This is a genomic window from Pseudomonas sp. GL-B-19, from assembly GCF_019956415.1.
In the GTDB taxonomy this organism is placed as follows: Bacteria; Pseudomonadota; Gammaproteobacteria; order Pseudomonadales; family Pseudomonadaceae; genus Aquipseudomonas.
The window spans coordinates 1-55,337 of sequence record NZ_JAHBDK010000038.1; the positions used below are offsets into that span (position 1 = coordinate 1).

Here is a 55,337-nt window from a genome sequence, read left to right on the forward strand (position 1 = left end):
CTCTTCAGTTCAAACATCTTTGGGTTTTTAAGAAACCCTAAACTTGGCTCAGCAATCGTTGGTTACATCTTTGATTTCTCGCGGAGTAACTTGTGATGCTGATAATCTTGTTGACTATCAGTCTGACCCCACAAGCACCCACACGAATTGCTTGATTCAGTTGTTAAAGAGCGGTTGGTTAAGATCTTTCGTCTCAACCGAGGCGCGCATTCTACAGCACACTCCTCAAATTGCAACCTTAAAAGTTTATGATTTCATTAACAAAATCAACTACTTAAGCCAAGAGCAAAATCAAACTGCTCGTTAGCGGGAGGCGAATAGTACAGCATTAAAATACGTGGTCAACCCCCGTCTAAAAATTCTTTTCCTTACCAAGACGCCTAATCTTGGATCACTAGAATGCATCCGATCCGCTGTATCGACCGAAGGCTGCAGACTTCACCAGCTTCTGACCCAATTACTTCAGACTCCCCGCCAAAAACTGCTGCAAACGCTCGCTACGGGGCTGTTGCAGCACCGTGCCCGGAGCCCCCTGTTCCTCCACCTGGCCTTGGTGCAGAAACATAACGTGGTTCGATACCTGCCTGGCAAAAGCCATTTCATGGGTAACGACCACCATAGTCCTGCCCTCTTCGGCAAGCTGCTGCATGACTTTGAGCACCTCGCCCACCAGTTCGGGATCCAGGGCGGAGGTCGGTTCATCGAACAACATCACCTGGGGCTCCATCGCCAGAGCGCGGGCGATTGCTACGCGCTGCTGCTGGCCGCCGGACAGGTGGACCGGATACTGGTCCTCGACCTTTGCTGGCAGACCGACCTTCGCGAGGTAATGACGCGCCCGCTCCAATGCTTGCGGCCGAGCGATACCCAGCACACTCATCGGGCACTCGATGAGGTTTTCCAGCACCGTCATGTGGCTCCACAGATTGAAATGCTGAAACACCATCGACAACTGGCTGCGCACGAGTTGCAACTGCCGGGGATCGAGCGCACACAAATCGCCCCTTGAGTTCTTGCGGGTCAGCAGCTCCTGCGAATTGACGATGATCCGCCCCGCCGAAGGCTGTTCCAGATGATTGATACAACGCAAAAAAGTACTTTTCCCGGACCCGGAGGAGCCGATGATGCTGATCACATCACCCACCCTGGCCTTGAGCGAAACACCCTTCAGAACTTCATGGTTGCCGTAGTTTTTATGGACATCTTCAACGATCAATTTATACATGCGAGCAAGTCCGATGGGGTCAGTGCGTACGGGGATTGAGGTAGGCCAGCCAACGCAGTTCGCCGCGCCGAAACAGCCAGATCAGGAAAAACGCGCTGGCGGCATACAGCACTCCGGCAATGCCGAACGCGGTGAACGAGGCGTAGGTCGCCGAGTTGACGTCCCGGGCAATCTTCAGCAAATCGGGCACCGTGGCGGTAAACGCCACCGATGTGGAATGCAGCATCAGAATCACTTCATTGCTGAAGAATGGCAGGGCCCGGCGCAACGCTGACGGCAGGACGATTCGGCGATAGAGGGTGAATCGACTCATCCCATAGGCGCGGGCGGCCTCGATTTCGCCGTAGGGCGTCGCCCTGATCGAGCCAGCAAAAATCTCGGTCATGTAGGCACAGGTATTGAGCCCGAACGCCAACACCGTGCAGTTGAAGCCGTCGCGGAAAAACGCGTTGAGAAAGTCCTGGGACCGAACCACGTGCAGGCTGTACACCCCGGTGTAGAAGAACAGCAGCTGGATGTACAACGGGGTGCCGCGAAAAACATAGGTGTAACACCAGACCGGCAAGCGCAGCAGCGGATTACGGCTGACTCGGGCAATCGACAACGGCACCGCGAGCAAGAAACCACTCACCACCGCCAGAATCAGCAGCCACAAGGTCACCGCCAACCCGGAAAAGTGTGGCCCGTCACTCCACAGGTAAGCCTGCCAGTAGTCTTCGAAAATACCGGTCATAGAGAAGCCTTCCTGACACCCACCGAGTAACGGTGCTCAAGCCACCTCAACACCCCGTTGGACACCGTGGTAATGGCCAGGTAGATCAGGCCACCCACCAGCGTGAAATAAAAGAACTGCATCGAGCCCTTGCCCGCGTCCTGGGTGGCCTTGACCACATCGGTCAGGCCGATGATCGAGACCAATGCCGTGGACTTGATCAAGACCTGCCAGTTGTTGCCAATGCCCGGCAACGCATGACGCAGCATTTGCGGGAACAGCACCTTGCGAAAGGTCTGCCCGCGAGTCATACCGTAAGCCCGCGCCGCTTCAAGCTGACCAGCCGGAACGGCCTGGAAGGCACCACGAAATGTCTCGGTGAAGTAAGCCCCGTAAATGAAGGCCAGGGTCACAACACCGGCCAGAAACGGGTCAATGTCAATCTGACTGACACCCAGCCAATCGGTCATCCGGTTGAGCAGCATCTGCAGACTGAAGAACAGCAGCAACATGATCACCAGGTCAGGCATGCTGCGGATCACCGTCGTGTAACCGGTGGCCAGCGACCGCAACAAACGGTTGGAGGACAACTTGGAACTCGCGCCGAGCAGTCCTGCCAGAACGGCGATCAACAACGACCACAGTGCCAGTTTGATTGTGGCCAGGGTGCCCAGCAGGATTTGCGGGCCAAAGCCTTCCAGAAGCATTTCACTCTCCTTGTTCTTATTAGGTTGAGGTGAAGGGGATGCTGAAGCAGAGCAGCCTGGTCGACCGCCCTGTACAAGGTCGCGAGGGGGGCGTTACTTAGCGCCGTAGACGTCGAAATCGAAATATTTATTGTTGATCCGTGCATACGTGCCGTTGGCCAGAATGGTCGCCAGCGCCTTGTTCAAATCCTCGCGCAACTCGACATCGCTCTTGCGCAAGCCGATGCCGTCACCGACGCCGAAAAATCCTGGATCATCCAGAGTCGCGCCGGCAAACTCATAATCCTTGCCTGCCGCCGTGCCGAGGAAGCCGTGACTGGCCTGAATGGCGCCCTGCAGCGAGGCATCGAGTCGCCCCACCACCAGATCGGCGTACACCTGGTCCTGATTCTGATAGGACAGAACGTCCACACCTTTCGAACCCCAGACGGCTTTGGCATACGCTTCCTGGGTCGAGCCCTGCTCTACGCCAATGCGTTTGCCCTCGAGCGATTCGAGGGTTGGCACCAGGCCCGATCCACGCTTGACCACCAGCCGTGCCGGCGCATTGGAGACCTTGTTGGTAAACGCAATCTGCTCCAGACGCTTGGGCGTCACGGTCATCGACGACGCCACCGCATCGAACTTGCGCGCCAGCAGCGCCGGGATCATCCCGTCCCAGCTGCTTTCAACCCAAATGCAACGGGCTTTGAGCTCGGCACAAAGCGCTTCGGCGATGTCGACTCCAAAGCCGGTCAGGGTGCCGTCCTGGTTTTTGTATTCCAGGGGCGGGTACGTGGGGTCGACTCCCAGCTTCAAGACTTTGCCAGACCAGTCGGCCGCGCCGGCCAGGCTGGATGCCGTCAGGCAAAGCAGTGAAACAGCCGCAATCATCTTGTTCATTTTTATTCTTCCTCTCCAGACCGCAGACGTTTTTTGTACAGACTGACGCTCGACAATACGGCGTCTCAACTCAGATAACCCTCGACCAACTTGACCCAGTAGCTCGCCCCGATCGGCAGGCAAGCGTCATTGAAGTCGTACCCGGGGTTGTGCAGCAGACAGCCACTCTCGCCGTCACCATTGCCGATCACCAAGTAACTGCCGGGGCATTTTTCCAGGATGAAGGCGAAGTCTTCACTCGCAGTAAAGGGCCGCAGGTTGTCGATCAATTGCCCTTCGCCCAGCCAGTCCCGTGCGACCTCTCGGGCAAACGCGGTGGACTCGGGATGGTTGATCAACACAGGATGACAACGCTGATAATCGATTTCGGCTCGAGCACCGAAACTGGCGGCCTGACCGTTGACCAACTCGGTGATTCTGACTTCGAGCAACTGGCGAATCTCGGGGGTCAATGCGCGCACGCTCAGGCTCATCTGTGCGCTGGACGGGATGACATTCGAGGCACTTCCAGCATGAATGGAGCCCACCGTGATTATCGCCACGTCCTGCGGGTTGACGTTGCGCGAGACGATGCTTTGCAGTGCGATCACGATCGACGAGCAGACCAGCACCGGATCCACCGCTTTGTGTGGCACCGCGCCATGGCCGCCGTTACCGATGATGTTGATCGTCACCGTGTCGGCAGACGCCATGAACGGTCCGCTGTAAAACCCCAGGTGCCCGGTGGGGTAGCCCGGCACGTTATGCATGGCGAAGATCGCGTCACAGGGGAACCGTTCGAGCAGGCCTTCTTCCAGCATTTTCCTGGCGCCGCCCAGTCCTTCTTCGGCCGGTTGGAAAATCAGTTGCAACGTACCGTTGAACGCCCGGGTCTGCGCCAGGTGCCTGGCGGCCGTCAACAGGGTGGCCGTATGACCGTCATGGCCGCAGGCATGCATGACTCCGTCGATCCGGCTGGCGTAGGGTAAACCGGTGGTCTCCTGAATCGGCAGTGCATCCATGTCGGCGCGCAGGCCGATGGACCGGCCCTCGCCATTTTTCAGGGTACCGACGACGCCAGTCTTGCCGATGCCAGTGCTGACCTGGTAACCCCAGCGGGTCAAACACTCTGCAACCCGCTCACTGGTGGCGAACTCTTCAAAACCCAGTTCGGGATGCGCGTGAAAGCTGTGACGCAACGCGATCATTTCATCTTGCATCGCTGCAATACCAGGCAGGACATGGCCGGCATTCATTGTTGTTCCCCTTCGACAAAAGCTGAGCGGTTGATGGGGTGGATCTTAGGGAACAAGCTCTGGGCTGGGGAGATGCAGTTTGGTTATGATGACAACCATTAGTTGTCACCAGGGTGAGCAGATGAAACTGCATCAATTACAAGCGCTGATTGCCAGCGCCGAAACCGGCAGCATTCGCGCGGCAGCTCGTTCACTGGAGATTTCCCAGGCCGCCGTGACCAAAGCGCTGCGCGAGCTGGAAACCAGCCAACAGCTACCGCTGTTCACCCGAACCGCCAGCGGCCTGAACTTCACCGAATACGGAAAGGTGCTGCTAACCCACGCCCGGCTGGTGATCAAGCAACTGGAGCACGCACAGACCGAGCTCGATCACATGCGTGGCAAGGCTCAGGGCCGACTCTGTGTCGGGATCACGCCGTGGATCGCCCTGACTTTCTTGCCCGAGGTAGTCCTGGCGTTTCGCGAGCGCATGCCGCAAATCCGCCTGGAGCTGTTCGAAAGCCTGATGGCCGTGGCCCAGCCGCTGTTGCGCGATGGCAGCATGGACTTTGCAATCGGCCAGCTTCACCCGGCGCAATCAACCCAAGAGTTCGCCTGCGAAACACTACTCGATTACCAGACGTCGGTGCTGGTCCGTCAGGGCCATCCCCGACAAGATGCTCGATCGATCCATGAGCTGCTGGAGGAAAACTGGACGCTGAACTATGCACCGGATGGGCACGATGGACTCATGCAGGAGTTGTTCTGGCAACATAACGCGCAGATCAATGAAAACCGCATCGTTCGTGCCCACTCACTGGCGATTTTGCAGATGATGGTCGAACGGGCCGACATGTGCACTTGGGGGCCGTCCATCGTCAGTATTGCCCCTCCCTTCCTCGGTCGGGTGGTTTCCTTGGGGCTGGCTGAACAGTTCGAACCGCGACAGTTGAGCATCGTGACACGCCGCAATGGTGCACTCAGCAATCCGGCATTGTGCTTCACCGACTGCCTGTTGCAGGTCATTCGGCGCCACGCGCGCTCGGCCAAAAAAGAAGATCGTCAGTTATTCGAAACGTTGCGTCTGATGTTGTGAAACATCATCGAGTCGCGTCCCCACGCATGTGCCCAATAGGTTCTCGAATACCCGTAGCAGTTGCGTTTCTGAGGAAAAAAATCAGCCTCAAGCGGAAAAACAAACCAGGAAAAAAAGAAATTCAACCACTAACTCCTTGATTCGCTTTATCCTCGACCCAAATCCCAATGCAAAGCCATGCCTGCATATGGCCGTCGACTGCTCCCCCATGCGCAAACTTCTGTACCTGACCTTTTCCATGGCGATCATTGCCGCCCTGACAACCTACGCCATGTGGGCCGCGGATCGTCCCGTGGGCCATTACCTGTCGGACCTGCGCATCAACCTGGCCATCGATCAAGGCACACCCGCTGATCGCGGCAATCTACTGGGCATCCAGCCCGAGCTGTTCCCGACCGACTATCAAAGCCCCGAGCGCTTGCATCGCAAACTCGCGGCCTATTTGCAGAAGGCCCAGGACCAGGGCCTGCTGAATGACAAGACCATCGTCGTGTTGCCGGAACATATCGGCACTTGGCTGATGGTCAGCGGCGAGAAAGACGAGCTGTACCAGGCCACGACGATCAGGGAAGCCATGAACTGGCTGGCAGCGAGCAATCCTTTGCAATTCGTTCGCGCGCTGATCAGCGCCGAGGGCGGCAGCCGCCTCGACGATGCCCATTTGCGGATGAAAGCCAAGGGCATGGCCAAGAATTACCAGGCACTGTTCGGCGGGCTGGCGAAGGAATTTCACGTGACGCTGGTGGCGGGCACCATCGTATTGCCGGAGCCCAGTGTCATCGACGGCAGGCTGAAAATCGGGCGCGGCGCGCTGTACAACAGCAGTGTGATCTTTGGTCGCGATGGCCTGCCGATTGGCCAGCCTCAACGCCAGATGCACCCGGTGTTCGAGGAGCAAGACGCCTTCAAAGCCAATGACCAACAGGCACTCAACGTCATCGATACGCCAGCCGGACGCTTGGGCGTGTTGATCGGCAGCGACAGTTGGTACCCGGAGAATTACCGCAAGCTCGACGATCAGGGTGTGCAACTGGTGGCGGTTCCGGCGTTCGTCGTCGGCCGCGATACCTGGGATAAACCGTGGCGAGGTTACCGGGGATTGCCGACACCCAAATCCGTCAGCCTCAAACCCGGCGAATTGAGTGAAGGCCAGGCCTGGCATCGCCTGACCTTGACTGCGCAACCGCCGAGCAGCCAGGCCATCGCCGGGATGAGCGTGTTCCTGCGCGGCCAGTTCTGGGATCAAGGCAGCGCCGGGCAAAGTTTTCTCAGCAATAACGGTCAACAGTTCGCCGACGGCAACGCCCGTGGCGCGCGGTTGCTGAACCTCTGGCTGTAACCCATGAAACCGGTGCCGATGCGCCTCGGGGATTTGTCCGTGGGTTTCGTCCATAGCCTGGCCGATGCGGTGCACAGCCACGGCGTAGACCCTCAACCGTTGCTCGACCAATACGGCCTGGATGCGGCCCGGTTAGCAGAGCCCGGTGCCCGGCTGTCGATCCCGCGCTACATGCGCTTAGGCCATGGGGCGATTCAACTGACGGATGACCCGGCACTGGGTTTGCGCATGGGCCAGCTCAGTCGTCTGAGCCAAGCCGGCCTCGCCGGTGTCACGGCCGCCCAGGCGCCGACGGTTCGAGAAGCTGCGCGTTGCCTGATTCGCTTCGAAGCCTTGTACGGCTCCAACTATCGCGGGCAGTCGAGTTTTCATGAGGACGCTCAGGGCGCGTGGCTGCGCTTCTACTCCATCAGCCCGTACAACGCCTATAACCGCTTTGTGGTGGACTCGATCATCGCCGGATGGTTGCAGCAATTGTCCAGCCTAAGCGCTGCCCCGCTGCGCGCTGAGCGCATCGAGATTGAATTCGAGGTGCCGGATTACCGCGAAGCGTATGCCCTGCTGGGCGATTGCCCGATCCAGTTTGGCGCCGAGCACAACCAACTGCGTCTGAGCCTGACCAGCCTCGCCCAACGCAACCCGGTGCACTGCCCGAGTACCTGGAGGCATTTGCTGCAACTCTGCGAACGGGAACTGGAGCAACTGACACGCACTCGTAGTCTGCGTGAACGCATCACTCAGTTACTGGGGCCATTACTCAATGGTGGCCGGGAACCCGACCTTGAGGAAGTGGCGGCACGCCTGAAGCTGCCCACCTGGACCTTGCGTCGCAAACTCGTCGAAGAAGGCACGCAATTTCGCGCGATTCTCAACGACACACGTCGCGACCTGGCCATGACGTACATCCGCGATACCGAACTGGCGTTCGGAGAAATCGCCTACCTGCTGGGTTTCGCCTCAGCTGAAGCCTTCCAACGGGCCTTCAAACGCTGGAATGGCCAGACACCCGGCGAGTTTCGCCGCAGTCATCGCCAATCCGCTTGACGCTTACAGCTCGGTAGCGTCTTCGGCGGGTTCCAGCGGGTCCAGTTCAAATGCCTGATACTCGAGCAGCTCTTCTTGATAATCGTCCATTTTTGAATCCCCCAGCGCTCGTTTAAAAATGCCTGAATAAATGACCAACGCCCCGAGCATAAAGTGCCCCTGTGAAAGAAAAATGACACAGGCGCACCGCTCAACGGCTACTTAGTAAAACGTAGCAGGCGGTCAGGAATTTATCACCGGGTTTTTTCGATAGAGGCTGTAGGACTACGGCCTGGCTGATGCAGATCAACGTAAAGCGCCTACGGGATCGGTGTCGTTTGACCCGACCCCGACGGGAATCGATTACTGACCAGAAACCGGCATGGCTGGAATTGGCTCGCTTGGCGGCGGCAAGTCCGACTGCGGTGGCGGTGTGATCGCTTCTAAGGTTGGTGCCGGTTCGCTGATTTGCACAGGGGTGATCGGCGCGGTTTCCGCCGGTGGTGCAAGCGGTTCCGAGGCTACTGGGGCGGAGGCAGGCTCGGCAGCCTGGGCTGGGGCTGGCGTTGGTTCTACCGCAGCTGCCGGGGTAGGTGCAGGTGCCGCTTTGGCTTCAGGCACGCCCAGATCAGTTTTCGGCTTCTCGACAATGTGCGCCGCTTTCTTCGCTTCCGGTGGCAGGAACAATTCGACCAGAGTGAAAAAACGTTCGTAGAACTTGGCCGAGGAAACGGTTTCGCTGGCGACCTTGACCATCGAGTCGTCGGACGAACCGATCGGCATAGATACCGAGCCCAACACACCAACACCCAGACTGGCCGAGTTATTGGTTTTCTTTAGCGCATAACGGTCCTGCAAGGCGTTGGCAAACATGGTCGCGTGGTGCCCGTCGCTGCCGTCATCGGCACAGACCACACTGAAACTGATCTCCATGTGCGTCTCGCCGGTCTGCTGGAAACTCTTGTGCCCGCTGATCAGCTTGGGGTCGCTGCTGGTAATGATGTAACCCTGGCTGAGCAAGGCACGGCGTGCCGCTTCGCAAGTCTTCGCATCGGTCACGGGGTAGTTGCGCGAAAAGGTGCCGGAGTCGGCGAAGTTCTCATGCTCATAGATCGCGGCTTTCTTGGACGAGCAGCCGGCAGCGGCGAGCACCAGTGCCAGCCCGACGAGACGCATGGGAATTGATTTAAACATTGAACATCCTGAGGAAAACGGTCCGGGGCATATTGTGCAACAGATCGACGCTCAGCGGCGCATCGATTAGTGTCTTAAGACAGTTACAAGTGTAAAGACTGCCATTGACGCGAAAAGGTCGCTCCACGCCCGCTTTCGGCGACGGATAACCGTTTCGTGTTCCTTTCAGACACAAAAAACCCCGGCCTTTCGGCCAGGGTCTTTTTGTTGCGACACGCTCAATCAGGCATCAGTAACGCTTGATATCGGCTTCGCTTTCCAGCTGCTTGCGGTAAGCCGCGAAGTCTTGTTGGCCAATGCGCGAGGCGAGGAAGCGACGGTATTGAGCCTTCTCTTCTTCGGTCGGCGCGGCCGCTTCGTTCACGTTGTTCAAACGCACGATCACCAGGCTACCATCGGCCAGGGTCACGTTGCTGAAGGTCGGTTTGTCCTTGGCAGCTGGCTTGGGCATCCGGAACAGCGCTTGCAGTACGGTTGGGTCGACCCCTTCCTGGGCGCGGGTAGCCGCTTCGGTCACTTTCCAGCTCTGGCCATCAATTGCCGTGTCCAGCGGAGTCTTACCGTCACGCAGGCTGGCAATCAACTGTTCAGCCTTGGTCTTGGCGGCAGAGCTGGCGTGCTCCTTGGCCAATTGCGTGCGGATGGCGACGTTTACGCTTTCCAGCGGCAGTTGTGCTGGTTTCAGGTGTTCCTTGGCGCGCAACACAATCACGGTTTCCGGATCGAGTTCGATGGCGGTGCTGTTGGCACCTTCATCCAGCACTTCAGGACTGAACGCAGCAGTAATCACCGCACGGTTTGCCGCAATCCCCTCACCGCCTTCACGACCGAATGGCTTGGAGGTGTGAACGGTAAGTTTCAGGTCTTGCGCCGGCTGGGCCAGATCGGATGCTTCGAACGAGGCATCTTCCAGTTGCTTGGTCGCTTCGACGAAACGCTGCTCGACCTGCTGGGTTTTCAGCTCACGGGTCAGCTTGTCTTTGAGGCTGGCAAACGTCGGCACTTCAGGTGCTTCCACACCCAACAGCTTGATCAGGTGGAAACCGAAGTCGGTACGAACCGGCTCGGAGACTTGATCCTTGGCCAGCGAATACAGGGCTGTTTCGAAGGCCGGGTCGTAGACACCAGGACCTGCGTAGCCGAGGTCACCGCCGTTGTTGGCCGAACCCGGGTCCTGGGAGAACTCTTTGGCCAGCGCATCGAATTTCTCGCCTTTGGCCAGACGTGCCTGCACTTCTTCGATCTTGGCCTTGGCTTGCGCCTCGGTCATTTTGTCGTTTACTTCGATCAGAATGTGCGCAGCCCGACGCTGTTCGGACAGGTTCGCGATTTCTTTCTGATACGCCGCTTGCAGGTCTTCGTCCTTGACGGCGACCTGATCGAAGAAGGAAGCCTTCTTCAATTCCAGGTAATCGATGATCACCTGATCCGGCGTCATGAATTCCTTGGCGTGTTCGTCGTAGTAGGCTTTGACTTCTTCGTCAGTCAGCTTTACAGACGCCGGGTCAACCTTGACATTCAGGGAAGCGAAATCGCGGGTCTGCTTTTCCAGACGGGCGAAGGCCAGCACCTGAGCGTCGGTGACGAAACCGCTACCGGCCAGGCCAGCGCGCAGCTGACCAATCAGCATTTCCTGAGCCAGCATCTGGCGGAACTGCATACGGCTGTAACCGAGTTGGCGGATCACCTGATCAAAACGCTCAGGGCTGAACTTGCCGTCGACCTGGAATTCAGGCGTCTGCAGGATCACCTGGTCCAGAGCGGCTTCAGAGAAAGCGAATTTCGAGTTTTGTGCGCCTTGCAGCAACAATTTGCGATCGATCAAGCCTTTAAGGGCCGATTCGCGCAGCATTTTTTCATCGAGCAAGGAAGCATCGAAATCTTTGCCCAGCTGTTGCATGAGTTGACGGCGTTGCATATCAACCGCTTGGCTCAGCTCGTTCTGGGTGATTTCTTCACCATTGACCTTGGCCGCATCATTGCTGTGCGTAGTGGCCTTGAAAATGGCGTCGAAACCGGTCAAAGCCATCAGTGCAACGATGACCCCGATAATGGTCTTGGCAATCCAGCCTTGTGAATTGTCCCTGATATTCTGCAGCATGCGTCCCCCAGAAACGGTTGAACTTCAAAATTAGGCAACCGTGGAGCGTGGGTAGAATCCGGATAGAAGAAAGGCGCATCCGGGGATGCGCCTTCTCGTAACTGGCGGAGCGGATCGAAGGGTCGAACATGCGACCCTCGGTGTCTCGGACCGGCAACTTGCCGACTGGACTACCGCTCCGCTGCCAGGTCAGGCATGACCCTGACCCGGATAGGCAAAAACCTGAATCGAACTTAGTTGACAGCTTCTTTCAGTGCTTTACCGGCTTTGAAACCTGGTTTTTTGGCTGCTGCGATTTCCAGCGTCTTACCGGTCTGTGGGTTACGACCAATGCGAGCTGGACGATCAGTCACGGAGAAGGTACCGAAACCAACCAGAACAACAGAGTCGCCAGCCTTGAGAGCGCCAGTGACGGATTCGATTACAGCGTCCAGCGCACGGCCAGCAGCAGCTTTCGGGATATCAGCGGATGCAGCGATAGCATCAATCAGTTCCGACTTGTTCACTCTAAGTCCCCTTACTATCTATTTGAGTATGATTCTAAGTTTTTTTGGTGAAAGCAAAAAACGAGTGCTGAATGGCCTACAGACACTATAAGAGCCGCTTTATAACAAGGGCTCTAAAAAGCTGTCAAGGAAGCCCCCCAGGCAAATACGTACTAATGCGTGCTAATTCTTTCCTTAGAGTCAGACTCGCGTTTTTCATCCTTAGCAACGATCTCTGGAACCACGTCAGGCAAGGGTTCCGGCGCGTATTGCAGCGCAATTTGCAGGACTTCGTCAATCCATTTAACCGGTTTAATCTGCAGATCTTGCTTGATGTTGTCCGGAATTTCCTTCAGATCGCGTACGTTCTCTTCAGGAATGATCACGGTCTTGATCCCGCCACGGTGAGCCGCGAGCAGTTTTTCTTTCAAGCCGCCAATCGCCAGCACCTGACCACGCAAGGTGATTTCACCCGTCATGGCAACGTCCGCACGCACCGGAATCCCGGTCAATGCCGATACCAGGGCCGTGCACATGCCTACACCGGCGCTAGGGCCGTCTTTCGGGGTCGCCCCTTCCGGCATATGGATATGCGTGTCGCGCTTCTCGTGGAAGTCCAGAGGGATCCCCAGACTCTTCGCACGGCTGCGGACAACGGTCAGTGCTGCGGTTATCGATTCGACCATCACATCACCCAGGGAACCGGTCTTGATCAACTGGCCTTTACCCGGTACGACAGCGGCTTCGATAGTCAGCAATTCGCCGCCCACTTGCGTCCACGCCAGCCCGGTCACCTGACCGATCTGATCCTGCGATTCGGCCAGGCCGTAGCGGAATTTACGTACGCCCAGAAAGTGCTCAAGCATCTCGGCAGTGACTTTCACCGAGAAGCGTTTTTCCATTGCATGCTCTTTGACCGCCTTGCGGCACACCTTGGCAATCTGGCGTTCCAGCCCACGCACACCAGCTTCACGGGTGTAGTAGCGGATGATGTCGCGGATCGCTTCGGCGTCGAATTCCAGCTCGCCTTTCTTCAAGCCATTGGCAGTAATCTGCTTCGGCGAAAGGTATTTGACGGCGATGTTGATTTTCTCGTCTTCGGTGTACCCCGGCAGGCGAATCACTTCCATCCGGTCCAGCAATGCCGGCGGGATGTTCATGGAGTTCGAGGTGCACAGGAACATCACATCGGACAGGTCGTAATCGACTTCAAGGTAGTGATCGTTGAAGTTGTGGTTTTGCTCAGGGTCGAGCACTTCCAGCAACGCCGATGCCGGATCGCCACGCATGTCGCTGCCCATTTTGTCGATTTCATCGAGCAGGAACAGTGGGTTGCGGACGCCCACCTTTGTCATCTTTTGAATCAATCTTCCTGGCATCGAACCGATGTAAGTACGGCGATGACCACGAATTTCAGCTTCGTCACGTACGCCACCGAGGGCCATACGCACGAATTTGCGGTTGGTGGCGTGAGCAATCGACTCTGCCAGCGAGGTTTTACCCACGCCCGGAGGACCGACCAGGCACAACACCGGGCCACGAATTTTCTTCACACGTTTTTGCACGGCGAGGTATTCGAGGATCCGCTCTTTGACTTCTTCCAGGCCATAGTGGTCTGCATCGAGAATATCTTCGGCGCGCGCAAGGTCCAGACGCACCTTGCTCTGGGCCTTCCAAGGCACCTGAACCAGCCAGTCGATGTACGAACGCACCACGGTCGCTTCCGCGGACATTGGCGACATTTGCTTAAGCTTGTTCAATTCACCCTGGGCTTTGGCCAAGGCATCTTTCGGCAGGCCGGCGGCATCGATGCGCTTTTTCAGCTCTTCGATTTCGTTGTGACCTTCGTCGCTGTCGCCGAGCTCCTTCTGAATGGCCTTCATCTGCTCATTCAGGTAGTACTCGCGCTGACTGCGCTCCATTTGTTTTTTGACGCGACCGCGAATGCGTTTTTCAACTTGCAGCAGATCGATCTCGGCATCCAGCAGCGCCAGAACGTGCTCGACCCGGGCCGACAAATCGATGATTTCGAGGATTTCCTGCTTCTGCTCGATTTTCAGGGCCATATGCGCGGCCATGGTGTCGACCAGGCGGCCTGGCTCGTCGATGCTGTTGAGCGACGACAGGACTTCAGCCGGGACTTTCTTGCCCAACTGCACATATTGTTCGAACTGAGCCAGCAGGCTACGCACAAACACTTCCGACTCGCGCTCAGGCGCGTCGACTTCGTCAATCAACGAGACTTCGGCACGGCAGTGGCCGTCCACTTCGCTGAAGCGCTCCACGGCGCCCCGCTGCTCGCCTTCGACCAAAACCTTGACCGTGCCGTCAGGCAACTTGAGCAGCTGCAGAACGGTCGCAATAGTACCTACGCGATAAAGTGCATCTTCACCGGGATCGTCGTCAGCAGGGTTTCTCTGAGCCAGCAGAAGGATCTGCTTGTCGCCCGTCATCGCAGCCTCGAGGGCTTCGATGGATTTCTCGCGCCCCACGAACAGCGGGATAACCATGTGCGGATAAACCACAACATCACGCAATGGCAGGAGAGGCAATTCGATGGTTGTCTTCATGATTTCGCCTCTACGGCGGCCATAAGGCCGTAAACAGATGGAAGTAAGCTTGAAACCAAGATGGGGGCTGCCTTCAAAAAAAACAAGCGCAAAGACAGGGATAAAAGGCAGTAAAAGCAAAGGGGCCCGAAGGCCCCTTCTTTGTTCCAGCTGCGTGACGCTTAGGCGTCTGGCGCGGCCTTGGCAGCAGGCTCACTGTTTTCGTAGATATACAGTGGCTTGGACTTGCCTTCTATAACGCTTTCGTCGATCACTACTTTACTCACCTCGGACTGCGAGGGGATTTCATACATAGTGTCGAGCAACACGCCTTCGAGAATCGAACGCAGTCCACGGGCACCGGTCTTGCGTTCCAGGGCACGTTTGGCGACCGATTTCAGTGCGTCGGCCCGGAATTCCAGGTCCACGCCTTCCATCTCGAACAACTTGGCATACTGCTTGGTCAGGGCATTTTTCGGCTCGGTGAGAATCTGCATCAATGCAGCCTCATCAAGCTCGTCCAGCGTGGCAAGTACCGGCAGACGACCAACGAATTCAGGGATCAGACCGAACTTGACCAGATCGTCAGGCTCGACTTCACGCAGGGACTCACCGACTTTCTTGCCTTCTTCCTTGCTGCGCACTTCCGCATTGAAACCAATGCCGCCCTTGGTGGAACGGTTTTGAATAACCTTTTCCAGACCGGAGAACGCACCACCGCAGATGAACAGGATGTTACGGGTGTCAACCTGAAGGAATTCCTGCTGCGGATGCTTGCGACCACCTTGAGGTGGTACGGAAGCGACCGTGCCTTCGATCAACTTGAGCAGGGCCTGCTGCACGCCTTCACCGGAAACGTCCCGGGTGATCGACGGGTTGTCAGACTTGCGCGAGATCTTGTCGATCTCATCGATATAGACAATGCCCATCTGGGCTTTTTCTACGTCGTAATCGCACTTCTGCAGCAGCTTCTGAATGATGTTCTCGACATCTTCACCCACATAACCCGCCTCAGTGAGGGTGGTTGCGTCGGCAATGGTGAACGGAACGTTCAGCAAACGAGCCAGTGTTTCGGCAAGCAGGGTTTTACCCGAGCCTGTCGGGCCGATCAGCAAAATGTTGCTCTTGCCGAGTTCGACGTCGTCATTCTTTTTGTCACGCTGGTTCAGGCGCTTGTAGTGGTTGTACACCGCTACTGCCAGAACCTTTTTCGCACGCTCCTGACCAATCACGTACTGATCAAGGATGCCGCTGATTTCTTTAGGCGAAGGCAATTTATGCGCGCTGCTTTCGGCCTGGGCTTCCTGCACCTCCTCACGGATGATGTCATTGCACAGGTCGACGCACTCGTCGCAGATAAAGACCGAGGGGCCGGCAATCAATTTGCGCACTTCATGCTGGCTTTTGCCACAGAAGGAGCAATAGAGCAGCTTGCCGTTGTCCTCGCCGTTGCGGGTGTCAGTCATTCGTTCGATCCAAATCCGATAGGCTTGCAACACAAGATGAAGGCTATTGCGGGCTTTTTCAAGCCCGCCGGTGATCAGACCAGCCGACCAACCCTATTTTGAGCTGCTTATTTTTAAGCCGGGCGCTGGCTGATCACTTCATCGATCAACCCGTACTCACGCGCAGCTTCTGCGCTCATGAAGTTGTCGCGATTGGTATCGCGCTCGATTTCTTCAAGAGTGTGCCCGCTGTGCTGGGCCATCAGCGTGTTGAGACGCTCACGAATGAAGAGGATTTCCTTGGCATGGATTTCGATATCCGAGGCCTGGCCCTGGAAACCGCCCAGAGGCTGGTGAATCATCACACGCGAATTCGGCAGGCAGTAACGCTTGCCGGCGGCACCGGCCGTCAGAAGAAACGCGCCCATGCTGCACGCTTGACCGATACAGGTGGTCGACACGTTTGGCTTGATGAACTGCATGGTGTCGTAGATCGACATACCCGCCGTCACCGAACCGCCCGGGGAGTTGATATAGAGATGGATGTCCTTGTCCGGGTTTTCCGCTTCAAGGAACAGCAGTTGCGCACAGATCAGGTTGGCCATGTAGTCCTCTACCGGACCAACCAGAAAGATCACTCGTTCCTTGAGAAGGCGCGAGTAGATGTCATAGGCGCGCTCGCCACGAGCAGATTGCTCGACAACCATCGGGACCAGGCCGCCTGCGGCCTGGATATCAGAGTTCTGCTGAATATACGAATTACGGAACATGCTCTGCAGTCACTCCCAAATAGTTATGTCTTGAATACGCATAAGCCAGCACGAAGGCTGGCTTATGGTGATTACTTCTTAGCGCAAAAACGATCAGTCGGCTTGTGGAGCTTCTACCGGCTTGACTGCTTCTTCGTAAGAGACCGATTTGTCGGTCACACTAGCTTTCTGCAGAACAGTATCCACAACTTGCTCTTCCAGCACAACCGAACGGACTTCGTTCAGCTGCTGGTCGTTCTTGTAGTACCAGGACACGACCTGCTCAGGCTCTTGGTAGGCCGAAGCCATTTCCTGAATCATTTCGCGAACGCGGGTTTCGTCAGGCTTGAGGTCGAATTGCTTGACCACTTCAGCCACGATCAGACCCAGTACAACGCGGCGCTTGGCTTGTTCTTCGAACAGCTCAGCCGGCAGTTGGTCAGGCTTGATGTTGCCGCCGAACTGCTGAACAGCCTGCACGCGCAGACGGTCAACTTCGTTGGACAGCAGAGCCTTAGGCACTTCGATCGGGTTGGTGGCCAGCAGACCGTCCATTACCTGATTCTTGACCTTGGATTTGATCGCCTGACGCAGTTCGCGCTCCATGTTCTTGCGAACTTCAGTGCGGAAGCCTTCCAGACCCGTTTCCTTGATGCCGAATTGAGCGAAGAATTCTTCGGTCAACTCTGGCAGTTTTGGCTCGGAAACAGTGTTCACGGTAACGGTGAACTCGGCAGTTTTGCCGGCCAGGTCGAGGTTCTGATAGTCAGCCGGGAAGGTCAGGTTCAGAACACGTTCTTCGCCGGCTTTAGCGCCAACCAGACCGTCTTCGAAGCCAGGGATCATGCGGCCGGAACCCAGTACGAGCTGAGTGCCTTTGGCGGAACCACCGGCGAACACTTCACCGTCAACCTTGCCGACGAAATCGATGTTCAGCTGGTCTTCGTTCTGGGCAGCGCGATCGGCCACTTCGAAACGGGTGTTCTGCTTGCGCAGAACTTCCAGCATTTTGTCCAGATCGGCATCAGCCACGTCAGCGCTCAGGCGCTCTACGGTGATACCTTCGAAACCGGCAACGGTGAACTCAGGGAACACTTCGAATACGGCTACGTATTCCAGGTCCTTGCCCGCTTCCAGGGATTTAGGCTCGATCGAAGGCGAACCAGCCGGGTTCAGCTTTTGCTCAACCACAGCTTCGTAGAAAGAAGACTGGATCACATCGCCCACTGCTTCTTGACGCGCATCAGCACCGAAACGGCGCTTGATTTCGCTCATTGGCACTTTGCCTGGACGGAAGCCAGCAATCTTGGCCTTTTGGGCGGTCTGCTGCAGACGCTTGTTGACCTGGCTCTCGATGCGCTCAGCCGGCACGGTGACGCTCATGCGGCGCTCAAGAGCAGTAGTATTTTCAACAGAAACTTGCATGGATATTCCTCGTTGCACAGACGTTAGCCGGCCGTTTCCGACCCCAGAATCAAGGGCATGCATTCTAGTGGGTCAAACTCAAGAAGTCACCCTACTGAAAACGGGTAAAAAAGCAGCAGGCAATTTATAGGTGCGAATGCACGAATGCACCTCGCCCCGATGGCAAATACAGCCAATCACGCCAGGGCCCTGCGCCAACCCTTCTATATAGAAGCGGTTGCCAATCATCTCCCTGACAGCCGATCTTGCGAGCAAGGCCGGCAGGCAGCGCGGCATCATCGAGAAACATAAATACGACGAAACGCCCTGCCCCTGCGACCCAAAACCTGCAGCCGCCAATCACTCGAACCGCTGAAACAAAAAAGGCGCCAGACTGTTAAATCTGGCGCCTCTCGAAATATGGGGTGGACGAAGGGGATCGAACCCTCGACAACGGGAGTCACAATCCCGTGCTCTACCAACTGAGCTACGCCCACCATATTGCATGCCAAAGAAGCCAAACAACTTCTTTGTTCAGCCCCAGCCATGCCAATCGGCATGAGTGAAGCTTTATTTGGTGCGGATGAAGAGACTCGAACTCTTACGCCTCGCGGCGCTGGAACCTAAATCCAGTGTGTCTACCAATTCCACCACATCCGCGGTTGAAGCTGTTAAAGCAAAGGCGCCAGACTGTTAATCTGGCGCCTTTCGAAATATGGGGTGGACGAAGGGGATCGAACCCTCGACAACGGGAGTCACAATCCCGTGCTCTACCAACTGAGCTACGCCCACCATATTGCGCTACTTGTGCCAAAGCTGCCTAATGGCGCACCCGGCAGGACTCGAACCTGCGACCATCCGCTTAGAAGGCGGATGCTCTATCCAGCTGAGCTACGGGCGCCTTGTTAATTTGTACTCTTGGAGGACTACAAACTAAGTGCTTTCCAGTCTTGCAGAACCGTAATCCCGCTTGACCTTCCTAACCAGTGCTAGGCTGTGCCCGACAAGTGCGACGAATAGTATAGAGCCCCCCGAGAGTCGTCAAATGCTTTTTAAAAAAAATTCATTTAATTAAAGGAGTTAGGGGAATTTGCAGACCAAGCGCCTTTGCCCTCACCTCATGACATGCGAGAATGCGTTCTCTTTTTTTCCCCTCTCGATGGTTAATCACGCGCAATGACTGCACAACTAATCGACGGCAAATCGATCGCCGCCAGCCTGCGCCAGCAGATCGCCAAACGAGTCGCCGAGCGTCGCGAGCAAGGCTTGCGCACACCCGGCCTCGCGGTAATCCTGGTCGGCAGCGATCCCGCCTCTCAGGTTTATGTCTCGCACAAGCGTAAAGACTGCGAAGAGGTCGGCTTTAAATCCCAAGCCTACGACCTGCCTTCCGAAACCACTCAAGAAGCGCTGACCGATCTGATCGATCGCCTGAACGACGACCCGACAATAGACGGCGTTCTGCTTCAGCTTCCATTACCTGAACACCTGGACGCCTCCAAATTGCTGGAGCGCATTCGTCCGGACAAAGACGTCGACGGCTTCCATCCTTATAACGTCGGTCGTCTGGCCCAGCGTATTCCACTGCTGCGTCCATGCACCCCTAAAGGCATCATGACCTTGCTGGAAAGCACCGGTGTCGATCTTTACGGGATGAATGCCGTGGTTGTTGGCGCGTCCAACATCGTTGGCCGCCCGATGGCGATGGAATTGCTGCTGGCCGGCTGCACCGTGACCGTCACCCACCGCTTCACCAAGGACCTGGCCGGCCACGTTGGTCGTGCCGATCTGGTGGTGGTTGCCGCTGGCAAGCCCGGTCTGGTCAAGGGTGAGTGGATCAAGGAAGGCGCAATCGTGATCGACGTCGGTATCAACCGCCAGGAAGACGGCAAACTGGTCGGCGACGTGATTTACGAAACCGCCCTGCCCCGCGCCGGCTGGATCACACCAGTACCGGGTGGCGTTGGCCCGATGACTCGTGCCTGCCTGCTGGAAAACACGCTGTACGCAGCAGAAACCCTGCACAGCTAAGCGCCAAAGCAGGCGCAAACAGCGAGTTAAACAACCCCGCCCTTGGCGGGGTTCTTTTTGCCCGAAGAAAAAGTTCGACCAGCCGCCGGAAAATGACGTTTTTTTCATATTCCAGAAGACTTTCATTACTTCCCGGAACAACCATCGACAGTTATTCAGCCATACTCCAGAATGTCGCGCTTTTTACGAAATAGCCCGTTACAAAACGGCGTATCAACACATAATGAGTCTGCCAGCGTGAAAATCCGTCTATCCATCCTGAGCCTATTTTTTGCAGTTACAGGGTCTTTCATCACGCCAATCGCCAGCGCTGGCGATACCACCGCTGCGCCTCGAGATACGACACATCTCAAACTCGCTTCGGGCAGCTCATTAGTCATGGATTTGCAAACCAACAAAATCATCTACGCCAGCAACCCTGACGTGGTGGTACCGATCGCGTCCGTCAGCAAACTGATGACAGGTCTGGTCGTGGTTGAAGCCCGGCAGAACATGGACGAATACATCAACATCAACATCAGTGACACCCCGGAAATGAAGGGCGTGTTCTCCAGGGTCAAACTCAAGAGCGAAATGCCGCGCCGGGAAATGCTCCTGATTGCGCTGATGTCTTCGGAAAACCGCGCAGCAGCTAGCCTGGCCCACCATTATCCGGGCGGTTATGCGGCGTTCATCGCCGCGATGAACGCCAAGGCCAGGGCGCTGGGCATGACCAACACCCACTTTGTTGAGCCAACCGGCCTCTCCCCACGAAACGTGTCCACTGCCCGTGACCTGAGCAAACTGCTGGTCGCTGCGCACAAGCAACCGCTATTGACCGAACTCAGTACGACCAAAGAAAAGATCGTGTCGTTCCGCAACCCCAACTACAACCTGGCGTTCCGCAATACCGACCATTTGGTCCGCAAACAGGACTGGGACATCGAGCTGACGAAAACCGGCTTTACCAACGAGGCGGGTCATTGCCTGGTGCTGGTTACCAGCATGGGTAACCGCCAGGTCGCCCTGGTCATCCTGGATGCCTATGGCAAGTACACCCACTTTGCCGACGCTACCCGTATTCGCAACTGGGTAGAATCCGGCAAGGCCGCAGATGTGCCTTCCGTAGCCTTGCAATACAAGTCCGACAAGAATCTCAAAAGCCGTCAGACCGGGGTGATCGAAGCCTCGAAATAGACAAGTGCGCCCTGAAAACAAAGCCCCGAACATTCGGGGCTTTTTATTTGGGCGGATGTCAGTCGTTGGGCAGCGGCATCTGATCGTCATCCGGAATGCCATCCCCGGCGCTCGGGTCGCGATAGCCCTTGGGAGGCTCCGTCGGCACCACCACTGGCCTGGCCAAAGGATCGCGCAACGGACTGTCCGGATCCATCACCGGGTCCAGGTCCTGTTCAGGGGTTGTCGGAACGCTGTCCGGACGTTTGTCATCAAAACTCGAATCAGTAGACATAGGCACCTCACCTCATCAGGCTCAGGGTTTCAGATCAGCGAGAGGGTCGTAAGGCTTCGCTGGCGCCTTTGGGTTGTCGCCCGGTTTCACGTCCCTGGGCGCCTTGGCGGGACCGATGGGATCGACCTGAGGGTCGGCGAGGTCCGGCGAATCGGGATCGAACCCCAACTCATCGCCCGAAGAGTGCTCGGACGAGTGCGGGCCTTCAGGGGTAGTGGAATGTGCCATGGGCGCCTCCTTGGGTGTGGCCCGGACAAATCCGGGCGCTTTCCTTTAGAGAGCGAGTGCGCACGGCAGTGCCATGCAGAATGACGAACGGACGTTTACTGCGTGGTCAGGGCCTTCTTGGCCCGCGCAGCCGCTTGCTCCTGACCGGCCTGCCCCAGATCATTTGCCGCCTTGAGCCAACGCTGCTGATCAACGTTGGCCGGAATCTGATTCGGCTTCTGGATCAGCACGGCCCAGCCGCCAGCATCCTTGAACGAGGATTCAAACGAACTGAAGCTCATCAAATCCCGACGATCCATCCCCGCGCGCAGCAATACCGTCTGCTTCTTACGGTTGTAACCGGCGAGAATGGCGTAGCGCGGCTCAGACCAGAGCGCCGTGCCTTCCGTAAAGCGCACCATCACCGGATAACCGGCAGCGACCTGAGTCAGCAGTGCTGGCAAAGTACTGTCGAGGGGGTAAACCACCATCCCGTATTCACGGGCGAGGTTCTGCATGTTCTGCTGCAACTTGTCCTCGGCGCCCGGCAAATGCAGCGGTTTTTCGAGCAAACCCGGGGTAATCACGATGCCCTGCTGCGCCAACATGCTGGCCAACACTTGCGGTCCGCTTTGATAGGCTTGCCCGCGGTAGAACGTACCGCTGAGTTCCACCCGCTCCGGCAGACGCTGGATTTCAGGCGCAACGCTCCCGGCGCAACCCGCCAACCCGGCAACGCAGCCAACAATCAGCGCCGCCGCTCGAATTCGAGAAAATACCTGCTCCATCTTCACGCTCTTATTCAGACGCCGGGCAACTGGCTCCCGGCTTGGCCGTCGATCATAGGACGCCGCGCGACAACGGTATAGCTTTAACCGGCAGTTGCGTGCTTTCGATAGAGCGAACTGGTTAGTGACAGTCGACCTTTGGTCAATTGTCTGACACACAGCTGCGACTAGACTGATATTTGCAAAACGTGTGTGCCCGATGCAGGGCAAAGAGGAGGCACGATGAGCCTGGCAATGACGATTGTGATGTTGATTACTGGCTGGCTGGCCGTCGCCGCTGCCATGTTATGGGGAGTCCTGCGCATTACCCGGCGGCACCATCACCACCCGGCTCAATCGACGACTGTAGCCGACAACGAAAAACCAGCAGAACACCACGCCACCGCGCACTGAATAGCCATTTCAGTCTTCAAAAAAAAGGCCGCCTGAACACGTTCGTATTCAGGCGGCCTTTTCATTTATCGCCGATCAAGCTTCAGAGGCAATGCGCTTCTGCCTGGCCCGGCGCGACATCATGTTCAAGCACTCGATCGCTGCCGAGAACACCATGGCCGCATAGACGTAGCCTTTCGGTACGTGGGCGCCGAAGCCTTCGGCGATCAGCGTCATGCCGATCATGATCAAGAAGCCCAGCGCCAGCATCACAATCGTCGGGTTGTCATTGATGAACTTGGCCAATGGATCAGCCGCCAGCAACATCACCAGAACCGACACCACCACCGCGATGATCATGATCGGCAAGTGCTCGGTCATGCCGACAGCGGTGATGATGCTGTCGATGGAGAACACCATGTCCAGCAACAGGATCTGACCAATCGCAGCGGCAAAGCCCAGGGTCACGGTCGACGTCGCAGACTTCGGATCTTCAGGCGCCGGGTCCATGCTGTGATGGATTTCGGTGGTCGCCTTCCACAACAGGAACAGGCCGCCGGCAATCAGAATGATGTCCTTCCAGGAGAACGCGTGGCCGAGGATTTCGATCACAGGCGCCGTCAACTGGACGATGAACGCGATGGTGCTCAGCAGTGCCAGACGCAGGATCAACGCCATGCCAATACCAATGCGACGGGCTTTCTGTCGATGTTGCTCAGGCAGTTTATTGGTCAGGATCGAGATGAAAATCAGATTATCGATACCGAGCACGATTTCCATCACCACCAGGGTAGCCAGGGCGACCCAGGCGGCAGGGCTTGCAGCAAGTTCTAAAAGGTATTCCATGGGTCAGTCCTGACTCGTATTAGACGTTAGATTTCTTGGGACGAAGATTCGGTTTTTTCTTTGTTTTCGCCCGATGGTTCTTTCTTGCTGATCATGCCGCCGGTGGCGTCGCTGAGTGCTTGTTCGGCGGCTTTGTGGGTGTCGTCAATCGCCTGTTTAGCGCTTTCAGCAGCCTTGCCCATCAGTTGCTGAGCACTTTTTTCGGCCTGGTCGCAACCGGCCAATACCAGTAAAGATGCGAACAGCACTGCTGTGGTTTTGAAGTTCATGATGCTTCCCTCGTTAGAACAAACGGCACCAAAACCATGGCCCGTTGATAGCGACGCATTCTAGGGATGCAAACACTTCAGGAAAATTCGTATTTTTAGCGGTTATACTTCGGTTTTTACGAACTGTAGACCGTCATGCTCAACTATCGGCAACTGCATTACTTTTGGGTGGTGGCCAAGACCGGCAGCATCGTGCGCGCCTGCGAGCAGCTCAACCTGACACCCCAGACCATCAGCGGGCAAATCTCGCTGCTTGAGCAAACCTACGGCATCGAGTTGTTTCAACGCGTGGGCCGGCAACTTGAACTCACCGAGGCGGGCCGTCAGGCCCTGCCCTACGCCGAACAAATGTTTCAGCTGGGTGGTGAACTGGAATTGATGCTGCGAGCGCAGCCCAACGAGCAGCAGATTCAGTTTCGCGTCGGTGTCGCGGACGTCGTGCCCAAGTCCATCGTTTATCGGCTGATCGCGCCGACCATGGAATTGAGCGAGCCGCTACGCATCACCTGCCGCGAAGACAAACTCGAACGCTTGCTCGCTGACCTGGCAATCCAGCGACTGGACATGGTGATTTCCGACAGCCCGATGCCCTCGCACCTCGATATCAAGGGCTACAGCCAGAAACTCGGGGAATGCGGAATCAGCTTCTTCGCTACGGCCGAATTGGCCGCGCGGTACGGCCAGGACTTCCCCCGCAGCCTGAACGGCGCACCGCTGTTGATTCCGGGGCCGGAAACTGTGGTGCGCAACCGCTTGCAGCGCTGGTTCGCCGAGCAGCAAATCCAGCCGCGCATCGTCGGCGAGTTCGACGACAGCGCGTTGATGCAGGCTTTCGGTCAGTCCGGCAGCGGGATTTTCATCGGCCCGAGCGTGATTGCCGACGAAGTGAAACGCCAATGTAGCGTGGAAGTGATTGGCCAGACCGACACTGTGACCGAGTCGTTCTACGCCATTTCAGTGGAGCGCAAGGTCAAGCACCCCGGCATTGTCGCCATTACCGAAGGTGCCCGACGCCAGTTGTTCACCGAACTGTAAGCTTCAAGCGCAGATTTCACGCGGCTTGAAGGTCATTAGCGCAATCGCCAGAAGAATCGAGGCGAGAATAAAACCGGCCGCCGCAAAACCAAGGCCTTGCAACCCGACGTTGTCGATCACTCGGCCGCCGACCATGGCACCCAGACCGATGCCGAGGTTGGCCCCGGCAATGTTCAGCGACGCAGCGAACGCCGGCGCCTCGGGCGCCGCCTTCATCAGGCGCACATGGCTGACCAGGAACAACGCGGCCTGCGTCACGCCCCAAATACCCATCGCCGCCGCCAGACCGAAGGGCGAATGAATGTTCGGCACCAGCGCCACCAGGCCGGCAATCATGAACGCGCAGAACATCACCGAAGCGATCAGCGGATGACGATCCACCGCCCGGCCGCCCAGCGAGTTACCGATCAGCCCGACCGCGCCAAAGCCCATCAGGCACCAGCCGACCACCGTGCCGTCAAAACCGGCCAGGCGCTCAAGAATGTCCGCCAGGTAGGTGTAAGCGGTGAACATGCCGCTGAAGACCACAATCGACAACACCACATGGCCGACCATCAGCGGGCTGCGCAGGATTTTGAATTGCGAACGGAAACTCACCTGATGCTGGTGCAGGTTGGTTTTCGGCAGGTAGATAAACAACAGCAAGGCTTTGGCAAAGGCGATCACCGCCAGAATGCCAAAGGCGCTGCGCCAGCCGAACGCATCGGAAATCAGCGTGCCCACCGGAATGCCGAACACCGTGGCACAAACAATGCCGAAGCCGATCTTGGCGATGGCGCGCCCCGCGTAGTCGGGGCCGACAATATCCACCGCCGTTTCACTGGCCAGGGCCCAGAACACCGGCAACCCGAGTGCGGGAATCAACCGGGCGAAAGCCATCACCCAGATATTGGGCGCAAACGCCGCAAGAGTGTTGGCCAGACCGAACATGATCAGCACCGAGATGAACAGCTTGCGGCGTTCAAAGCGTGCGAAGTACGCGGTTAGGAACGGCCCGAAGGCCGCAACGGTAAAGGCGAACAAGGTCACCAGCAAACCCGCTTGCGGGATGCTGACTTCAAGATCTCGGGCGATGGCCGGCAACAGGCCGACAATAACGAACTCCGTGGTCAGCACCGTGAAACCGGCGGCAGACAACAGAAGAATGGGCAACAGCATGTACAACTCCAGAAAACGACGACGCCAGCGAATAGCCCGAAGGCCCACTGGCAGACTTGAAAATGAGGATGGCGAATCTTAACAGAGTGTTTCCAAACAGGGTTGCACGAACCTGCTTATCTCGTTGATTGCGCGGGTGGCAGATCGTCACAGGCCTGAAGGATCGGTCCTGCGCTGTGATAAAGTCCGCGCCCTGAAAAACGCACACCCTCGATCAGTTAAGGCACAAAACCTGTGGGAGCGAGCCTGCTCGCGATGGCGGACTGCCAGGCAACGCAAGTGTTGACCATGCCACCGTCATCGCGAGCAGGCTCGCTCCCACAAGGGTTGTGGCGTTCAATGCTTTAACTGATCGGCATTACACCCCTTTTCGGTTTTCCTGCCTGCGGCCTGCCCTGTTTGTTGCTGCATACCTGCGAAACCCTGCACCTATAAAAAATCAGAGATGCCGTTTTATGACCGCTTCATCCCCTTCGCTGTTGCAACGCCTGAAACGCTTGAATCTGGTCACGCAAATCATCATCGGCCTGATCGCCGGGATTGCCCTGGCGCTGTTCGCGCCGGACGTGGCCAAGTCCTGCGCTTTCATCGGCAAAGTGTTCGTCTCTGCACTGAAAGCCGTCGCGCCGATCCTGGTGTTCGTGCTGGTCATGGCGTCCATTGCCAACCATAAGCACGGCCAGGAAACTCACATTCGGCCGATTCTGTTTTTGTATTTGCTGGGTACGTTTGCCGCGGCGGTGGTCGCGGTGGTGGCCAGCATGATGTTCCCGTCGAGCCTGGTGCTCGCCACCCACGATGTCGCGGTCACCGCGCCGGGTGGTATCGGCGAAGTGCTGCAAAGCCTGCTGCTGAGCGTGGTCGATAACCCGGTCAGCGCGCTGATGAATGCCAACTTCATCGGTATCCTGGCCTGGGCCATTGGCATGGGCATCGCGATTCGCCATGCCGGCGATACCACCCGTGAAGTGCTGGGCGATCTGTCCAACGGCGTGACGCTGATCGTACGGCTGGTGATTCGGTTCGCACCGCTGGGGATCTTCGGCCTGGTGGCCTCGACCCTCGCCACCTCCGGCTTCGGCGCCTTGATCGGCTATGCACATTTGTTGGCGGTACTGCTCGGCTGCATGCTGTTCGTGGCGCTGGTGATGAACCCGGTCATCGTGTTCTGGAAGCTGCGTCGCAACCCGTATCCGCTGGTGCTGACCTGCTTGCGCGAGAGTGGCATTACTGCGTTTTTCACTCGCAGCTCAGCGGCGAACATTCCGGTCAACCTGGAGTTGAGCAAGCGTCTGGGCTTGCATGAAGACACCTATTCGGTGTCGATCCCGCTGGGCGCGACCATCAACATGGCCGGCGCGGCGATCACCATCACCGTGTTGACCCTTGCAGCAGTGCACACCCTGGGCATCGCCGTGGACATTCCGACCGCGATACTGCTGAGCGTCGTCGCGGCGATCTGTGCCTGTGGCGCCTCGGGCGTGGCGGGTGGTTCGTTGCTGCTGATCCCACTGGCGTGCAGCCTGTTCGGCATCCCGAGCGAAATCGCCATGCAGGTGGTGGCAGTCGGGTTCATCATTGGCGTGTTGCAGGATTCGGCGGAAACCGCGCTGAACTCGTCTACTGACGTACTGTTCACCGCCGCGGCTTGCCTGGGTGAAGAAAAGAAAGCCGAACGTCTGGCCTAACTAACACCGCCGCCCCCTGTAGGAGTGAGACCGGCTTGCCGGCGATAGCGGTGTGTCGGCCAACATTGACGCGACTGATAGACCGCTATCGCCGGCAAGCCGGTCTCACTCCTACAGGGGCGGCGGTGTTGGTGAAGAATGTTCGCACATGAAAAAGCCCCCGCAACCCAAGGCTGCGGGGGCTTTTTTGTACCTGGACGGTTTAGAACGCGCCCATGTAATCGCGCTTGCCCACTTCCACACCGTTGTGACGCAGCAGCGCGTACGCAGTGGTGACGTGGAAGAAGAACTGCGGCAGGCCGTAGCTCAGCAGGTAAGCCTGGCCACTGAAGCGCTTCTCTTTCGGAGTGCCCGGACGGGTAACGATCTCGATGCCTTCCTTGCCATTGATCTGCTCCGGCTTGATCTCGGCGATGTAAACCAGAACCTTGGTCAGCAGTGCTTGCAGCTCGGCGAAGGTGGTTTCGGTGTCTTCGTACTTCGGCATTTCAGCTTCGGCCAGACGCGAAGAAACGCCTTTGGCGAAATCAACGGCGATCTGTACCTGACGCACCAGCGGAAACATGTCCGGGTACAGGCGGGCTTGCAGGAACGCGTTCGGGTCGATGTTCTTTTCGGTAGCGTGCGCTTCGGCTTTTTTCAGCACGTCACTCAGGGCGGTGAGCATTTGCTTGAAAACAGGAACGGAAGCGTCGTACAGGGAAATGGTCATGGCAGTCTCGTGTGGTGACAGGAGGGGAAAACGTCGGCGGATTATAGCCGTGCCCGCCCCTCCTGCGACGGGTCTTTTTCAGTGGCAGTCCCCACCCATGCGCACGAGCAGTGCAGCGCGGTGCGGTTTCAGATAGGAGTCGACTTCACCGACTTTGCACGACGCCAGGTTCTGCAATTGCGGATCCAGGGGCTCTTGCGCGAACAGCAGCCCTGCCGGGCGCGCATCATCTTGCAACTGCGCAAGCGTCAGCGGCGCAACCGGTCGGCCCATGTAATAAACCAGGCGGATATCCGGTTCACCGACGCTGTAGGCCTTCTGGCCCGGCTGCCCGGCGGCCAGTGTGGCGACCTGCTCCAGACCGCCGAAGCGGTGAGACAGCACCCGCGCTTCGACAAACACATAAAACACCACAAACCCGGCCAGCATCACATAGGGAACCGTGGCCAGACAGGTTCGCCAGCGCCCCTTCATGTCTTCGAGCACTGCCGTCCAGTGCATGGCCAGCAGCAAGGCCATCGACGGGTAAACCGGCAACAGGTACTTGCCGTGTTTTTCGGTGAACATGGAAAAGACCAGCAGTGGCAGCAGCGTGCAACACAGCAGCATGGCCGCCTCACGGCGCGAACGGATCATTGCCCAGAACTTGCGCGGCTGTACAAACACAATCAGCCAGAACGGGAAGAAATCACCGGCCAGATACAACAGATAGGCGTACCACGCCTCGGCGCCCTGCCCGTCGATCTTCTTCACGATGTCTTCGCTGATAATCGATGCCCAAATGCCCCAGCCCTGACTCAACGACACCGCCACGTACCATGAACTGCCCAGCACCAGGGCCAGCAGCCAACCCCAACCGTCACACAGGTAGGCTTTGGCCCGCGCATCACGGTAGATCAAAGCGTAAGTCAGGATCGGCGCCGTCACCCACAACAGGCAAACCGGCCCTTTGGTCAGCAGCGCGCAGCCTAAAAGGAGGTAGCTGAGACGACTCCACAGCACCCGGCCCTGCTGGAAGATGAACTGCCACGCCGCCAGCAACGCGCCGAAACACAGCAGGGTCAGCAGCATCTCGATTTCCGAGCGGCGGGCGAACAGGCTGAAGGCGCCGTTTGCGGCCAGGAACACCACGGCGAACAAGCCGACCTGACGCCCCGCCTGCCGGACGCCGTACCAATACGTACCGAGGCAGCACAAAGTCGCCGCCAGCGCCGAAGGCAGGCGCACGCTCCACTCGGACACACTGCCCAGCACGGCCGTCGATACCAGGCCGACCCAATAGAAAAACGGCGGTTTGGACAGGTACAAATCACCGTTCATGTACGGCAGCAGCCAGCTCCCGGCTTCGTGCATTTCACGCACGGTGACGGCGCGGCGAGCCTCGTTGACACTGAGAAACGGTACGCTGCCCAGTCCCCAGAAAAACAGCAGTGCGATGGCGACCGCCGCCATCAACGTGATATTTCGGGTCGATAACGATCCGCGCATGACCTACTCCTTCAGGTTTTTGCTTTTGGCGATCAACTGCAAGTTGCGAAAGTAAACGATAGTGCCAAAGGCCTGGCCGACGATGAACACCGGGTCTTCCCGGTAAATGGCGTACGCGAGCAAAAGCGTGCTGCCAACGATGCTCAGGTACCAGAAACTCACCGGGATCACGCTGCGTTTTTTGTATTCGCTGTACAGCCACTGCAGGACAAAGCGGCCGGTAAAGGCGATCTGGCCGACAAAACCGACCACCAGCCACAAGGCTTCGCGGGAAAGGTTCATCCTTCGATCTCTTTCGCATGGGTGTTCAGGCGCGTGCGCTTGATCAGCCACCAGACCCCAACCAGGTCGAGAATGCCCACCAGGGCACGGTCGAGATTGCCGTACTTGGACACCCCGGCGGTGCGCGGGCGGTGGTTGACCGGATGGACGATCATTCGGCCGTTATGACGCTGGATCAGAGCGGGAATAAAGCGATGCATGTGGTCGAAGTACGGCAGACGCAAAAATGCAGCGCGCTCGATCAGTTTCAAGCCGCAACCAGTATCCGGGGTGGCGTCCTGGAGCAAGCGGCGGCGCAGACCATTGGCGAAACGCGAGGCCCAGCGTTTGCTCGCGGTATCGCGGCGATTGACCCGGTGCCCGGCCACCAATTGCACGTCGCTCGCCCCAGGTTTGCCGCGCACCAGCGCCAGCATGCCGGGAATGTCCGCCGGATCGTTTTGCCCGTCGCCATCGAGGGTGGCCAACCAGTGTCCGCGCGCCTCGAGCGCTGCGTGGTAGAGCGACGTGCTCTGCCCCAGCGAGCGCTCATGGTGCAGGATGCGCAATGCACTCAGACCGTTGTTCCGGATCTGCCGCAGTTCATGCAGGGTGGCATCGGTGCTGCCATCGTCGACGACGATGATTTCGTAGGGCTCGTCAGCCAGGGCCACGCGGATTTCCTCAAGCAGGGGCTTGAGGTTGTTGGCTTCGTTTTTGGCGGGAATCAGTACGGATACAAAAATGTCTTGGCTCATGGAGTCTCTCTCGCCCTTATTGATTTTTCAGTTATCGGAGGCGAATAAAGGTGGCCTACACCGAGAGACTCGATGCATGGGTCAGTTGATTGGAGCGGTGCATCCCTGCGGGCCACAGCGATTAGCACTGGCGCGAGCACGCATACGGTGCCCGTCAGATTGTAAAAATGGCGTTAAGATTTCATCACGGTTTCGTCATCGTTTCCCCGGGAGCACGACGAATTCTGTTGCCATTGGCGCTCGCCAATCTAAAGTGCATTCACGCAAGTGAAAAACATGAACAGGGTAAGGATGCGCCACCATGAGCACTGAGCAAGAGACGACCTTCGACGAGCCGCGGCTTAACAGCACGGAAATCCGCATTTTGGGCTCGCTGATCGAAAAGCAGGCCACCAGCCCGGAGACCTATCCGCTGACCCTCAACGCCCTGGTGATCGCTTGCAACCAGAAAACCAGCCGCGAACCGGTGATGAACCTGACGCAGGGCCAGGTCGGCCAGAGCCTGCGGGCGCTGGAAGGACGCGGGCTCACTAAACTGGTGATGGGCAGTCGCGCCGATCGCTGGGAACACAAGGTCGACAAGGCCCTGGAGTTGGTGCCGGCTCAGGTGATTCTGACCGGGTTGTTGTTCTTGCGCGGCCCGCAAACGGTCAATGAACTGCTGACCCGCAGCGGGCGCATGCATGAATTTGAAGATGCCGAACAGGTGGTTCATCAACTGGAGCGTTTAATTGCTCGGGGGTTGGCGTTGTTGATCCCGCGCCAGGCCGGGCAGCGCGAGGACCGGTATATGCATGCGCTGGGGGATCCGGCGGATATCGAGGTTATCCTGGCAGCGCGGCAGAATCCGGTTGAGCGCGGCGCCGGTAGCGGCGTATCGATTGAGCGAATCGAAGAACTTGAAGCGCGCATTGCCGCGCTGGAAGAGCGCTTGGCCCGCCTCGAATAAACCAGCCACAAATCTATAACTGTAGGAGTGAGCCTGCTCGCGATGGCGGAGTGTCAGTCAACATCAAATTTGGATGTGCTGGCCTCATCGCGAGCAGGCTCACTCCCACATTGAATTGATGGCGCCTGTAGCTACTCACCGTCCCAGTAATCTACGCCGTCGCCCGGCCGGGCGATGGCGACAAAGCCTGATGCATTGCCCTCGGCATCCACCTTGAAGTCATCCATCACCGCGTATTTGCCGGAATCCGGGTACTCGCAGATCTCCGGCGATTGCTGGGTGCTGACCGCCAGATAGCGCAGTTCAGCGTTGCTGGTGTTGATGATTTGATGCGCCGTTTCCGGGCCCCCCGTCGGGCAAGCGATCACGTCACCGGCCCGAATCGGGAAACGCTCGGTCCCGAGACGAATCTCACCTTCCCCGGCCACGACATAAAACATCTCCTCGTTGACCCGATGACTGTGAAACGGACTGCCTCGCATACCCGGTTCCAGCACATACAACCGATACCCAAGCTTCTGCGCGCCCAGTTGCTGACCGACGCGGGCCATTCGCTGCTGATAGCGGCCGGCCGTGTCGCCCGTGGGCGCCAAGGCTTCGGGCAATGATTCAAGATCAATCTGGTTCAGGTTGAGAATGCGCGGATGCATGGGACTACTCCTGGCTGCGGGCAAATTCCACAGCGTTGTGAAACTGCTCATCCGTCGGCCGAACACCGGTGTACAGCACAAATTGCTCCAGCGCCTGGATCGCGACAACCTCCAACCCGGTGATCACCCGCTTGCCTTCAGCGCGCGCCCGCACGATCAGTGGCGTTTCCGAAGGGATCGCCACCACATCGAAGACTGTCTCGGCTGCGGCGATGGTTTCAGGATCGAACGCCAGTTGATCGGCCTCCGGACCGCCCGACATGCCGATCGGTGTGACGTTGATCAGCATTTGCGGCCGCTGTGCGCCCAGTTCCGCTTGCCACTGATAGCCCAGCGACTCAGCCAATGCACGCCCGGCGTGTTCATTGCGGGCGACAATCAAGCCGTTTTTGTAGCCGCCGTCGCGCAATGCGCTGGCCACAGCCTTGGCCATGCCGCCGCTGCCGCGCAGGGCAAAGGTTGAATCCTTGGGGACTTCGTGGGTGTTGAGCAGTTGCTCGATGGCAATGTAATCGGTGTTGTAGGCCTTTAAATGACCGTCGGTGTTGACGATGGTGTTGATCGATTGAATGGCCGCCGCCGAGGCGTCGAGTTCATCCACCAGTGCGATGCACGCTTCCTTGAACGGCATCGACACGCCGCAGCCACGGATACCCAGAGCGCGAATGCCACCCACGGCACCGGGCAAATCCTGGCTGCTGAAGGCCTTGTAGTAGAAGTTAAGGCCCAGTTGTTCATACAGATGATTGTGAAACCGCAGGCCGAAGTTACCGGGGCGCGCGGACAGCGACATGCACAGTTGGGTGTCTCGATTGGGGTTCATCTGCATGAAACTTTCTCCTTCAACAGCACTTTCAGATGGACGGGATTAGCCATTCCATCGGGTCTGTTCGATCATTACTGTATAGGCAGCGCGAGATAGCGCGGGCCCGTCAGGAAACCGGTACAGACCTTACACAAAATTTACCCGACGGCCGTGCTGATTTTCGAAAAAATGCTGTCTTAGAGGTATCCCCCGCGACAATCCTTGGGTCTATTGCAGACGCAAGCGCCGGGGCGAAGAGCCGAGGAATTATCATGATCCGTAAAATTCCTGCAGTTGCCTTGCTGATCGGTGCACTCGCTATCACAGGGCAGGCGCAAGCCCATGGCGGTGGTTGTGGTAACTGCTGGCAAGGTCCAGCGATCTATGGCGCGCTCGTCGGTTCAGCCATCTTCGGTTCGGCCCTGATTAACGCCAATCGACCGGTCTATGTACAACAACAACCGGTTTATTACCAATCGCCACCGGTTTACTACCAACCAGCGCCGGTCTACGTGCAACAACCGGTCTACTACGCCCCTGCACCGATTTACTACGGCCCGCCGCGTTATTACGGCCCGCCACGCGGTTACTATGGCCATGGCCATGGCCACGGTTATGGTCACTGGTAATCACCCAGCCCCGCCTCAGTAGCGGGGCTTTTTTATAACCGTTCGTCGGCGAACGTCTGGATAAATCGCGTCAATGTCGCTGTGGGGACAGCGTAGGTGATTCAAATTGGCAATATTGACTTGAATCATCCCCGCCTTGCGCCAAACAGTCATATTTATGTCATGTCAGGTCCGCAAGCTTGGATCTGTCCGCAAACAACAGGTCAATAACAACAAGGACGACCTCATGCCCACACAAAACCCGCACCGCATTGTCGGTTTGTGCACTTCCAGCAAGGTGTACAACGCATTGACCGAACTCAAGCACCTGGAAGGCCATCGCAGCGCCAAGTTCCTTTCACTGCTGGCCGAAAACCTGGTGCGCAAAGGCCTGCTAAATGAGCACGAAGTGGTTCATATGCTCGATCTGGTCGTCGACTGAGGCGAACAGTCACCGGCGTCAATGACGACTATCGAAAGCGTTGATTTTCCGTTTTAGTGCCACGTCCGTAAGGTAGCCCCATCGATTGATGGAGGTACTTATGTCCCAGGTTCAAATCATGTCCGTTGTTGGCAGCGCCGTTCCCGCCCCGCTTAGAGCGCTGGGAATGCTCGCCTGTTGGTACCTGGTGCAGGACGGTGAAGCGATCAGTGGTCCGCTCACCTCGCTGCCGGACGCCCAGGCCTTGTCGCAACGTCTCGGCCAAGGCCAGCTAAGCGCTTAAGGCAGCTGCACCTTCGGTTTGGTTTCAAGGAAAATGGCCCAACTGGACATGAACAAGGCGGCGATCAGTGGCCCGATGACAAAGCCGTTGAGGCCAAAGATCGCCAGACCACCCAAGGTCGAGATGAGGATCAGATAGTCCGGCATCTTGGTGTCCTTGCCCACCAGGATCGGTCGCAGCACGTTATCCACCAGACCGATTACAAAAATCCCGTACAGCCCCAACACTACGCCCTGCCACATCGCCCCGCTGAGCAGGAAAAACGCCGCCACCGGCGCCCAGATGATCCCCGCCCCCACCGCTGGCAACAGCGACAAAAACGCCATGAGTACCGCCCAGAGCAACGCGCTCGGTATATCCAGAAACCAGAAAATCAAGCCACCCAAGGCGCCCTGCGTAATTGCCACCAGCAGGTTGCCCTTCACCGTCGCCCGCACCACCCGATTGAACTTGAGTTGCAACCGACGTTTCTGGTGCTCCTGCAACGGCACGGCAGCGCGAACTTCGCGCGCCAACTCGGCGCCGTCGCGCAGAAAGAAATACAACAGGTAGAGCATGATGAAAAAGCTCACCACAAAATCAAACGTACCCTGGCCGAAACTGAACACCTGCGTGGCGAAAAACTCGTTACCCGTCACCGCACTCTTGATGATTTTTTCCCGCAGCCCGCTCAGCTCCCCCACCCCGAACCGATCGAGTAAATGCTGGAAGTACGGCGGCAGGCTGTGTTTGAAGTGCGACACATACCCTGCGATGTCCAACTCACCGCTTTCGATGTTTTTGTACAGTATCGCCCCCTCTTGAACCAGGAAGAAACCGAGGATGATCACCGGCAGGATCGCAATCACCAGACAGATACTCAGCGTGAGCAGCGACGTCAGGTTGCGCTCCCAGCCCAGCTTCAATTGCAGTCGACGCTGCATCGGCGCAAAGAGAATGCCAAGAATCACCGCCCAGAACACCGCGCCGTAAAACGGCAGCAAGATCCAGATGAACGCGGCAGTGACCAGCCCCAGCAAGATCACCAGCGATTTGTTCCGTACGGTTTTTTCGTTCATGTCCGATCCGTGTCAGTGCGCAGGGACACAGGCTCTTATAAGTTGAGCTGTCCTTATGCTTAGTCCTCCACGGTTCGCGCGAGTGCCATGCGTTTGTTCACAAAGCCTGGATCCAGATCAATAAACTCCAGGCGCAAGACGATTACGCTCCAGGCTTTTGCGACTGACATTGCCATGACTCCCCTTGCCCCCGAACTGCTCGCCCCCGCCGGCACCTTGAAAAACATGCGTTATGCCTTTGCTTACGGCGCCGATGCGGTGTACGCCGGCCAGCCGCGCTACAGCTTGCGGGTGCGCAATAACGAATTCGATCACGCCAACCTGGCCCTTGGTATCCAGGAGGCCCAGGCCCAGGGCAAGCGCTTTTATGTGGTGGTGAACATTGCACCACACAACGCCAAGCTCAAGACCTTCCTCAAGGACCTGGCGCCGGTGATCGCCATGGCGCCGGATGCGCTGATCATGTCCGACCCGGGCTTGATCATGCTGGTGCGTCGGCACTTCCCACAGATGCCAATTCATCTATCCGTGCAGGCCAACACCGTCAACTGGGCGAGTGTCGAGTTCTGGCAGCTACAGGGGGTGAGCCGGATCATCCTGTCGCGGGAACTGTCCCTGGAAGAAATCGGCGAAATCCGCCAGCAGGTGCCGGCCATGGAGCTGGAAGTGTTTGTCCACGGCGCGTTGTGCATGGCGTATTCCGGGCGCTGCCTGCTGTCGGGTTACATGAACAAGCGCGACGCCAATCAGGGCAGTTGCACCAACGCCTGTCGCTGGAAGTATTCGGCGCAAGAGGCCACGGAAAATCAGCTCGGCGAAATAGTCCAGCAGTACCAGCCCGAACCGACCTTGGGCATCGGCGCCCCCACCGACCAGGTGTTCCTGTTGCAGGAAGCCAATCGGCCGGACGAGCTGATGCCAGCCTTCGAAGACGAGCACGGCACTTACATCATGAATGCCAAGGACCTGCGCGCCGTGCAACATGTCGAGCGCCTGACGCTCATGGGTGTGCACTCGCTGAAAATCGAAGGGCGAACCAAATCCCACTTCTATTGCGCCCGCACCACGCAGGTGTATCGCCGGGCCATCGACGATGCCGTCGCCGGCCGTGAATTCGACCGTAGCCTGATGACCGATCTGGAGTCATTGGCCCAGCGCGGCTACACCGAAGGTTTTTTGCGTCGGCATGTGCATGACGAATACCAGAATTATCAGCACGGCAGCTCGGTGTCGGAGCGACAGCAGTTTGTCGGTGAATTGACCGGTGAGCGGCGTGAGCGGCTGGCGGAGGTCAAAGTGAAGAACCGCTTTGGCCTGGGCGATCACATGGAGTTGATGACACCCCAGGGCAACTTCCATTTCGATTTGCATCAATTGCAAAACGCTAGAGGCGAGCCGATTGAAGTGGCCCCGGGGGATGGGCACACGGTGTATTTACCGATTCCGGACGGGGTGGACCTGAAGTTTGGCTTGTTGATGCGCGATGTCAGCGCGAGTTGAAAACCCATCAATGGTGCGACGTGCCCCCTCGCCACAATATTCAGCCACTCGCTGAAAAGCGGTCACGGCTGTTGGTCAGGTGCAGCCACATCGCTGCTCGCGCCGCGTCCGGATCCTGGCGCTTGATCGCGTTGAGAATTGCCTCGTGCTCAAGGTTGGCGAGTTGCCCAAGCTTGCTTAAATCCGCCGCCCCACGCTCGGCGGCATTGACGCGGGTTCGCGGGATCATCGCACTGCCCAGATGCTGCATGATCTCGGTGAAGCACACATTGCCGGTAGCTTCGGCGATCAACAGATGGAAGCGCTTGTCGGCTTCGACGCAGCTGTCGTTGTTGCTCAGCAAGCGCTGATAGTCGTCCAGCGCTTCACGCATCTGCGCCAGTTGCTGCTCCGTACGACGGGTCGCCGCCAGCGCGGCAGCCTGGGTTTCCAGCCCCATGCGCAACTCCAGAATGCTGCGCACCCCCAGTGCGGTATCGACATTCAGCCGCAAGCCCTGCTCCGGCGCGCGTTCGATGACAAACGTGCCAATGCCATGCCGGGTTTCCACCAGCCCCGACGCCTGCAATTTCGAGATCGCCTCGCGCACCACGGTGCGGCTGACCCCGTGTTCCTGAACGATTGAGTTCTCCGACGGCAGCTTGTCCCCCGGCAGCATCTGGCCGAGAAGAATGCTCTGGGTCAGTTTGGCCACCAGGTCGTGAGCGAGGTTGTGGCTGCGCTTGGGGACAGGCGTGTCGAGGTCATGTTGCATGGCGATTTCCGAAAGCAGGGCTCACGGAATCGTAGCACCGCACTGGGTTGGGTTCTCTATAAAACAGCGCAAAACTTGTATGACAACACTCAACAACTGCGCCTTATTTGCGTACCACCACGGCTTAAGCAAAATAAAAAAAGAATCAAAAAATGCCTAAACACCACCAATTTGTTGGGCACAGACGCTTGCAGAACAAAAAAATGTAGTTGTATGATGTCTATCAACAACGCAGCACAAGCCACACCCCGCATAAAAATAATCAGTGGGAGAAAACCAAGTGAATACATCCGTATCAGGGATGCACCACGGCGCCGATTCGGTCCTGAAGTCCGCCATCTCGAAGGTGAAACGCCATGTTTTGCCGCTGTTCGTCATCATGTTCATCGTCAACTACATCGACCGCGTGAACATCGGCTTCGTCCGCGCGCATATGGAGCATGACTTAGGCATTGGTGCCGCCGCTTATGGCCTCGGCGCCGGCCTGTTCTTCATCGGTTACGCGCTGTTCGAAGTCCCCTCCAACATCCTCCTGCAAAAAGTCGGCGCGAGAATCTGGCTGACCCGCATCATGCTGACCTGGGGCCTGGTGGCCGCCGGAATGGCCTTCATCCAGAACGAAACCCACTTCTACATCCTGAGATTTTTGCTGGGTGTGGCCGAAGCCGGGTTCTTTCCGGGAGTGATTTACTACTTCACTCGCTGGTTGCCCGGCGTGGAACGCGGCAAGGCGATTGCGATTTTTCTCAGCGGCTCGGCGATGGCCTCGCTGATCTCCGGCCCGCTGTCTGGTCTGCTCCTGCAACTCAACGGCTTCGGGTTGCACGGCTGGCAATGGATGTACTTCATTGAAGGAATGTTTTCGGTCGGGCTGTGCGTGTTCGTCTGGTTCTGGCTGGACTCCAAACCCCACGACGCCAAATGGCTGACCCGCGAAGAACAGGATGCGCTGGTCAACGCCATCGGCGACGAACAACGGGCCCGCGAAGCCGCGACACCGATCAAACCGTCGCTGGGCAAACTGCTCAAGGATCGCCAGATCATCCTGTTCTGCCTGATCTACTTCTTCATCCAGCTGACCATCTACGCCGCGACCTTCTGGCTGCCGAGCATCATCAAGAAGATGGGCGACCTCAGCGACATTCAGGTTGGGTTGTTCAACTCGATCCCCTGGTTGCTGTCGATTGTCGGCATGTATGCCTTTGCTTCCCTGTCATCCAAATGGAAACACCAACAAGCCTGGGTCGCCGCTGCGCTGCTGATTGCTGCCGCCGGGATGTTCATGTCAACCACAGGCGGGCCGATCTTTGCCTTTGTTGCGATCTGCTTTGCGGCGCTGGGTTTCAAATCCGCCTCGTCGCTGTTCTGGCCGATTCCGCAGGCCTATCTGGACGCGCGGATTGCCGCGGGGGTGATCGCGTTGATCAACTCGGTGGGTAACCTTGGCGGCTTCGTTGCACCGACTACCTTCGGCTTTCTGGAGGAACACACTGGCTCGATTCAGGGCGGACTGTACGGGTTGGCCGCAACCTCGATCATCGCCGCGATCATTGTCTTTGCCGCCCGCAACACACCGAAAACCGCACCGGCCGTTGCGCTGGGCAAACCAACGCGCACCCACGCCTGATCACTTTTCAAGGACAAAACAATGAACCCACAAGACTCCGCAAAAGCCCCAATCATCACCAGCATGCAGGTGGTTCCGGTAGCCGGACACGACGGCATGCTGCTCAACCTGAGCGGCGCCCACGGCCCGTTCTTCACCCGCAATATCGTGATCCTCAAGGACAACGCCGGACACACCGGTGTCGGTGAAGTACCGGGTGGCGAGCGTATTCGTCAGACACTGGAAGACGCCCGCGCACTGATGGTTGGCAGCCCGATCGGTACATATCAGAAGATCCTCAATCAAGTGCGCCAGACCTTTGCCGATCGCGACGCCGGTGGTCGCGGCTTGCAGACGTTCGACCTGCGCATCACCATTCACGCAGTCACCGGCCTGGAAGCCGCCCTCCTCGACTTGCTCGGCCAGCATCTGGACGTGCCGGTTGCTGCCCTGCTCGGTGAAGGGCAACAGCGTGACGAAGTGAAGATGCTCGGTTACCTGTTTTACGTCGGTGATCGTAACGAAACCGACCTGGCCTATCGCAGCGAACCGGACGCCGACAATGACTGGTTTCGTGTGCGCCATGAAAAAGCCATGACCGCTGACGCCGTGGTGCGCCTGGCCGAAGCCGCCCATGCCCGCTACGGTTTCAAGGACTTCAAACTCAAGGGCGGCGTGCTCAGTGGCGATGAGGAGATCGAAGCGGTCACCGCGCTGGCCGAACGCTTCCCGGATGCACGCATCACCCTCGACCCGAACGGCGCATGGTCACTCAAGGAAGCCATTCGCTTGTGCCGCGATCAGCACCACGTTCTGGCTTACGCCGAAGACCCGTGCGGCGCGGAAAACGGTTACTCGGGCCGTGAGGTCATGGCCGAATTCCGCCGCGCCACCGGCCTGAAAACCGCAACCAACATGATCGCCACCGACTGGCGTGAGATGGGTCACGCGATCCAGTTGCAATCAGTGGATATTCCGCTGGCCGACCCGCACTTCTGGACTATGCAAGGCTCGGTGCGTGTGGCGCAGATGTGCCACGAATGGGGGCTGACCTGGGGTTCGCACTCCAACAACCACTTCGATATTTCCCTGGCAATGTTCACCCACGTTGCAGCGGCCGCGCCGGGCGAGATTACCGCCATCGACACCCACTGGATCTGGCAGGACGGCCAGCGGTTGACCAAAGCACCACTGCAAATCGTCGACGGTTGCGTGCAAGTGCCGAAGAAGCCTGGGTTAGGTGTGGAATTGGACATGGATCAGTTGGCCAAGGCCCACGAACTGTACAAAGGTATGGGGTTGGGGGCGCGAGATGATAGCGTGGCGATGCAGTTTCTGATTCCGGGCTGGAAGTTCGATAACAAACGGCCGTGTCTGGTGCGCTGACGCTGTACTCCTTGCAGGAGCGGCGGTGCGACGATTCGACTTGCCCGCGAAGGCGCCGGCACATTCAACAATGATGTCGCCTGAAACTCCGCTATCGCAGGCAAGCCAGCTCCCACAGGTTGGCATCCGCTAATTCATTTCGGCCGCTTGCAGCAGCCAGCCCTTGAACGACATCATCGCTGCCGTTTCGGGACGCGATTGCAGTCGGGTCAGCCAATAGCTGCCGGTGGTGATCCCGATGGCGAACGGTTGCTCGATTGCACCCGCAGCCAGTTGTCGGGAAAACATCAGCGGCGGCGCCAACGCAATGCCTGCGCCCTGAAGCGCGGCCTCCATCATCGCCAGCGAAGAATCGAAAATAATGCTCTTGGCGGTCGGTGCATTGGCCGGCAACCCGCAAGCCAGAAACCACTCAGGCCACTCGTCTGTGCGGTAGGAACGCAACAACGTTTGTTTCAGCAGATCCTCAGGCGAGCGCAATTGCCGGGCGAGTTCGGGAACGCACAGCACCGACAACGGCGCATCGATCAAACGTAGCGCTTCAATGCCGTGCCACGCGCCGGCGCCAAATCGAATCGCGTAATCCAGCCCCTCAGCAGCCACGTCCACGCGGTTGTTGTTGGTCGACAGACGCAAATCTATGAACGGATGTTTCGCCTGGAAGTCCCCCAGTCGCGGCAACAGCCAACCTACTGCAAACGTCCCCACCGCCCCCACCGTCAATACCTCCCGATAATGCCCACCCTCGAAACGCTCAAGCGTTTCGGCGATACGGTCGAAAGATTCGCGCAATACCGGCAGCAAGGTTTCACCTTCACTCGTCAGCATCAGCCCGCGGGGCAAGCGCTTGAACAGCGTCACATTAAGCTGAGCCTCAAGACTTTTGACCTGATGACTCACTGCCGCTGGAGTGACGAACAACTCCACCGCCGCCCGAGTGAAGCTCAAATGACGCGCGGACGCCTCGAAAGCGCGCAATGCATTCAGCGGCAAGTGAGGACGAATCATGCCAACTCCATAATTTTTCTAATGGCTAACCCGAAATATCGTCGTTTGTCGCCGCTCGGCAGACTGCCTAGATTTGGCTCACCTGTCAGGTAGCCCGATTTGCAGGAGCGCATGGAGTGTAGCGGGTTAACATCATCACAACTCATGAAGAGTGGATCAAACATGTACAAAGACAAACTGCCAAGGCTAGCGTTCTACAGTGCTTTCGCACTTTTCCTCGGCGCAGCACCCTGCATGGCCTCAACACCATCCGACCAGCAACTCGAAACCCTGGTCAACGCCGCCGTCGGTCCGGTGATGCAAGAACAGAACATTGCGGGGCTCGCCGTTGCGATCACCCAAAATGGCCAGCAGCATTACTTTAATTACGGAGTGGCCTCCAAAGAAGAACGCCAACCGGTCAGCAAAGACACCCTGTTCGAAATCGGCTCGGTCAGCAAAACCTTCACCGCCACACTGGCCGCCTACGCGCAGGCCAACGGCAAACTGTCCCTGTCCGATCCTGCCAGCGCTGTTTTGCCGGCATTGCGCGGCAGCGCATTCGACCACATCAGCGTACTGCAATTGGGCACCTATACCGCCGGCGGGTTGCCGCTGCAGTTCCCTGGCGAAGCTGACCATCCAGAGACAATGCTGGGTTACTTCAAGCAATGGACACCGGTTTATCCTGCTGGCACCCATCGCCTGTATTCGAACCCAAGCATAGGGCTGTTCGGCTACCTCGCCGCCAACAGCATGGGCCAGCCGTTCGATATCCTGATGGAAAAGACCTTGCTGCCGAAACTGGGCCTCAAGCACACCTACCTCAAGGTCCCGCAAGAGCAAATGGAGCTATACGCTCAGGGTTACAACAAGGACGACAAGCCTGTGCGCGTCGGACCGGGCGCGCTGGACTCCGAAGCCTATGGCGTGAAAACCAGCGCCTCGGACCTGCTTCGTTACGTTGAAGCGAACATGCAACCTGGCGAACTGGAACAACCCTTGCAGCAAGCCATTGCCACCACTCACATCGGTTATTACACAGTGGGCGAAACGACACAGGGGCTAGGCTGGGAGTTCTACCATTACCCGGTCACGCTGGATCAGCTGCTCGCTGGCAACTCGACTGAGATGGCAATGGACGCTCATAAAGTTCAATGGCTGAACCCGCCGCAGCCGCAACAGGCAAACGTGTTGCTCAACAAAACCGGCTCCACCGGCGGCTTTGGGGCTTACGTCGCGTTTGTGCCCTCGAAGGACATCGGCATCGTGATCCTCGCCAACAAAAACTACCCCAACCCGGAGCGGGTCAAAATCGCCCATACAATACTGAGCGCCTTAACCGAATAACCAAGAGCAACACAATTCCCTGCAGCTGCCGAGCCTGAGAGGCAGCTACAGGAGCACAAAAAAGGGCGCCGCGATGGCGCCCTTTTCATTGCTCGGCCTTAGTGCTGCAGAGCCGGTTTTTGCGTCCCGTTGATCGGGATGCGTTTGGCTTTCGCCTCTTCTGGAACGATGCGCACCAGGTCGATGCTCAACAGGCCGTTACGCAGGTCTGCGGACTTGATCTCGATGTGATCCGCCAGGCGGAACGACAGCTTGAACGCACGCTGGGCGATGCCTTGGTGCAGGAAGGTCACGCTTTCGTTCGCTTCACGTTTGCCGCCACTGATGGTCAGCACACCTTTCTCGACTTGCAGGTCCAGGTCTTCCTCCTGGAAACCGGCCGCGGCGACGACGATGCGGTACTGATCATCACCGTGTTTTTCCACGTTGTACGGTGGGTAGGTGCTGCCTGGCTCGTTGCGCAGCGCGGTTTCGAACAGGTCGTTGAAACGGTCGAAACCTACCGAGGAACGGAACAGTGGGGCCAGGGAAAATGCAGTAGTCATGGTTCAAATCTCCTGAAAACAATCAGCAAGGTTTTTGTCTCCGCGACCCGAATTCGGCATCGCGTACCCCTTAAATAAGGACCGCTGATTGCATTTCAAGAGATTAATTCGAGATTTTTTCAGGCCGCTTCGCTGACTTGTAGACCGAGCAAACGCGAGACGTGATCGAGTTCGGTCTCACGACGCAGGACGGTGAACAGCTCAACCGCTTCCGGATAATTGCGGGTCAGCATCGCCAGCCATTGCTTGAGGCGGCCGGGCGATTGACGGGGCGTCATCTGCGCCTTGGCTTGCAACCAGAAGTCTTGGATCAGTGGCAACAGCTCGGCCCAAGTCATCTCGACCACTTCTTCACCGGCTCGCGCCGCGGCAATTTGCCGGGCCAAGTCCGGGCGCGAGACCAGACCGCGACCGAGCATGATGTCTTCGACGCCGCTGATTTCGCGGCAACGACGCCAGTCTTCGACACTCCAGATGTCGCCATTGGCAAACACCGGCACCTTGACCACGTCCTGCACCCGCGGGATCCACTCCCAGTGCGCTGGTGGTTTGTAGCCATCGGTCTTGGTCCGCGCATGCACCACGATGTGCGCTGCGCCACCTTCGGCCAAGGCTGTGGCGCAGACCAGCGAGCCGTCCGGGCTGTCGAAGCCGAGGCGCATCTTGGCGGTCACCGGGATGTGCGCCGGCACCGCGCGGCGCACGTGTTCGACGATTTGGTTGAGCAGCTCAGGTTCTTTGAGCAACACCGCCCCGCCGCGAGACTTGTTGACGGTCTTGGCCGGGCAGCCGAAGTTCAGGTCGATGACTTCAGACCCCAACTCACAGGCCAGCGCGGCGTTTTCCGCCAGGCAAACGGGATCAGAACCGAGCAATTGCACGCGCAGCGGCACGCCTGACGCGGTGCGGGCACCAGTCAGCAGTTCGGGGCCAAACTTGTGGTAGTAGGCAGGCGTGAGCAGTTGGTCGTTGATCCGGATGAACTCGGTCACGCACCAATCGATACCACCCACACGGGTCAGCACATCCCGCAGGATGTTGTCGACCAACCCCTCCATGGGCGCCAAAGCAATTTGCATGAAAAACACACTCAACGAAAAACGTGCGGCAGTTTACTGGATTGCGCAGGGAAATCGCAGATTCCTTGCAGGAGTGAGCCTGCTCGCGATGAACGATGACGCGGTGCACTGAACAAACCGCGTCATCGTTCATCGCGAGCAGGCTCACTCCCACACTAGATTTGGGTGGTATTCAGTTCTTGCGACAACAACGCCGGGCCGTAGCCTTCAATGAACTCGGCCGGCATGCGCTTGGGCTTGCCGGTCGACAGTTCGATGCAGACGAACGTGGTCTGGGCGCGCAGCAATGTGGTGTTGTCACGCGGGCGCTTCAACTGGAAGTGTCGGGTCATTTTCAGGCGCTGATCCCAATCGACGATCCAGGTCGCCAGCTGCAATTCGTCTTCTTCATAGGCGGCGGCCAGGTAATCGATTTCGTGCCGCACCACCGCCATCGCCCGGTCCAGCCGCCGATACTCGACCAGATCCAGGCCCAGACGCTGGGAGTGGCGCCAGGCACAGCGCTCGAGCCACGTCACGTACACGGCATTATTGGCGTGACCCAGCCCGTCGATGTCCTCGGCACCCACTTGCAGATCAATGATAAATGGCGTTGCCCGATCCCAACTCATGCCCCACTCCCGGTCAGATAAAGTCGACCGGGGCAGTGTAACGGATGCTTACGCCGATTGGCGCGATTGCAGGCTGCGACCGGCCAACAGTGATAACACACCATCAATGACCCGGGGATCGGCCAGCACCCGCTGATGGCCGCCCTCTTCCAGGCGCAGCAAGCGACTGTCGAACCAGGATTCATGGATCAGTTCGGATTCCTTGACCAACACGTAGCTGTCATCTTCGGCATGGACGATCAGGCCGGGCATGTCGAGTTGATAGTGAGCGACATCCAGCGCCGCTGCGCGCATGCCGACGTCTTTTTCGACCTGCCGAATGAAGGCCGAGCGTGCTTTGGGCGGCAGTCGCACGTAACGTGCAAAACCACGCAGCACCCCGAGAATTCGCGCCGGGGCGGCAATCGTTACCAGGGTCTCGGTGCGCAGGCCCAATTGAACGGCGAGCATGGCACTGGCGCCCCCCATCGAATGACCGATGACCGCTTGCAGCGGCGGCAACTCGGCAGCGGCTTCCAGCATGGCCCGAGCGAACAGCACGACGTTTGCCTCTTCGCCAGGTGAGCGACCATGCGCCGGGCCGTCGAGGGCGACCACGGTATAACCGGCCTCCACCAGCGCGGTGATGAGACTGGCGAACTGCGTCGGCCGGCCTTCCCAGCCGTGCATCAGCAACACGGCAGGGCCTTGCCCCCAACGTAGCGCCGAAAGGCCGAAGCGCAGCGTGATTCGTTCGGACTTCGCCAGAAGCGGCAGCTCCCAATCACGCGGAGGCAGTTCTCGCGGAGTCATGAATGCCAGTCGCATTTTGCTCGCGACCAGTTTCGGTGCGAACCAGCCCAAGGTGCCATTAACGCCACGAACCCACTTCAACGTGCTCATCGCTCTTACTCCTCAGGCCACTGCCTTCAGGTCATTGCACCGCCGACTTGGCGGCACGCAGCAATCGATCGGACAACTCTCCTGGCCCCAGCGCGCGAGCCAGGGCCAAACCGCCCACCATCAAGGCCATGTCTGCCAAGGCTTTGTCGGTGTCTTCCGGGCTGGCCGCCAACTGCGCGACCATCAATTCCACATGCTCATTCAGAGCAACACGAAACGCATCCGGCAGCCGCCCCAGTTCGCCAACAGACGCCGGGATCGGGCACGCCGATTCGGAGGAGTCACGGTGTTTACGTGACAGGTAAAACGCAGCCACCAACGCGCGACGCTCTTCACCGGTGAGTTGCGCATCCATGTCAGCAATCAGGTCACGACGGTGTCCCAGCAATTGCTGGAACGCCTCCAGCATCATGGCGTCCTTGCTTTCGAAGTGCGCATAGAAGCCGCCGACGGTCAGGCCGGCTGCGCCCATCACTTCGCCCACGCTCGGCTCTGCCGGGCCGCGCTGAATCAGCGCTGCGCTGGCAGCCTTAAGGATGCGTTCGCGGGTTTGAGCTTTTTTATCGTTCATCGTTGCCTCCGAATATTACGACTAGAATATTATTCTCATAATAATTTTTCGCAAGTCATGGATGTGACCGCTGGTCTGAAGAACAGTTTGAAAGAAATAGGGGATTTGGCCAAACGCCAGACAAACAAAAGGGCCATTCAATAATTGAATGACCCTTATAAAATCCCGCAGAGCGGGTAATCGTGGCGTCCCCTAGGGGACTCGAACCCCTGTTACCGCCGTGAAAGGGCGGTGTCCTAGGCCACTAGACGAAGGGGACGCAAAACCTTCTATACAACTGATCAGTGCTGAGAGCTGATCGATTCAAGGCCTGCGTGGCCAGACCTTGAACTGTAAAATTGGTGGAGCTAGACGGGATCGAACCGTCGACCTCTTGCATGCCATGCAAGCGCTCTCCCAGCTGAGCTATAGCCCCGGATTTTTCGCCTCGCGGCGGAGCGACATCTTGCAACATCGCTTCTGTAAAACTGGCGTCCCCTAGGGGACTCGAACCCCTGTTACCGCCGTGAAAGGGCGGTGTCCTAGGCCACTAGACGAAGGGGACGCAAACCCTTCTATACAACAGATCAACGCTGAGTGTTGATCGCTTCAAGGCCGGTGTGGCCAGACCTTGAAGTGTAAATTGGTGGAGCTAGACGGGATCGAACCGTCGACCTCTTGCATGCCATGCAAGCGCTCTCCCAGCTGAGCTATAGCCCCTCATCGCTGAGGACGGGGCGAATCTTAATGGCGGATCAGAAAGCTGTCAAACTTATTTTTAACAATTTTCAAAATTTTTTGTCGCCATAACAATCACTTACCGCCCTCCCCCCGTAAATCCGGGGGGTGTATCCGTTCTTGTAGCAGCTGCCGCAGGCTGCGTCCGAGTGCGTAGCGCTCGCAATCCCGGGCAGGGACTGCTTCGCAATCCGACGCAGCCTTCGGCAGCTGCTACAGGGATGGGGGTGTCAGGCAATGTTGCCCAAGAGTTTTTCCCACTCCTTGTTTTCTTTCTTCGACACGCCGCCCAGCAGGTCAATCGCCTGGCGCAGACGGAATCGGGTCAGGTCCGGACCGAGGATTTCCATCGCATCCAGCACCGACACCGAACTGGCCTGCCCCGTGATCGCAGCAAACATCAGCGGCATGGCGTCACGCAGCTTCAGCTCCAAGGATTCGACCACCGCTTGAATCGTCGCAGTGATGCTGTCCTTCTCCCACTGACGCAGGCTTTCCAGTTTCCACAAGATCAGCTGCATCAACTGACGAACCTGATCGCCCGAGAGCTTCTTCGATTCAAACAATTTGGCATCCGGGTTCACGCCACCGGCAAAGAAGAAGCCGGCCAACGGTGCAACCTGGCTGAAGGTTTCAACGCGACCCTGTACATGCGGCGCGATCTTCATCATGTATTCAGGGTTCAATGCCCAGGTTTGCAGGCGCGAAGCGAACTCCTCCACCGGCAGATCACGCAGCCACTGGCCGTTGAGCCACGACAGCTTCTCGATGTCGAAAATCGGCCCGCCCAGCGAGACACGGCTCAAATCGAAGTGGTCGACCATTTCCTGCAACGAGAACTTCTCGCGCTCGTCCGGCATCGACCAGCCCATGCGGCCCAGGTAGTTGAGCATCGCTTCCGGCATGAAGCCCATGCGCTCGTAGAACGTCACCGAGGTCGGGTTCTTGCGCTTGGACAGCTTGCTCTTGTCCGGGTTACGCAGCAGCGGCATGTAGCACAGTTCCGGTTGTTCCCAGCCGAAGTACTCGTAAAGCAGGATCAGTTTCGGTGCCGAGGGCAGCCACTCTTCACCGCGCAGGACGTGGGTGATGCCCATCAGGTGGTCGTCGACCACGTTCGCCAGGAAGTACGTCGGCAGGCCGTCGGTCTTCATCAGCACTTGCATGTCCATGCGATCCCACGGGATCTCGACGTCGCCACGCAGCATGTCCGGCACCACGCACACGCCTTCGCTCGGCACTTTCATGCGGATCACGTGCGGTTCACCAGCGGCCAGGCGACGGGCGACTTCTTCCTTGGACAGCAACAGCGCACGGCCGTCGTAACGCGGGGTTTCGCCGCGAGCCATTTGCTCGGCGCGCATCTGGTCCAGTTCTTCGGCGGTGCAGAAGCACGGGAACGCATGGCCCATTTCAACCAGTTGCTGGCAATACTTCTGATAGATATCGCCGCGCTCGCTCTGACGGTAAGGACCGTGCGGGCCACCCACGTCCGGGCCTTCGCTCCAGTCGATACCCAACCAGCGCAGGGCGTCGAAAATCTGCTGTTCGGACTCACGGGTCGACCGCAACTGGTCGGTATCTTCGATCCGCAGGATGAACTCACCGCCATGCTGCTTGGCAAAGCAGTAGTTGAACAAAGCGATGTAAGCGGTACCTACGTGGGGGTCCCCGGTAGGTGATGGCGCGATGCGCGTGCGGACGGTGGTCATGGCAAGTCTCGAAATGAAGATAAAACAAAGGGCGAATGGTAACAGGCGACACCCGCCCGGCTCCAGTGAGCAGGGCATTTAAGCCAAGTTTGCGCCTACAACGCGCGTATACCCGGGTGAATGGCCGAATATCGTTCAATGGCATTTACCGCTTGTCGGCTGTATGACAGATTCACCTGCTGATATCTTTCCTTACACTTTCTCGACTACAGCCTGCCCCATGCCTGCCCAACTCAAGCGTCGCCTGTTTATTTTTCTGCTGCTCATCCTGCTGATTGCCGGGGGCTTCTTTGCCCAGTGGTACTTGAAGGGTCGATTTTATGAAAGCACCGATAACGCCTATGTCCAGGGCGAGATCACTCGCGTCTCTAGCCAGTTGAGCGCGCGCATCGACCAAGTATTGGTGCATGACAACCAGCACGTTGAAAAAGGCCAGTTGCTGATCAAGCTCGAAGGCGCCGATTTCGACCTCGCCGTCGACCGTGCCAGCGCCACCCTCGCCACCCGCCAGGCCGAACGCCTGCAAGCGCAAAGCAAACTCACCCAGCAATCCAGCCTGATCGCGGCCAGCGAAGCGCAAGTTGCCTCCAGCCAAGCCAGCCTCGGCCGGTCGCTACTCGACTTGACGCGCGCCCAGACGCTGCGCAAACCCGGCTACATTTCGGAAGAACGGGTGACCACCCTGTCGGCCGACAACCACATCGCCCGCTCGCAAGTCGCCAAGGCTCAGGCTGACGCTCAGGGCCAACGCCAGCAGGTCAACGCCCTGACCGCCGAGATCAAGCGTCTAGACGCGCAGATCGCCAACGCCAAGGCCGACCTGGCGCAAGCGGAACTGAACCTGACCCGCAGCGAAATCCACGCGCCCATCAGCGGCCTGATCGGCCAGCGTGCCGCCCGCGAAGGCCAGGTGGTGCAGGCCGGCGCGTACTTGCTGTCGATCGTCCCGGATCAGGACATCTGGATTCAGGCCAACTTCAAAGAAACCCAGATCGGCCGCATGCAGCCCGGCCAGAGCGCCGAGCTGACCTTCGACGCCTACAACGACACGCCGATCAAAGCGCGAGTCGACAGCCTGTTCGCCGCTTCAGGCGCGCAGTTCAGCCTGTTGCCACCGGACAATGCCACGGGCAACTTCACCAAAGTCGTACAACGGATTCCGGTAAAGCTGACTTTCGCCGCGGACAATCCGCTGCAAGGCAAGATCCGTCCGGGCATGTCAGTCACCGCCAAAGTGAACATCAAAGACGCCCCTGACGATGGCCGGTGACCAACTGATCCACCCGGTCGGCGAACCGACCCGGCGGGACTGGATTGCGGTCATGAGCGTGATGCTCGGTGCCTTCATGGCCGTACTCGACATCCAGATCACCAACTCTTCACTCAAGGACATTCAGGGTGCCCTGTCGGCCACCCTTGAAGAAGGCTCGTGGATTTCCACCTCCTACCTGGTGGCAGAGATCATCATGATCCCGCTGACTGCCTGGCTCGTGCAGCTGCTGTCCGCGCGACGACTGGCGGTCTGGGTTTCACTGGGCTTTCTGGTCGCCTCGTTGCTGTGCTCCATGGCGTGGAGCCTGGAAAGCATGATCGTCTTCCGCGCCTTGCAGGGCTTCACCGGCGGCGCGCTGATCCCGCTGGCGTTCACACTGACGCTGATCAAACTCCCTGAACACCACCGCGCCAAAGGCATGGCCATGTTCGCCATGACCGCCACCTTCGCGCCCTCTATCGGCCCGACATTGGGCGGTTGGCTGACTGAAAATTGGGGCTGGGAATACATCTTCTACATCAACGTTCCACCGGGCCTGATCATGATCGCCGGCCTGATGTACGGCCTCGAGAAGAAAAAAGCGCACTGGGAGCTGCTGAAAAGCACCGACTACATGGGCATTCTCACTCTCGGCGTCGGCCTCGGTTGCTTGCAGGTGTTTCTGGAAGAAGGCCACCGCAAGGACTGGCTGGAGTCGAACCTGATCGTGACCCTGGGCAGCATCGCGTTGATCAGCCTGATCACCTTTGTGATCGTGCAAGTTTCCAAGCCCAACCCGCTGATCAACCTGGGCATCCTGCGCAACCGCAACTTCGGTCTATCGAGTATTTCCAGCCTGGGGATGGGGGTCGGGCTGTATGGCTCGATTTTCCTGTTGCCGCTGTACCTGGCGCAGATCCAGAACTACAACGCCCTGCAGATCGGCGAAGTGATCATGTGGATGGGCGTGCCGCAGCTGTTTCTGATTCCGTTGGTGCCCAAGCTGATGAAGTACATTTCGCCGAAGTGGCTGTGTACGCTGGGATTCGGGCTGTTCGGGTTGGCGAGTTTTTCTTCGGGGGTGCTGAACCCGGACTTCGCCGGGCCGCAGTTCAATCAGATCCAGCTCATTCGCGCGCTGGGCCAGCCCCTGATCATGGTCACCATTTCGCTGATCGCCACGGCGTACATCCTGCCGCAGGACGCGGGGTCGGCGTCGAGCCTGTTCAACATCCTGCGTAACCTCGGCGGCGCGATTGGCATTGCCCTCCTCGCCACCCTGCTGGATGCGCGAACCAAGACGTACTTTGATTATTTGCGCGAAGCCATCGTGCCGAGTAATCCGCAGGTGGCCGAGCGGCTGGCGTCGATGGCAGACCGGCTGGGCAGTGATACGGCGGCGCTGGGTAAAATCAGTGAAATCGCACACCAGCAGGCGTCGATCATGGCTTACAACGATGCGTTTCACTTTGTCGGGATTGCGCTGGGGGTGAGCATGCTGGCGATATTGCTGACCAAAAAATTGCCGGGGGGGATTAAGGCTGGGGAAGTACATTAAGACCGAGTACGCCCCTATCGCGAGCAAGCTCGGCTCCTACAGTAGGAGCCGAGCTTGCTCGCGATGGCGGCCTGACAGGCGCTGCAAATCAGACGGTGATCAACCGCTCCCGCAACTTGCCAATCTCATCGCGCATCTGCGCCGCTGCTTCAAACTCCAGATCACGCGCCAATGCGTACATCTTCTCTTCCAAGGCTTTAATACGCTTGGCGATCTCTCCCGGCGAACGCAATTCCGCTTCGTACTTGGCGCTCTCTTCGGCAGCCTTGGCCATGCCTTTGCGCTTCTTGCTGCGCGAGCCTGGCACGGTGGCGCCTTCCATGATGTCGGCAACGTCCTTGAACACACCCTTCGGGGTGATGCCGTTGGCCAGGTTGAAGGCGATCTGTTTGTCGCGACGGCGCTCGGTTTCGCCGATCGCCCGCTCCATGGAGCCGGTGATGCGGTCGGCATACAAAATCGCCCGACCGTTGAGGTTACGCGCCGCTCGGCCGATGGTCTGGATCAGTGAGCGCTCGGAGCGCAGAAAGCCTTCCTTGTCCGCATCGAGAATCGCCACCAGCGACACTTCCGGCATGTCCAGGCCTTCACGCAGCAGGTTGATCCCCACCAGCACATCGAATGTACCGAGGCGCAGATCACGAATGATTTCGACCCGCTCCACGGTGTCGATGTCCGAGTGCAGATAACGTACGCGAACGCCGTGGTCGGCCAGGTAATCGGTCAGATCCTCAGACATGCGCTTGGTCAGGGTGGTGACCAGAACCCGTTCTTCCAGCGCCACGCGCTTGGTGATTTCCGAAAGCAGATCGTCAACTTGGGTCAGCGCCGGGCGGATTTCAATTTGCGGATCGACCAGCCCCGTCGGGCGCACCAACTGCTCAACGACGCGGCCTGCATGCTCTGCCTCGTAATTGCCGGGCGTCGCCGAGACAAAAATCGTCTGCGGGCTGATGCTTTCAAACTCGTCAAAACGCATCGGCCGGTTATCCAGCGCGGACGGCAGGCGGAAACCGTATTCCACCAGCGTCTCTTTACGCGAGCGGTCGCCCTTATACATGGCGCCGACCTGCGGCACGCTGACGTGAGATTCGTCGATCACCAACAAGGCGTCGGCCGGCAGGTAGTCGAACAACGTCGGCGGCGCCTGGCCGGATTCACGACCGGACAGGTAGCGCGAGTAGTTTTCGATGCCGTTGCAATAACCCAACTCGAGGATCATCTCCAGGTCGAAGCGGGTGCGTTGCTCAAGACGCTGGGCTTCTACGAGTTTGTTATTGCTGCGCAGGTAATCCAGACGCTCCTGCAATTCAACCTTGATCCCCTCCACGGCACCGAGCAGGGTTTCTCGTGGCGTCACGTAGTGGCTTTTCGGATAGAAGGTGAAGCGTGGCAGCTTGCGGATCACTTCGCCGGTCAGCGGATCGAAGGCGGACAGGCTCTCGACCTCGTCATCGAACAGCTCGATGCGGATCGCTTCAAAATCGGATTCGGCCGGGTGGATATCAATCACATCGCCGCGAACCCGGAAGGTTGCACGAGCGAAGTCCATGTCGTTGCGGGTGTATTGCAAGTCCGCCAGACGCCGCAGCAAGGCACGCTGATCGAGTTTGTCGCCGCGATCCACGTGCAACACCATTTTCAAATAGGTTTCCGGGCTGCCCAGACCGTAGATGCACGACACGGTGGTGACGATGATCGCGTCTTTGCGCTCCAGCAACGCCTTGGTCGCGGACAGGCGCATCTGCTCGATGTGGTCGTTGATCGAGGCGTCTTTCTCGATGAAAGTGTCGGACGACGGCACGTAGGCTTCGGGCTGGTAATAGTCGTAGTAGGAAACGAAGTACTCCACCGCGTTGTTCGGGAAAAACGCCTTGAACTCTCCATACAACTGCGCGGCCAGGGTCTTGTTCGGCGCCAGCACCAGGGTCGGACGCTGCACTTGCGCGATCACGTTGGCGATGCTGAAGGTCTTGCCCGAGCCGGTCACACCGAGCAACGTCTGGTGCGCCAGCCCGGCTTCGATGCCTTCCACCATCAGACGGATGGCTTCCGGCTGATCGCCGGCAGGCTCGAAGCGGGTGACTAGCTGGAATTCAGACATTCAATACCCCTGGGGTCGCGCCTGACCGGTCAAACCGGACAGCAACGAGAAAGACCACAAACGACCGACGTCGCCCGAGGAAAAAACTGGATTGTGCTCAATGTGGAGTCGATTGCCTGCTCTTTCAAGGCAAACGTCCTACATCCGGTGAATCCTATGACGGCGCCAATCGACTAACGGTCGAAAAATAATCGGAAAAACTTAGCGGAAAAGCCGAAACGTCTGTCGCCATCGATCGCAGATGGCCTCTATACTAGCTCCCCGTTTGTGCACCGCTCTAGTGCATTCGGCTGGAGCGCCACACGTCCCTCCACTCTCCATTCAGAGCCGCCGCAAAAATGAGCCTGTTCTCCGCTGTCGAAATGGCACCACGCGATCCAATCCTGGGCCTCAACGAAGCATTCAATGCCGATACCCGTACCAACAAGGTCAACCTGGGGGTCGGTGTTTACTGCAACGAGGAGGGGCGAATTCCACTCCTGCGCGCCGTTGTCGAAGCCGAGACGATTCGTGCCGCTCAACACGTTTCCCGTGGCTACCTGCCAATCGACGGCATCGCTGCCTACGATCAGGCTGTGCAGAAACTGCTGTTTGGCAATGATTCGCCACTGATCGCCGCCGGCCGTGTTATCACCACCCAAGCCGTGGGCGGCACAGGTGCACTGAAAATCGGTGCCGACTTCCTCAAGCAACTGCTGCCGAACGCCGTCGTGGCGATCAGCAACCCAAGCTGGGAAAAC

At 58.0% G+C, this 55,337-nt stretch carries 54 protein-coding genes, 8 tRNA genes and 1 pseudogene (1 of these 63 running past the window's edge); 19 read left to right on the plus strand and 44 right to left on the minus strand.

The genetic code is table 11. From position 1 onward, the window contains the following. Window positions 1-457: 457 nt before the first annotated feature. From KGB06_RS16095 to KGB06_RS16115, 5 genes are all read right to left on the minus strand, one after another. Complete coding sequence (locus KGB06_RS16095) at window positions 458-1,225, minus strand: ABC transporter ATP-binding protein (protein ID WP_223517394.1); 768 nt, start codon at window positions 1,223-1,225, stop codon at window positions 458-460. 19 nt (window positions 1,226-1,244) lie between these two features. Further along, window positions 1,245-1,958: an ABC transporter permease gene (locus tag KGB06_RS16100; RefSeq protein WP_223517403.1), complete on the minus strand. Its 714-nt coding sequence runs from the start codon at window positions 1,956-1,958 to the stop codon at window positions 1,245-1,247. After that, window positions 1,955-2,644, minus strand: coding sequence for an ABC transporter permease (locus KGB06_RS16105; RefSeq protein WP_223517405.1), 690 nt, complete (start codon window positions 2,642-2,644; stop codon window positions 1,955-1,957). Before KGB06_RS16105 ends, KGB06_RS16100 begins: the two co-directional genes overlap by 4 nt. A 93-nt stretch (window positions 2,645-2,737) precedes the next feature. Then, complete coding sequence (locus KGB06_RS16110; protein WP_223517407.1) at window positions 2,738-3,526, minus strand: ABC transporter substrate-binding protein; 789 nt, start codon at window positions 3,524-3,526, stop codon at window positions 2,738-2,740. A gap of 65 nt (window positions 3,527-3,591) precedes the next feature. Continuing rightward, window positions 3,592-4,761, minus strand: a complete 1,170-nt coding sequence (locus KGB06_RS16115; RefSeq protein ID WP_223517409.1) for a M20 aminoacylase family protein — start codon at window positions 4,759-4,761, stop codon at window positions 3,592-3,594. Window positions 4,762-4,882: 121 nt separating this feature from the next. On the opposite strand from KGB06_RS16115, the gene KGB06_RS16120 reads away from it, so the two are divergent. From KGB06_RS16120 to KGB06_RS16130, 3 genes are all read left to right on the plus strand, one after another. Continuing rightward, window positions 4,883-5,836, plus strand: coding sequence for a LysR family transcriptional regulator (locus KGB06_RS16120; protein WP_223517411.1), 954 nt, complete (start codon window positions 4,883-4,885; stop codon window positions 5,834-5,836). A 208-nt stretch (window positions 5,837-6,044) separates the two neighbouring features. Then, a complete protein-coding gene (locus KGB06_RS16125; RefSeq protein ID WP_223517413.1) occupies window positions 6,045-7,175 on the plus strand; it encodes a carbon-nitrogen hydrolase family protein in 1,131 nt (376 codons plus the stop codon). Between the two features lie 3 nt (window positions 7,176-7,178). Then, window positions 7,179-8,219 carry an AraC family transcriptional regulator gene (locus KGB06_RS16130; RefSeq protein ID WP_223517415.1) on the plus strand — a complete coding sequence of 347 codons (1,041 nt, stop codon included), beginning with the start codon at window positions 7,179-7,181 and terminating at the stop codon, window positions 8,217-8,219. Window positions 8,220-8,222: 3 nt separating this feature from the next. Here the strand turns inward: KGB06_RS16130 and KGB06_RS16135 are convergent, their stop codons facing one another. The 12 genes from KGB06_RS16135 to KGB06_RS16190 all read right to left on the minus strand — a co-directional run bounded on the left by KGB06_RS16135 (window position 8,223) and on the right by KGB06_RS16190 (window position 19,026). Further along, on the minus strand, window positions 8,223-8,369 hold the full coding sequence (locus KGB06_RS16135; protein WP_223517417.1) for a hypothetical protein: 147 nt from the start codon (window positions 8,367-8,369) through the stop codon (window positions 8,223-8,225). 192 nt (window positions 8,370-8,561) lie between these two features. Then, window positions 8,562-9,392 (minus strand): DUF2242 domain-containing protein, encoded by an 831-nt coding sequence (locus tag KGB06_RS16140; protein ID WP_223517418.1) that lies wholly within the window; start codon window positions 9,390-9,392, stop codon window positions 8,562-8,564. Window positions 9,393-9,621: 229 nt separating this feature from the next. Further along, window positions 9,622-11,493 (minus strand): SurA N-terminal domain-containing protein, encoded by a 1,872-nt coding sequence (locus KGB06_RS16145; protein WP_223517420.1) that lies wholly within the window; start codon window positions 11,491-11,493, stop codon window positions 9,622-9,624. A 233-nt stretch (window positions 11,494-11,726) separates the two neighbouring features. Next, window positions 11,727-11,999, minus strand: coding sequence for an HU family DNA-binding protein (locus KGB06_RS16150; RefSeq protein WP_002552737.1), 273 nt, complete (start codon window positions 11,997-11,999; stop codon window positions 11,727-11,729). Window positions 12,000-12,151: 152 nt separating this feature from the next. Continuing rightward, a complete protein-coding gene (gene lon / locus KGB06_RS16155; protein WP_007946894.1) occupies window positions 12,152-14,548 on the minus strand; it encodes an endopeptidase La in 2,397 nt (798 codons plus the stop codon). 161 nt (window positions 14,549-14,709) lie between these two features. After that, entirely contained in the window at window positions 14,710-15,993 is a 1,284-nt protein-coding gene (clpX, locus tag KGB06_RS16160; protein ID WP_007946893.1) for an ATP-dependent Clp protease ATP-binding subunit ClpX, read from the minus strand. 113 nt (window positions 15,994-16,106) lie between these two features. Further along, window positions 16,107-16,742 (minus strand): ATP-dependent Clp endopeptidase proteolytic subunit ClpP, encoded by a 636-nt coding sequence (gene clpP / locus KGB06_RS16165; RefSeq protein WP_201118005.1) that lies wholly within the window; start codon window positions 16,740-16,742, stop codon window positions 16,107-16,109. A 93-nt stretch (window positions 16,743-16,835) separates the two neighbouring features. Further along, complete coding sequence (gene tig / locus KGB06_RS16170; protein ID WP_223517422.1) at window positions 16,836-18,146, minus strand: trigger factor; 1,311 nt, start codon at window positions 18,144-18,146, stop codon at window positions 16,836-16,838. Between the two features lie 400 nt (window positions 18,147-18,546). Next, a tRNA-His gene (locus KGB06_RS16175) sits at window positions 18,547-18,622 on the minus strand. 78 nt (window positions 18,623-18,700) lie between these two features. After that, window positions 18,701-18,785, minus strand: a tRNA-Leu gene (locus KGB06_RS16180). A gap of 56 nt (window positions 18,786-18,841) precedes the next feature. Then, window positions 18,842-18,917, minus strand: a tRNA-His gene (locus KGB06_RS16185). Between the two features lie 32 nt (window positions 18,918-18,949). After that, window positions 18,950-19,026: transfer RNA gene (locus KGB06_RS16190), tRNA-Arg, on the minus strand. A 275-nt stretch (window positions 19,027-19,301) separates the two neighbouring features. On the opposite strand from KGB06_RS16190, the gene folD reads away from it, so the two are divergent. After that, entirely contained in the window at window positions 19,302-20,156 is an 855-nt protein-coding gene (gene folD / locus KGB06_RS16195; protein ID WP_223517424.1) for a bifunctional methylenetetrahydrofolate dehydrogenase/methenyltetrahydrofolate cyclohydrolase FolD, read from the plus strand. 155 nt (window positions 20,157-20,311) lie between these two features. Here the strand turns inward: folD and KGB06_RS30000 are convergent, their stop codons facing one another. After that, complete coding sequence (locus tag KGB06_RS30000) at window positions 20,312-20,536, minus strand: hypothetical protein (RefSeq protein WP_223517510.1); 225 nt, start codon at window positions 20,534-20,536, stop codon at window positions 20,312-20,314. Between KGB06_RS30000 and pbpG the strand changes: the two genes are divergently transcribed. Beyond that, the gene (pbpG, locus tag KGB06_RS16205; protein ID WP_223517508.1) at window positions 20,448-21,332 is read left to right on the plus strand and encodes a D-alanyl-D-alanine endopeptidase; all 885 of its coding nucleotides are present in this window, start codon (window positions 20,448-20,450) and stop codon (window positions 21,330-21,332) included. The two genes, KGB06_RS30000 and pbpG, sit on opposite strands and share 89 nt — an antisense overlap. A gap of 58 nt (window positions 21,333-21,390) precedes the next feature. Here pbpG and KGB06_RS16210 read toward each other — a convergent pair whose 3' ends face one another. The 3 genes and pseudogenes from KGB06_RS16210 to KGB06_RS16220 all read right to left on the minus strand — a co-directional run bounded on the left by KGB06_RS16210 (window position 21,391) and on the right by KGB06_RS16220 (window position 22,657). Next, complete coding sequence (locus KGB06_RS16210) at window positions 21,391-21,606, minus strand: hypothetical protein (RefSeq protein WP_223517426.1); 216 nt, start codon at window positions 21,604-21,606, stop codon at window positions 21,391-21,393. 21 nt (window positions 21,607-21,627) lie between these two features. Further along, complete coding sequence (locus KGB06_RS16215) at window positions 21,628-21,834, minus strand: DUF6021 family protein (RefSeq protein WP_223517428.1); 207 nt, start codon at window positions 21,832-21,834, stop codon at window positions 21,628-21,630. 95 nt (window positions 21,835-21,929) lie between these two features. Further along, a pseudogene (locus KGB06_RS16220) lies at window positions 21,930-22,657 on the minus strand (peptidase C39 family protein). Between the two features lie 166 nt (window positions 22,658-22,823). On the opposite strand from KGB06_RS16220, the gene KGB06_RS16225 reads away from it, so the two are divergent. Next, the gene (locus tag KGB06_RS16225; RefSeq protein WP_223517432.1) at window positions 22,824-22,994 is read left to right on the plus strand and encodes a hypothetical protein; all 171 of its coding nucleotides are present in this window, start codon (window positions 22,824-22,826) and stop codon (window positions 22,992-22,994) included. Between the two features lie 75 nt (window positions 22,995-23,069). Here KGB06_RS16225 and KGB06_RS16230 read toward each other — a convergent pair whose 3' ends face one another. After that, window positions 23,070-23,819 (minus strand): TerC family protein, encoded by a 750-nt coding sequence (locus KGB06_RS16230; RefSeq protein ID WP_223517434.1) that lies wholly within the window; start codon window positions 23,817-23,819, stop codon window positions 23,070-23,072. A 26-nt stretch (window positions 23,820-23,845) separates the two neighbouring features. Beyond that, a complete protein-coding gene (locus tag KGB06_RS16235) occupies window positions 23,846-24,088 on the minus strand; it encodes a hypothetical protein (RefSeq protein ID WP_223517436.1) in 243 nt (80 codons plus the stop codon). A 135-nt stretch (window positions 24,089-24,223) separates the two neighbouring features. Here KGB06_RS16235 and nhaR point away from each other — a divergent pair, with 135 nt between their 5' ends. After that, complete coding sequence (nhaR, locus tag KGB06_RS16240) at window positions 24,224-25,123, plus strand: transcriptional activator NhaR (protein ID WP_223517444.1); 900 nt, start codon at window positions 24,224-24,226, stop codon at window positions 25,121-25,123. Between the two features lie 3 nt (window positions 25,124-25,126). On the opposite strand, the gene KGB06_RS16245 is transcribed toward nhaR, so the two are convergent. After that, complete coding sequence (locus KGB06_RS16245; RefSeq protein ID WP_223517446.1) at window positions 25,127-26,281, minus strand: MFS transporter; 1,155 nt, start codon at window positions 26,279-26,281, stop codon at window positions 25,127-25,129. A 455-nt stretch (window positions 26,282-26,736) separates the two neighbouring features. On the opposite strand from KGB06_RS16245, the gene sstT reads away from it, so the two are divergent. Next, window positions 26,737-27,969 carry a serine/threonine transporter SstT gene (gene sstT / locus KGB06_RS16250; protein WP_223517448.1) on the plus strand — a complete coding sequence of 411 codons (1,233 nt, stop codon included), beginning with the start codon at window positions 26,737-26,739 and terminating at the stop codon, window positions 27,967-27,969. A gap of 202 nt (window positions 27,970-28,171) precedes the next feature. On the opposite strand, the gene KGB06_RS16255 is transcribed toward sstT, so the two are convergent. The 4 genes from KGB06_RS16255 to KGB06_RS16270 all read right to left on the minus strand — a co-directional run bounded on the left by KGB06_RS16255 (window position 28,172) and on the right by KGB06_RS16270 (window position 31,188). After that, window positions 28,172-28,681, minus strand: a complete 510-nt coding sequence (locus KGB06_RS16255; RefSeq protein ID WP_223517451.1) for a DUF1993 family protein — start codon at window positions 28,679-28,681, stop codon at window positions 28,172-28,174. A gap of 78 nt (window positions 28,682-28,759) precedes the next feature. Then, on the minus strand, window positions 28,760-30,169 hold the full coding sequence (locus KGB06_RS16260; RefSeq protein WP_223517453.1) for an ArnT family glycosyltransferase: 1,410 nt from the start codon (window positions 30,167-30,169) through the stop codon (window positions 28,760-28,762). Between the two features lie 3 nt (window positions 30,170-30,172). Then, window positions 30,173-30,451 (minus strand): lipid-A-disaccharide synthase N-terminal domain-containing protein, encoded by a 279-nt coding sequence (locus KGB06_RS16265; protein ID WP_223517455.1) that lies wholly within the window; start codon window positions 30,449-30,451, stop codon window positions 30,173-30,175. Next, window positions 30,448-31,188, minus strand: a complete 741-nt coding sequence (locus KGB06_RS16270; protein ID WP_223517457.1) for a glycosyltransferase family 2 protein — start codon at window positions 31,186-31,188, stop codon at window positions 30,448-30,450. The genes KGB06_RS16265 and KGB06_RS16270 overlap by 4 nt, the downstream gene beginning before the upstream one ends. A gap of 301 nt (window positions 31,189-31,489) precedes the next feature. Between KGB06_RS16270 and KGB06_RS16275 the strand changes: the two genes are divergently transcribed. Then, complete coding sequence (locus KGB06_RS16275) at window positions 31,490-32,137, plus strand: YceH family protein (RefSeq protein WP_223517460.1); 648 nt, start codon at window positions 31,490-31,492, stop codon at window positions 32,135-32,137. Between the two features lie 131 nt (window positions 32,138-32,268). Here the strand turns inward: KGB06_RS16275 and KGB06_RS16280 are convergent, their stop codons facing one another. After that, window positions 32,269-32,787: a cupin domain-containing protein gene (locus tag KGB06_RS16280; protein ID WP_223517462.1), complete on the minus strand. Its 519-nt coding sequence runs from the start codon at window positions 32,785-32,787 to the stop codon at window positions 32,269-32,271. A 4-nt stretch (window positions 32,788-32,791) separates the two neighbouring features. Beyond that, window positions 32,792-33,616: a shikimate 5-dehydrogenase gene (locus KGB06_RS16285; protein WP_223517464.1), complete on the minus strand. Its 825-nt coding sequence runs from the start codon at window positions 33,614-33,616 to the stop codon at window positions 32,792-32,794. A 248-nt stretch (window positions 33,617-33,864) separates the two neighbouring features. On the opposite strand from KGB06_RS16285, the gene KGB06_RS16290 reads away from it, so the two are divergent. From KGB06_RS16290 to KGB06_RS16300, 3 genes are all read left to right on the plus strand, one after another. After that, on the plus strand, window positions 33,865-34,221 hold the full coding sequence (locus KGB06_RS16290; protein ID WP_223517466.1) for a hypothetical protein: 357 nt from the start codon (window positions 33,865-33,867) through the stop codon (window positions 34,219-34,221). A gap of 226 nt (window positions 34,222-34,447) precedes the next feature. After that, window positions 34,448-34,642, plus strand: coding sequence for a hypothetical protein (locus tag KGB06_RS16295; protein ID WP_007944773.1), 195 nt, complete (start codon window positions 34,448-34,450; stop codon window positions 34,640-34,642). A 100-nt stretch (window positions 34,643-34,742) separates the two neighbouring features. Next, a complete protein-coding gene (locus KGB06_RS16300) occupies window positions 34,743-34,925 on the plus strand; it encodes a hypothetical protein (RefSeq protein ID WP_223517468.1) in 183 nt (60 codons plus the stop codon). Here KGB06_RS16300 and KGB06_RS16305 read toward each other — a convergent pair. After that, window positions 34,922-35,983: an AI-2E family transporter gene (locus tag KGB06_RS16305; RefSeq protein ID WP_223517470.1), complete on the minus strand. Its 1,062-nt coding sequence runs from the start codon at window positions 35,981-35,983 to the stop codon at window positions 34,922-34,924. The two genes, KGB06_RS16300 and KGB06_RS16305, sit on opposite strands and share 4 nt — an antisense overlap. A gap of 174 nt (window positions 35,984-36,157) precedes the next feature. On the opposite strand from KGB06_RS16305, the gene yegQ reads away from it, so the two are divergent. Beyond that, window positions 36,158-37,483 carry a tRNA 5-hydroxyuridine modification protein YegQ gene (gene yegQ / locus KGB06_RS16310; protein ID WP_223517472.1) on the plus strand — a complete coding sequence of 442 codons (1,326 nt, stop codon included), beginning with the start codon at window positions 36,158-36,160 and terminating at the stop codon, window positions 37,481-37,483. Between the two features lie 40 nt (window positions 37,484-37,523). On the opposite strand, the gene KGB06_RS16315 is transcribed toward yegQ, so the two are convergent. Then, window positions 37,524-38,237, minus strand: a complete 714-nt coding sequence (locus KGB06_RS16315; protein WP_223517474.1) for a FadR/GntR family transcriptional regulator — start codon at window positions 38,235-38,237, stop codon at window positions 37,524-37,526. A gap of 280 nt (window positions 38,238-38,517) precedes the next feature. Between KGB06_RS16315 and KGB06_RS16320 the strand changes: the two genes are divergently transcribed. Then, window positions 38,518-39,864 (plus strand): MFS transporter, encoded by a 1,347-nt coding sequence (locus KGB06_RS16320; RefSeq protein WP_223517476.1) that lies wholly within the window; start codon window positions 38,518-38,520, stop codon window positions 39,862-39,864. Between the two features lie 21 nt (window positions 39,865-39,885). Further along, complete coding sequence (gene gudD / locus KGB06_RS16325) at window positions 39,886-41,229, plus strand: glucarate dehydratase (RefSeq protein ID WP_223517478.1); 1,344 nt, start codon at window positions 39,886-39,888, stop codon at window positions 41,227-41,229. Between the two features lie 129 nt (window positions 41,230-41,358). Here gudD and KGB06_RS16330 read toward each other — a convergent pair whose 3' ends face one another. After that, the gene (locus tag KGB06_RS16330) at window positions 41,359-42,237 is read right to left on the minus strand and encodes a LysR family transcriptional regulator (protein ID WP_223517480.1); all 879 of its coding nucleotides are present in this window, start codon (window positions 42,235-42,237) and stop codon (window positions 41,359-41,361) included. 162 nt (window positions 42,238-42,399) lie between these two features. Here KGB06_RS16330 and ampC point away from each other — a divergent pair, with 162 nt between their 5' ends. Continuing rightward, window positions 42,400-43,566: a class C beta-lactamase gene (gene ampC, locus KGB06_RS16335; protein WP_223517482.1), complete on the plus strand. Its 1,167-nt coding sequence runs from the start codon at window positions 42,400-42,402 to the stop codon at window positions 43,564-43,566. A gap of 98 nt (window positions 43,567-43,664) precedes the next feature. Here ampC and KGB06_RS16340 read toward each other — a convergent pair whose 3' ends face one another. The 10 genes from KGB06_RS16340 to gltX all read right to left on the minus strand — a co-directional run bounded on the left by KGB06_RS16340 (window position 43,665) and on the right by gltX (window position 49,683). Then, a complete protein-coding gene (locus KGB06_RS16340; RefSeq protein ID WP_223517491.1) occupies window positions 43,665-44,111 on the minus strand; it encodes an Hsp20 family protein in 447 nt (148 codons plus the stop codon). 119 nt (window positions 44,112-44,230) lie between these two features. Further along, on the minus strand, window positions 44,231-45,190 hold the full coding sequence (locus KGB06_RS16345) for a tRNA dihydrouridine synthase (protein ID WP_223517493.1): 960 nt from the start codon (window positions 45,188-45,190) through the stop codon (window positions 44,231-44,233). A gap of 155 nt (window positions 45,191-45,345) precedes the next feature. Then, a complete protein-coding gene (locus KGB06_RS16350; protein WP_223517495.1) occupies window positions 45,346-45,801 on the minus strand; it encodes an acyl-CoA thioesterase in 456 nt (151 codons plus the stop codon). Between the two features lie 48 nt (window positions 45,802-45,849). Further along, window positions 45,850-46,683, minus strand: a complete 834-nt coding sequence (locus tag KGB06_RS16355; RefSeq protein WP_223517497.1) for an alpha/beta fold hydrolase — start codon at window positions 46,681-46,683, stop codon at window positions 45,850-45,852. Between the two features lie 31 nt (window positions 46,684-46,714). After that, a complete protein-coding gene (locus KGB06_RS16360) occupies window positions 46,715-47,254 on the minus strand; it encodes a TetR/AcrR family transcriptional regulator (protein WP_007943510.1) in 540 nt (179 codons plus the stop codon). A 183-nt stretch (window positions 47,255-47,437) separates the two neighbouring features. Then, window positions 47,438-47,513, minus strand: a tRNA-Glu gene (locus KGB06_RS16365). An 80-nt stretch (window positions 47,514-47,593) separates the two neighbouring features. Beyond that, window positions 47,594-47,669: transfer RNA gene (locus KGB06_RS16370), tRNA-Ala, on the minus strand. A 53-nt stretch (window positions 47,670-47,722) separates the two neighbouring features. Beyond that, a tRNA-Glu gene (locus KGB06_RS16375) sits at window positions 47,723-47,798 on the minus strand. Window positions 47,799-47,877: 79 nt separating this feature from the next. After that, a tRNA-Ala gene (locus KGB06_RS16380) sits at window positions 47,878-47,953 on the minus strand. A 248-nt stretch (window positions 47,954-48,201) separates the two neighbouring features. Continuing rightward, the gene (gene gltX / locus KGB06_RS16385; protein ID WP_109633228.1) at window positions 48,202-49,683 is read right to left on the minus strand and encodes a glutamate--tRNA ligase; all 1,482 of its coding nucleotides are present in this window, start codon (window positions 49,681-49,683) and stop codon (window positions 48,202-48,204) included. A 220-nt stretch (window positions 49,684-49,903) separates the two neighbouring features. Between gltX and KGB06_RS16390 the strand changes: the two genes are divergently transcribed. Both KGB06_RS16390 and KGB06_RS16395 read left to right on the plus strand, forming a co-directional pair. Further along, the gene (locus KGB06_RS16390; RefSeq protein WP_223517499.1) at window positions 49,904-50,953 is read left to right on the plus strand and encodes an HlyD family secretion protein; all 1,050 of its coding nucleotides are present in this window, start codon (window positions 49,904-49,906) and stop codon (window positions 50,951-50,953) included. After that, a complete protein-coding gene (locus tag KGB06_RS16395) occupies window positions 50,943-52,493 on the plus strand; it encodes an MDR family MFS transporter (protein ID WP_223517501.1) in 1,551 nt (516 codons plus the stop codon). Before KGB06_RS16390 ends, KGB06_RS16395 begins: the two co-directional genes overlap by 11 nt. A gap of 88 nt (window positions 52,494-52,581) precedes the next feature. Here KGB06_RS16395 and uvrB read toward each other — a convergent pair whose 3' ends face one another. Beyond that, window positions 52,582-54,597 (minus strand): excinuclease ABC subunit UvrB, encoded by a 2,016-nt coding sequence (gene uvrB, locus KGB06_RS16400; protein ID WP_223517503.1) that lies wholly within the window; start codon window positions 54,595-54,597, stop codon window positions 52,582-52,584. A 338-nt stretch (window positions 54,598-54,935) separates the two neighbouring features. Here uvrB and KGB06_RS16405 point away from each other — a divergent pair, with 338 nt between their 5' ends. Next, window positions 54,936-55,337: the start of an amino acid aminotransferase gene (locus tag KGB06_RS16405; protein ID WP_223517504.1), read on the plus strand. It continues 795 nt past the right edge of the window; only the first 402 of its 1,197 coding nucleotides appear in the window; its start codon is at window positions 54,936-54,938; its stop codon lies beyond the right edge, outside the window.

Excerpts from the sequence above, each read along its gene's own strand:
- KGB06_RS16100 (WP_223517403.1), bottom strand. The coding sequence starts at position 1,958 with ATGACCGGTATTTTCGAAGACTACTGGCAGGCTTACCTGTGGAGTGAC.
- KGB06_RS16245 (WP_223517446.1), bottom strand. The coding sequence starts at position 26,281 with ATGCTGTTGCCCATTCTTCTGTTGTCTGCCGCCGGTTTCACGGTGCTG.
- KGB06_RS16290 (WP_223517466.1), top strand. The coding sequence starts at position 33,865 with ATGATCCGTAAAATTCCTGCAGTTGCCTTGCTGATCGGTGCACTCGCT.
- KGB06_RS16110 (WP_223517407.1), bottom strand. The coding sequence starts at position 3,526 with ATGAACAAGATGATTGCGGCTGTTTCACTGCTTTGCCTGACGGCATCC.
- KGB06_RS16340 (WP_223517491.1), bottom strand. The coding sequence starts at position 44,111 with ATGACTACTGCATTTTCCCTGGCCCCACTGTTCCGTTCCTCGGTAGGT.
- KGB06_RS16095 (WP_223517394.1), bottom strand. The coding sequence starts at position 1,225 with ATGTATAAATTGATCGTTGAAGATGTCCATAAAAACTACGGCAACCAT.
- lon (WP_007946894.1), bottom strand. The coding sequence starts at position 14,548 with ATGAAGACAACCATCGAATTGCCTCTCCTGCCATTGCGTGATGTTGTG.
- KGB06_RS16140 (WP_223517418.1), bottom strand. The coding sequence starts at position 9,392 with ATGTTTAAATCAATTCCCATGCGTCTCGTCGGGCTGGCACTGGTGCTC.
- ampC (WP_223517482.1), top strand. The coding sequence starts at position 42,400 with ATGTACAAAGACAAACTGCCAAGGCTAGCGTTCTACAGTGCTTTCGCA.
- KGB06_RS16315 (WP_223517474.1), bottom strand. The coding sequence starts at position 38,237 with ATGCAACATGACCTCGACACGCCTGTCCCCAAGCGCAGCCACAACCTC.
- gltX (WP_109633228.1), bottom strand. The coding sequence starts at position 49,683 with ATGACCACCGTCCGCACGCGCATCGCGCCATCACCTACCGGGGACCCC.
- KGB06_RS16345 (WP_223517493.1), bottom strand. The coding sequence starts at position 45,190 with ATGCAAATTGCTTTGGCGCCCATGGAGGGGTTGGTCGACAACATCCTG.
- KGB06_RS16305 (WP_223517470.1), bottom strand. The coding sequence starts at position 35,983 with ATGAACGAAAAAACCGTACGGAACAAATCGCTGGTGATCTTGCTGGGG.
- KGB06_RS16215 (WP_223517428.1), bottom strand. The coding sequence starts at position 21,834 with ATGGCACATTCCACTACCCCTGAAGGCCCGCACTCGTCCGAGCACTCT.
- KGB06_RS16265 (WP_223517455.1), bottom strand. The coding sequence starts at position 30,451 with ATGAACCTTTCCCGCGAAGCCTTGTGGCTGGTGGTCGGTTTTGTCGGC.
- KGB06_RS16300 (WP_223517468.1), top strand. The coding sequence starts at position 34,743 with ATGTCCCAGGTTCAAATCATGTCCGTTGTTGGCAGCGCCGTTCCCGCC.
- KGB06_RS16145 (WP_223517420.1), bottom strand. The coding sequence starts at position 11,493 with ATGCTGCAGAATATCAGGGACAATTCACAAGGCTGGATTGCCAAGACC.
- sstT (WP_223517448.1), top strand. The coding sequence starts at position 26,737 with ATGACCGCTTCATCCCCTTCGCTGTTGCAACGCCTGAAACGCTTGAAT.
- KGB06_RS16280 (WP_223517462.1), bottom strand. The coding sequence starts at position 32,787 with ATGCATCCGCGCATTCTCAACCTGAACCAGATTGATCTTGAATCATTG.
- clpX (WP_007946893.1), bottom strand. The coding sequence starts at position 15,993 with ATGACTGACACCCGCAACGGCGAGGACAACGGCAAGCTGCTCTATTGC.
- KGB06_RS16210 (WP_223517426.1), bottom strand. The coding sequence starts at position 21,606 with ATGTCTACTGATTCGAGTTTTGATGACAAACGTCCGGACAGCGTTCCG.
- KGB06_RS16285 (WP_223517464.1), bottom strand. The coding sequence starts at position 33,616 with ATGCAGATGAACCCCAATCGAGACACCCAACTGTGCATGTCGCTGTCC.
- KGB06_RS16275 (WP_223517460.1), top strand. The coding sequence starts at position 31,490 with ATGAGCACTGAGCAAGAGACGACCTTCGACGAGCCGCGGCTTAACAGC.
- uvrB (WP_223517503.1), bottom strand. The coding sequence starts at position 54,597 with ATGTCTGAATTCCAGCTAGTCACCCGCTTCGAGCCTGCCGGCGATCAG.
- tig (WP_223517422.1), bottom strand. The coding sequence starts at position 18,146 with ATGCAAGTTTCTGTTGAAAATACTACTGCTCTTGAGCGCCGCATGAGC.
- KGB06_RS16350 (WP_223517495.1), bottom strand. The coding sequence starts at position 45,801 with ATGAGTTGGGATCGGGCAACGCCATTTATCATTGATCTGCAAGTGGGT.
- clpP (WP_201118005.1), bottom strand. The coding sequence starts at position 16,742 with ATGTTCCGTAATTCGTATATTCAGCAGAACTCTGATATCCAGGCCGCA.
- KGB06_RS16115 (WP_223517409.1), bottom strand. The coding sequence starts at position 4,761 with ATGAATGCCGGCCATGTCCTGCCTGGTATTGCAGCGATGCAAGATGAA.
- KGB06_RS16120 (WP_223517411.1), top strand. The coding sequence starts at position 4,883 with ATGAAACTGCATCAATTACAAGCGCTGATTGCCAGCGCCGAAACCGGC.
- KGB06_RS16330 (WP_223517480.1), bottom strand. The coding sequence starts at position 42,237 with ATGATTCGTCCTCACTTGCCGCTGAATGCATTGCGCGCTTTCGAGGCG.
- KGB06_RS16295 (WP_007944773.1), top strand. The coding sequence starts at position 34,448 with ATGCCCACACAAAACCCGCACCGCATTGTCGGTTTGTGCACTTCCAGC.
- KGB06_RS16225 (WP_223517432.1), top strand. The coding sequence starts at position 22,824 with ATGAGCCTGGCAATGACGATTGTGATGTTGATTACTGGCTGGCTGGCC.
- KGB06_RS16255 (WP_223517451.1), bottom strand. The coding sequence starts at position 28,681 with ATGACCATTTCCCTGTACGACGCTTCCGTTCCTGTTTTCAAGCAAATG.
- KGB06_RS16135 (WP_223517417.1), bottom strand. The coding sequence starts at position 8,369 with ATGCTCGGGGCGTTGGTCATTTATTCAGGCATTTTTAAACGAGCGCTG.
- KGB06_RS16395 (WP_223517501.1), top strand. The coding sequence starts at position 50,943 with ATGGCCGGTGACCAACTGATCCACCCGGTCGGCGAACCGACCCGGCGG.
- KGB06_RS16270 (WP_223517457.1), bottom strand. The coding sequence starts at position 31,188 with ATGAGCCAAGACATTTTTGTATCCGTACTGATTCCCGCCAAAAACGAA.
- KGB06_RS16360 (WP_007943510.1), bottom strand. The coding sequence starts at position 47,254 with ATGAACGATAAAAAAGCTCAAACCCGCGAACGCATCCTTAAGGCTGCC.
- KGB06_RS30000 (WP_223517510.1), bottom strand. The coding sequence starts at position 20,536 with ATGACTAATGAGCTGCCCGAAGCGAGTTTGAGATGTGTCGTATCTCGA.
- yegQ (WP_223517472.1), top strand. The coding sequence starts at position 36,158 with ATGACTCCCCTTGCCCCCGAACTGCTCGCCCCCGCCGGCACCTTGAAA.
- KGB06_RS16390 (WP_223517499.1), top strand. The coding sequence starts at position 49,904 with ATGCCTGCCCAACTCAAGCGTCGCCTGTTTATTTTTCTGCTGCTCATC.
- KGB06_RS16260 (WP_223517453.1), bottom strand. The coding sequence starts at position 30,169 with ATGCGCGGATCGTTATCGACCCGAAATATCACGTTGATGGCGGCGGTC.
- KGB06_RS16105 (WP_223517405.1), bottom strand. The coding sequence starts at position 2,644 with ATGCTTCTGGAAGGCTTTGGCCCGCAAATCCTGCTGGGCACCCTGGCC.
- nhaR (WP_223517444.1), top strand. The coding sequence starts at position 24,224 with ATGCTCAACTATCGGCAACTGCATTACTTTTGGGTGGTGGCCAAGACC.
- KGB06_RS16130 (WP_223517415.1), top strand. The coding sequence starts at position 7,179 with ATGAAACCGGTGCCGATGCGCCTCGGGGATTTGTCCGTGGGTTTCGTC.
- KGB06_RS16355 (WP_223517497.1), bottom strand. The coding sequence starts at position 46,683 with ATGAGCACGTTGAAGTGGGTTCGTGGCGTTAATGGCACCTTGGGCTGG.
- KGB06_RS16235 (WP_223517436.1), bottom strand. The coding sequence starts at position 24,088 with ATGAACTTCAAAACCACAGCAGTGCTGTTCGCATCTTTACTGGTATTG.
- gudD (WP_223517478.1), top strand. The coding sequence starts at position 39,886 with ATGAACCCACAAGACTCCGCAAAAGCCCCAATCATCACCAGCATGCAG.
- folD (WP_223517424.1), top strand. The coding sequence starts at position 19,302 with ATGACTGCACAACTAATCGACGGCAAATCGATCGCCGCCAGCCTGCGC.
- KGB06_RS16230 (WP_223517434.1), bottom strand. The coding sequence starts at position 23,819 with ATGGAATACCTTTTAGAACTTGCTGCAAGCCCTGCCGCCTGGGTCGCC.
- KGB06_RS16125 (WP_223517413.1), top strand. The coding sequence starts at position 6,045 with ATGCGCAAACTTCTGTACCTGACCTTTTCCATGGCGATCATTGCCGCC.